The following is a 56273-nucleotide window of genomic DNA, read 5'->3' on the forward strand; positions in this document are numbered from 1 at the left end:
GCTGTTCGATGACGCGCATCTGGCTGTCGTTCTGCAGCAGCTGGTAGCTGTCGTTGTCCCGCTGGAGCAGTACCTGTTCCTGGGCCACGCGGTTCAGCAGCAGCTCGCGCCGTGCCTGCAGCTTGTCCAGAGGCCATTGGCTGTAGTCTTCTCCAGCGATGCCCAGGCGCTTGTTCGAGTCCTGGTAGCGCTGCATCAGCGTCTCGTCATCCAGCGTGTCCACCGGGCTTTCGCCGGAGCGGTAGGCATCGCGGTAAGCGGTGTACATCAGCCGCAATTGCGCCATCATGGAATGCTCGGGCTCGTCGAGGGCGGCAGACACCAGCGCATCCCTGTCGATGCGTTCGAAACGCAGCTTCAGGACGTTCTCGCCGTTTTCCACGCCGGTCTCGAACACGACGCGGTTGGCGCCGCCGGGCAATTGGCCGGTGGAATCGTGGATCCACATCTGGCCGGCCCGGTCCGTTGCTTCCAGCCACTTGTCGCCCGCACCGACCGGCGTCGTGAACAGGGACGTCCTGGCCTGGGGCGCGGCGAACAGGAAGTGGTAGAGACTCCGGTCCGGGTCGCGCAGCACCAGGCCGCCGGAATCGTCGACCTTGACGCCGAGTGCGTTGTCCTTGCCCACATCGCGGGCCAGCACGTCAAAGTACTGGCACATCGCCCGCACGCTGGGCAGACCGCTGTTGACGACGTAGCGGCTGTCGTCCTTGCCGGTCACGATCAACGTGCCGAAGTCGCTTCCCGAGTGTTTCTGGACGTGGCGCACGATGTTCTCGCCCAGGCGCAGCACGGGCTTCATCGCCTCGCTCTGGCGATCGATCTGCTTGATCCGTTGCTGCAATGCCTTGGGATCGGTCGGCCGTTCCGGGGGCAGCCCCAGCGTGCGCTGGGCCGTCTTGTCCAGGAGCTGCGTGCTCACGACACTGTCCTGCGCGGGGGATTGCAGCAGGGCCAGCCCCCGTGCGTAGGTCTTTTCATAAGCGCGGTCTTCGGCGCGGTCGGCTTTCTGGAGCACGCTCAGGCTCGTCAGACCCAGGGCGTCACCCAGGAATCGGCCGGCGCGGGACAGGCCCTGCACGATCGGCGAGAAGAAAGACGAGAACGCCTGCTTGGCACGCGCCAGGCCTGACAGCGTTTCGCTGCGGGCCGTGCCGTCGCTCACGGTCACGGGCAGCCGGGGCTGCTGCACTTCGGGTTCCAGGCCGGGCTCCTTGCGCTTTGCGACCTGCAGGTCGATCACCTCCAGTTCCAGTTCGAGCCGTTCGATCTTTTCCATGCGGCCTTGGGATACTGTCAGCATCTTCCCGGAAAGTTCGTGCCGCTGTATTTCCTGCAGGGACAGGTTCTTTGCCTCGCTCAGCAGCCTGTTGATCTCGACGAGGCTTTCTTCGATGATCTTGAGCGCTGCCTTGTCCGTCACGTTGCCGGGCAGGTCGCGCAAAGCGCTGAGTGCCAGGTAGCTGCCCCCCAGGACGGAAACCAGTTGGCCCGAGATGCCGCCGCCCGTCAGCGACGACATCCACGCCGATGTGCGAGGCCAGCGCCATCAGGGCGTCTTCGTAGGGTTTCGTGGCTGAAGTCATCTTGGCGGCTTCCTTTTCAATCGAGGGTCGGCAGGGTATCGTCGGCCAGGTGGACCAGCCATGTGCGCCATTGGCGGGCATCGTCGATCAGGTGGCGCAGAATCTTTTCCAGTGCCGGGGGTGTTGCCTCGGCGGCCCGCAGAGACCGGCTCAACACCACGGTGTCGTCGTTGTCGCCGTACAGGCCCAGCGTATTGCCCCGTGTTCCTGCCCACAGATTGTTGGCCTGCAGGAGCAGGCGATGGATGGCGGCAGTGTGCGTGGCCGGCACCGTGCCGGCATCGACGCAGGCAATGATCCAGTCTTCTCCTTCAGCCGTGCGCAGCCGCGTCAGTCCGGTGGCGCAGCCTTCGAGGACGAATTCCTGCAGGCTGGGCACTTCGGCGGTCTCGGCCGCCAGGAAATGTGCCAGCGCTCCGGTAGGGTGTTCGTTCCGATCCATCATTCCTCCAATCCCGATGGGACGTCTCAGCCGGGCCACCTCGGCCCGGCACTTCCTGAGTGACCGAAACGGGCGCCGGGTTCCCAACGGCGGAACGCGGGACGGTGCCACGCCGCCATCCGGGGGCGCGGAGGATGCGAGGGCTGTACCGGGATGGAGGGATCAGTGACCGGTATCGGCCTCGCGGGCCCAGGGCTCGCGGGCGAAGGATGCAGCCAGGTATTCGATGAGGGCCCGGACGCGGGCCGGCCGGTTGCGCCCCGGCGGCGTCACCACATGCAGCGCCAGGGGTTCGGTTTCCCAGGGCTCCATCGCCGTTTCCAGCGTGCCGGACTGCAGCTCGGACCAGACCAGGAATTCCGGCTGCAGCGCCAGCCCGCGCCCCGCCCGCAGCGCCGGCATCAGGGAATCGGCGTTGTTGGTCCGCAGCAGGGCCGGCATGACCTGGGAAAATTCGCCGTGCTCGGGATGGCGGAAGTGCCAGGTCGAACCGCCGCGCGCATAGGCGTATTGCAACGCTGTATGGCCGACCAGGTCGCGCGGGTGGCTCGGCTTGCCATGGCGCTCGAAATAGGCCGGCGCGCCGACCAGCAGGATCCGGACGCGGCACAGGCGGCGGGCCAGCAGGCTCGAGTCGGACAGGCGGGCGATGCGCAATGCCAGGTCGAAGCGCTCGGCCACCAGGTCGACCTGGGCGTCGTCGAAGCGCACGTCCAGCTCGACTTCCGGGTGGGCGGCCATGAAATCGGGCAGCAGGGGCGCCAGGCGCGCGATGCCGAAAGACATGGGGGCGGACACCCGGACCAGGCCGCGCAGGCTCTTGGATTGCTCGGCCACTTCGGCTTCGACGGCTTCGCCTTCTTCCAGGATGCGGGCCGCGCGTTCCAGCGCCGCGCGGCCGCTTTCCGTGAGCGACAGGCGGCGCGAGGTGCGATGGAACAGCACGGTCTTCATGCGGGTTTCCAGGCGCGTGATGGCCTTGGATACGGTGGCTTGCGACAGTTCGCAGGCAGCCGCCGCGCGCGCGAACGAGCCGGTCTCGGCCACCTTGGCGAACAGGGCCCAGGCTTCCAGGTCGGGGAGTTTCTTCATGCGCTGATCATATCAAAAATGGAAACGATGTAATTCTATTGTTGATCTTCTCAGCATGATGGCAAGAATCTACACTGCCTCATCGCTATCCGGAACTCACAGGAGACCGCCATGATCGAACATCGCCCCTTCGCCAGCCTCGGTGCAGCCCACCACGGCTGGCTCGATGCGCGCCATCATTTTTCCTTTGCCGAATACCATGACCCCGCCCGGGTCCACTGGGGTTCCCTGCGCGTCTGGAACGACGACACGATCCTGCCGGGCACGGGCTTTCCGCCGCACCCGCATGCGGATATGGAGATCATCACCTATGTGCGCGAAGGCGCCATCACCCACCAGGACAGCCAGGGCAACAAAGGCCGCACCCAGGCCGGCGACGTGCAGGTGATGAGCGCGGGCAGCGGCATCGTCCATTCGGAATACAACCTGGAACCCGGCATCACGCGGATCTTCCAGATCTGGATCTTCCCCGACAGCAAGGGCGGCGCACCCGGCTGGGGCGCCAGGCCGTTTCCCAAGGGTGACCGTTCCGGGCGCTTCGTGGCGCTGGCCAGCGGCCTGGAAGGCGACGATGAAGCACTGCCGATACGCACCCGGGCGCGTGTGCTGGGCGCCACGGTCAGGGCGGGCGAAACGCTGGAATACCGCTTTTCCGACGCCGGCCGCCTGGGCTACCTGGTCCCTGCCGTGGGCAGGGTGGAAGTCAACGGCACTGTCCTGGATGCCCGTGACGGCGCGGCGATCCGCGACGAGACGGTGCTGCGCATCACCGCCCTGGAGGACGTCGAACTGGTGCTGGTCGACGCGTCGGCCTGACCCCCGGGCGTTGACACCAGTCCGGCTGCAGGGTCCGGTCCGAATCCGGACCCTGTTTCCCCGCCATCTTTCCAATCCCTGTTTTTCAACCGCCTTACAACAACCTTATCGACCTTCGTTCAACATCATGGAAAATCGCAACCTCGCCATCTTCTCTCTCATTGGCCGCATCCTGATCGCCATCCTGTTCCTGGTCGGCGTTTCGGGCAAGATCTCCGCGCCGGCAGGCACCATCGGCTATATCGCATCCAGCGGCATGCCGCTGCCCACCCTGGCGTATGCCATCGCGGTGTTCGTCGAACTGGTGCTGCCGATCCTGCTGGTGCTGGGCTGGCGCACGCGGGAAAGCGCCGCCATCCTGGCGCTGTTCAGCATCGTGGCGGCCCTGTTCTTCCACAACCAGCTCGGCGACATGAACCAGTCGATCCATTTCTTCAAGAACCTGGCGATCGCTGGCGGCCTGCTGCAGCTGGCGGCCTTCGGCGGCGGGGCGCTGAGCCTGGACGCACGCCGGACGCGCTGAACCTACACCACCGAGCGGTGCCGCTGGATGCAGGTATCCAGCACTTCTTCTCCGGGGCGGCTCCACCAGTCCTCGGAGAAGATCTCGACTTCGCACAGGCCGGCATAGCCGGCCGATTCCATTTCGCGGCGGATGGTCTTGAGTTCGATGACCCCGTCGCCCATCATGCCGCGGTCGTTCAGGAGATCGCGCGTCGGCGCCAGCCAGTCGCAGACATGGTAGGCCAGCAGCCGCTTGGCGCCCGCGCGCCTGATCTGGGCGTGCAGTTTGGGATCCCACCACACGTGGTATACGTCCACGGCCACGCCCAGCATGCCTGAGCGTTCCGGGTCGAGCTCGTCGCACAGGTCCAGCGCCTGCTCCAGCGTATTGATGCAGGCGCGCTCCGCGGCCTGCATAGGGTGCAGGGGCTCGATCGCCAGCGGCATCCCGACGGTGCGGGCGTATTCCAGGGTGGCCGCGATGCCGTCGCGCACCTCGCCGCGCGCCCGGGTGATGTCGGTATAGGCCGGCACGCCCTGCAAGGCGCCCGGCAGGGACCCCACCACCAGGACCAGGCACGGCGCGTCCAGGGCGCGCGCTTCGTCCACCGCGCGCCGGTTGTCCTCGAGCGCCGCCGTCAGGCCGGCCGTGTTGGCGGCCGGATAGAAGCCCCCCCGGCAGTAGCCCGATAGGCCTACGCCGGTGGTCCGCAGGAGGCGGGCCACGGTTTCCAGGCCGACGTCTGCCACCTGGTCGCGCCAGGGCGAGATCGCGTGGATGCCGCGCCGGGCGCATTCGTCGATGATCCTGTCCAGCCGCCACTGCTTGCGCACCGTGGCGGTGTTCAGGGACAGCAGCGCGTGGTCGTTGGACAAGTCCCGCATGCCGAGTTCCTCAGGGTTGATGGATGCCGTGCACGGTCAGCCACTGCGCCATGCGTTCGATCGCCAGTTCGGGCCGCTCGAGCACGCCGGCCCGGTCGGCCAGCCGGAACAGTTCGGCCATGTGCAGCACCGAGCGTGCGCTTTCCTGCCCGCCCACCATCGAGAAATGCCCCTGGTGGCCGTTGAGCCAGGCCATGAAGACCACGCCTGTCTTGTAGAAGCGCGTGGGCGCCGCGAAGATGTGGCGCGACAGGGGAACGGTGGGCGCCAGGATCTCGTGGAAGCGCGCCGCATCCCCCGCCGCCAGGGCGGCCAGCGCGGCGCTGGCCGCCGGCGCGATGGCGTCGAAGATGCCCAGCAGCGCGTCGCTGTGTCCGTGCGTGGGCAGGTCGCCCGCGCCGTCGCCCGCGATCAGTTCGGCATAGTTGAAGTCGTCGCCCGTGTACATGCGCACGCCCGCCGGCAGGCGGCGCCGCATCTCGATTTCCCGGTCCTTGTCCAGCAGCGAGATCTTGATCCCGTCGACCTTGTCCGCATGGGCCGCGATGATGTCCAGGGCGGTGTCCATGGCGCGCGGGATATCCTCGTCCCCCCAGTAGCCCCGCAGCTGGGGGTCGAACATGTCGCCCAGCCAGTGCAGGATCACCGGCTCGCGCACCTGTTCCAGGATGCGGCCGTAGACCCGGGCGTAATCCTCCGGGCCTCGTGCCACGCGCACCAGGGCGCGGCTGGCCATCAGGATCAGCCGGCCGCCCAGGGCCTCAATTGCCGCGACCTGTGCCTCGTAGGCCGCGATCACGTCGTCCAGCGTGCGAGCCGCTTCGGGCGCCAGGTGATCCGTCCCGCAGCCCGAGGCGACCCGGGCGCCGGGAAAGTCCCGAGCGGCGTCGAGCGAGCGCCGGATCAGTTCGAGCGAAGTCGTCCAGTCCAGGCCCATGCCGCGCTGTGCGGTGTCCATGGCTTCTGCCACGCCGAGCCCCAGGGACCACAGGTGGCGGCGGTAGCCGATGGTGGCGTCCCAGTCGATGGCGCAATCGAGCCAGGGGTCCGCGGCGGCGAGCGGGTCGGCCACCACATGCGCCGCCGAATAGGCGATGCGGTTGAAGGCCGCGCCGCCGGCTGGCCGGGGCGCCGGTCCGCCGCGCAATGCGTAGGTTTCGAGCCCGCCCGACGGCGTGGGCAACAGGATGCGTCCGTTCATGGTGCCTCCTCAGGTGGCGGGAAACAGGGTCGGCACGTCGATCCAGCGGCGTTCCCGCCAGCTCTGCAGTGCCGTCTCGACCAGTTGCACGCCCTTGGCGCCTTCCTCGAGGGTCCAGCGGAAAGGCTCGTCGGCCACGACGTGGCGGATGAAGTGCTCCCACTGGATCTTGAATCCGTTGTCGTAGACCTCGGTATCGGGCACCGTCTGCCACTGCTCCATGAAGGGCATCTTCTGTTTCTCGTCGGGATTCCAGACCGGCCGCGGCGTGGAAACCCGGGGCTGGACGACGCACTCCGTCAATCCCGCGACGGCCGAGCCGTGTGTGCCGTCCACGTGGAAGGTCACCAGGTCGTCGCGGCGCACGCGCGTGACCCACGAGCTGTTGACCTGTGCGATGACGGGCTCGCCGCCATGACCCTTGAGCTGGAAGGTGGCGTAGGCCGCATCGTCTGCGGTGGCCTCGTACGGCCGGCCCTGTTCGTCCCGGCGCTCGGGGATGTGGGTGGCGCCCAGGCAGGACACGGACTGGACTTCGCCGAAGAGATTGTCCAGCACGTAGCGCCAGTGGCAGACCATGTCGAGGATCATCCCGCCGCCGTCTTCCTTGCGATAGTTCCAGGACGGGCGCTGGATGGGCTGCAGGTCGCCTTCGAACACCCAGTAGCCGAATTCGATGCGCACCGAGAGCATGCGTCCGAAGAAGCCCGAGCGGCGCAGCATGTCGAGCTTGCGCAGGCCCGGCAGGAACAACTTGTCCTGGACCACGCCGTGCTTGATCCCGGCCTCGCGCGCCAGGCGGCAGACCCGGAGCGCCTCGTCCAGGCCGGTGGCGATGGGTTTTTCGCAGTAGATGTGCTTGCCGGCGCCGATCGCCCGGGCCAGGAGATCGGGGCGCATCTGCGTGGTGCCGGCGTCGAAGAACACCGTGTCGTCCGGGTTGAACAGCGCCGCGTCCAGGTCGTCGGTGCAGCGGTCGATCCCGTGCGCCGAGGCAAGGGCGCGGACCTTGTCCAGGTTCCGGCCCACCAGAATCGGATCGGGCATCACCCGGTCGCCATTGGCCAATGCCACGCCGCCCTGGCGGCGGATCGCCACGATCGAGCGGATCAGGTGCTGGTTCATGCCCATGCGTCCCGTGACGCCATGCATGATGATTCCAAGACGTTGCGTCGTGCTCATGGAAGTCCTTTGATTCAATAAACGGAACGCATTGCGTCCCAGGAAACATGGCCGCCAGCCGTGCCGGTCGCGAAACCGGCGCGGTCCAGGCCACCCAGATCGATCAGTCCGCCGTCGATGCGCAGGCGTACGGCGCCGTCGGAATGCTCGTAAAGCGTCGGGAACCCTGCCAGGAACCCCTGTTGTTCGGCTTGCGGCGCGGCGGCCAGGCCGTTCACGTAATGGTGTCCGTTGCGTTCCACGTGGGTCAGGCCCAGCCAGCCCGCCAGCGCCAGGTCCTGCTGGACTCCCAGGCCTGCCTGCATCGTGAGATCCTCGCCCGACAGGAAATAGGCCCGGCGGGTGTCGCGCGACCAGGCCGTGCAACGTGCGGCGTTCAGCACGGATTTGTAGAATCCCTTGCAGCTCTTGCTGGACACTCCGGTGTAGCCGACTGCCCGTGCGCGGGGGAATGCATCCAGTGTCGCGTCCGATTCGTCGATCAGCAGGGGCACGCGCGTGCCCAGGGCCGAAACGTCCGTATCCAGCGCCTGTGCCCGCGCCAGGGGTTGCTCGATGAACGCCAGGCGTTCTGCCAGGGGCGCCAGCGCGGGCTCGCATTCCAGGCGGTCGAGGAATGCGGCCAGGTGCGCCGCATCGCGGTACTGCTCGTTGCCGTCGAGCGTCACCAGGTCCATGGCGTCCTGGATCACCGGGACGATGTCCGCCAGGCGGCGCGCATCTTCCTGCGCATCGCCCGCGAGCTTCAGCTTGAAGTGGCGGTGGCCGTACCGGGCGGCGGCCTGGGTCAGGCTGCACGGAAGGCCGTCTTCCGGCGCGCCGGGCGGTGGCTCCACGAGCGCATCGGCCAGCCCCACCGTGTGCCGCGCCGCGATCCGCCTGCCTGACAGGGATGCGGGATGCGCGGCCAGGAAGGCATCCAGGTCGAAACCCGCCAGGTCGCCGGCCAGGCCGGTTCCCGCCAGGCGCATGCCCGCGGCGTTGGCCGACAGAGCCGCGCAGAAGCTCGTGCCCAGGGCATGGCAGACCGCATCGAACACCGCCCGGTCCACCAGGGCGGGGCCGTAGGACGCCACCAGGGGCGGCAGGCCGCGCCGTGCCGCGGTGCCGTGGATGGCACGGTAGTGGCGGGCGGAATGCCCCCAGGCGGTGTCGGGGCCGGAGTCCGAGCGGTAGGCCTCGCGGGTCAGGGATAGGGCTTCGCGCAATTGCTCGAAATTCCGCTCCTGGGTCAGCGCGGGATCCTTGTCGAACCATTTGGGGATCATCATTTCGGCCGCGCAACCGGTCACCGTCCGGCCGTCTTCCAGTCGGATGCGCACCCTGGCGTAGGCCTGCGGGCAGGCGTTCACGGTGGCATTGCCGAATCTGAAGGGCAGCCGAAGGATGACATCGCGCTCGGCAAAGCCGATGTCCTCGATCACAAAACGGATGGCGTCCATGTCTCGCGTCCCCCGCTTCCGGGGGCCTAGTGGTCCAGTATGCCTTCGGAGTAGAAGTGGGCGCGGATCAGCTTGGCGTACCTGGCGAACTCGGGAGAGCCCATGACGTCCAGCGAACGCATGCGCGGCAGGTCGATGTCGTAGATGGCCGCGATGGATCCGGGCCGCTCGCTCATGACGATGACCCGGTCCGACAGGAAGATCGCCTCGGGGATGCTGTGCGTGATCAGGAGCACTGTCTTGCGGGATTCGGCCCAGATCCGCTGCAGTTCGAGGTTCATTTTCTCGCGCGTCATGGCGTCGAGCGCGCCGAAGGGCTCGTCCATCAGGAGCAGGGCCGGATCGTGCAGCAGGGCCCGGCAGATCGAGGCGCGCTGCTGCATGCCCCCCGACAGTTGCCAGGGATACTTGCGTTCGAAGCCCGTCAGTCCGGTCATCTCGATGAGCTGCAGCGCGCGTTCGCGCGCCGGTCCCATCGGCATGCGGCGCATTTCGGCCTGCAGCAGGATGTTGTCCAGCACGCTGCGCCATGCCAGCAGGACTGCGCTCTGGAAGACGATTCCCACGTCCTTGCGCGGTCCGGCGACGGGTTGACCCGCCAGGCTCAGCCGCCCATCGGTGATGGGCAGCAGGCCGGCCACCATCTTCAGCAGGGTGCTCTTGCCGCAACCCGAGGGGCCGACGACGGAGACGAACTCGCCCTTGCGGATGCTGAAATCCAGCGGCTTGAGCGATTCGACGGCGCCGTCGCGCGTCTGGTAGACCTTGGTGACGCCTGCGGCTTCGATCAGGATGTCGTCAGGCATGGGCGAGTCCGGCACGGCTTGGTTCCTTGGTTCAGTTCTGGGGGAGATAGTCCAGCGTCACGTAGTCGCCGGGCTTGCCGCGCTGTTCGGGCGTGACGCCGCCGTATTCCACGAGCATGTCCAGCGACTTGTTCACGTTGTCCATGGCGACGCGGAACGGTCGCTGGCCTTTCGTTTCAGGCGTGTGATAAAGCTCGATGCTGCGCTTCAGGCCGACCAGCAGGGTTTCGGAAACGCCGGCCTTGGGCTTGGCTTCGAGCATGGCGTCGACGGCGGCCTGGGGGTCTTTTTCGGCCGCTTCGACGGCCCGGGTGGATGCGCGCATGAACCTGCGTGTCAGGTCGGCGTGCTCGGCGAGCCAGTCCTTGTTGACGATGATGCCCGAACTGATCTGGTTGATGCCGGAATCGGCGAAGCGGATCGGGTAGACCGGCTTGCCGGTGGCGTCCTGCAGCTTGATGGCCTGATCCATGACGTAGCCCAGCAGCATGTCGGCGCGGCCCGTCATGACCGCGTTGAGCTTGGTCTGCCCGTCGCCGGAGACAATCTTGACCTGTCGGGGGTCCATGTCGTTGGCCTTGAGGAAGATCGGCCACATCTGCGACATCGAGTCGCCCGGGGTGATCGCCACCGTCTTGCCGATGATCTGCTGCGGGGTGCGGATGCCTTTTTCCTCGAAGCCCATGACCGACATCGGACTGAGCTGGAACAGGACGCCGGTGGAGACCAGCGGCGCGCCCTTGGCCGCGGCCTTGATCATGGTGGTGACGTCGATGTAGCCGAAGTTCACGGACTTGGCGGCGACGGCCTGCGCGGTCACTGCCGAGCCGCGGCCTTCCTGGATATCGAGGTTGATGCCTTCCTCGGCGTAGTACCCGAGCTTCTTGCCCAGGAAGAACGGCGCGTGTTCGCTGTACAGGTACCAGTTCAGCATCAGCGTCACGTCGTCTTTGGGCTTGTCCTGGGCCCGGACCGGCGAGGTGCCGAGCATCGCGGCGGCCAGGGCCAGGCCCAACCCCGCTTTGAGCAAGTTGCGAATCATGCATGTCTCCTTCGGGCACTGCCGGCCCCTTGTCGTCCACACCGCCTTGGCGGCCTGAAAAAAGATTCCCCTAGCGCTGCGAGGCATGCCAGGGAATCATCATGCGCTCGATCAGGTCCACGACCGCGAACAGCAGCACGCCGATGACCGAAAGCAATACCAGGCCCGCAAACATCAACGGCAGGTCGAAATTGCCGTTGGCCACTTGCAGGACATAGCCGATGCCCGAGTTCGAGCCGACGAACTCGCCCACCACCGCGCCGACGACAGCCAGCGTGACCGAGACCTTCAGGCCGCTGAACATCGCCGGCAGCGCCGCCGGCAGGCTGATCTTGAAGAAGGTCTGCAGGCGGCTCGCGCCCATGGACCGCGCCAGATCGAGCATGTCGGACTCGACCGACTTGAAGCCCATGACGGTCGACACCACCACCGGGAAGAAGCCCAGCAGGAATGCGGTGATCACCTTGGGCAGGATGCCGAATCCGAACCACACGACGAATAGCGGCGCGATCGCCACTTTGGGCACGCTCTGCGAGAACACCAGCAGGGGATAGACGTAGGATTCCACGACCCGGGAGTAGGCGATCACCATGGCAATGGGCACGCCGACCGCGATGGACAGCAGGAACCCCCAGATGGTGGCTTCGGTCGTGAACCAGCTTTCGGACAGCAGCATCGGCCACTGCTCGACGAGCTGGCCGATGACCTTGGCGGGGGGCGGGATGAGATATGCGGGGATGCCGAAGATCCGGATGGCGAGATCCCACAGCCCCAGCAGGAACAGCACCAGCAGGAATGGCCTGATGGCCGGGGACAGTATCAGCTTGCGCAGCAACATCCTGGTCTCCCGCGGTGCTGCATGGCGGGATTCCCCCGTGCCGCACCCGTTTGTTTTCTCAATTCACCGATTGGTGAATTATGGGTGCGGCCTGATTTAGGTGTCAATAACGAGTCGGCCTAGGGATATCCCTGGTCCGGGTGGCGCCTACAGGGTGTCCGGCCGGCTGGATGCATATCCGACGACCAGGTCCGTCATGTGGGCCAGCCGCTCTTCGAGCGCATCGGCTGCGCGCAGGTCGCGGCCGAAGATCACCGACAGGGTGTAGTTGTTGGCCAGGTAGAAAAAACCGAGGGATGCGATGGAGATGTAGAGCTGGACGGGGTCGATCCCCGAGCGGAACAGGCCCTGGGCCTGCCCGCGCTCGAGCAGCCGGTCGAGCAGCTGCACCAGCGGCGAATGCATTTCGCGGATCTTGCCCGATTGCTTCAGGTGGCTGGCGCGCGAAAGGTTCTCGCTGGCCAGCAGGGACAGGAATTCCGGATGATCCAGGAAGTAATGCCAGGTGAAGGACACCAGCGTGCGCAGGGCTTCGACCGGCTCGAGCGCATCCAGGTGCAGGCTCTGCTCGGCCTGACGGATGTCGGCATAAGTGTGTTCAAGAACCGAAAGGAACAGCTCGTCCTTGTTGCCGAAGTAGTAGTAGATCAGGCGCTTGTTCACGCCGGCGCGCACCGCGATGCGGTCCACCCGTCCTCCGGCGAATCCGTGCTCGGTGAATTCGTCGCGGGCAGCCCTCAGGATGGCCGCCTGGGACCGATCCGTGTCGCGCGAGATGGGCGCCTGCCGCGTGTTCGGTTTCTGTGTCATGGCCCGATTTTACGGGCGTTCGCCCATCCGCGGTTTGCGCTTGCGCCGCGCGGCGATCCGGTCGTAGAGCGCGTCGGGCACCAGCCGCAGCAGCCGCGCGACCCAGGCCATGGGCCAGGGGATGACTCGATAGGACACGCCGGCGCCGATGGCCCGCACGGCCTGTTCGGCGAAACGGTCCACCGGCATCAGGAAGGGCATGCGGTACGGGTTGTGCGCGGTCATGGGGGTTTCGATGAACCCGGGCGCAAGGGTCACGACGCGCACGCCGGTGCCGTGCAGTTCGACCCGCAGGCTTTCGCAATACGCGCGCACGGCGGCCTTCGAGGCGCTGTAGGCGCCCGCGCCCGGCAGGCCGCGCACCCCCGCCACGCTGCCGATGCCCACCAGCGTGCCCCGGCCCCGTTCGCGCATCGGCGTGATGAAGGGAGCGAAGGTGGCCATCATGGCCAGCACATTGGTGTCGAGGATGGCCTCGAAGACGACATGGTCCTCCGGGGCGTCGGACAGGGTGCCGGCGCTGATTCCCGCGCTGGCGATGACCAGGTCGACCGGGCCGCCGGCCAGGAAGTCACGGGCTGCCTCGTGCAGCGCCGTCCGGTCGCGCACGTCCAGCGCGTAGGTATGGTGCCCCTGGCCCGGCAGGCTGTTGCACAGGGCTCGCAGGGCTTCGCTGCGGCGGCCGACCAGTCCCAGCACGCCGCCCTGGGCCGCGTACCGGCGCGCCAGCGCGGCGCCGATGCCGCTGCTGGCGCCCGTGATGAAGATGCGCAGGCCGACCGGGGAATGCAAGACCGTTTCCCGTGTGTGTGGGGCCGTCCTACTGGACCTGGACCGTGTCGACGTCCCGGCTGGCCAGGTGCCGGACCCCGGCGATGTCGATCATGGCGCGCGGGTCGCCGTCCATGATCCGCAGGTCCAGCCGCATCTCCTGGGATTTGTAGAACGGATGGTCGCCGTCCGAGAGGATCATGTTCAGCTTGCCCTGGCGTTGTTCCAGGTCGACCTGGCGGCCGGGCTCGACCATGTCGATATCCTTGATGCAGACCGCCCGGACGTGCACTTCGCCTTCGACCATCCGCACGTCGTAGCGTACGTTCTGTCCGCCCGGCACGATGGCCGGAGGATCCGAGGCCTCCATGAAGGTTCCCAGGACCGCCTGGTTGCAGACTTCCATGATGGCTTCCCGCTGGCTGGGTGTTGCGCCGATCGCGGTCAGCGCGTCGTCGAAATGCTTCATGCGCTCATCGGGCGTGCCGTCCGGCAGCGGGGTTCCCGACACGGTGTAGCTGGCGCGGCAGATATCGGCCTTGACCTGGTCCCGGGCTGGGCCGACTCCGTTGTGGCTCCAGTAATCGCTGCGGTTCAGTTCCTGTCTCAGTGTTTCCTGGTTCACCGGAAGCTTCCTGAAGCTCAGGGAAAAGCCCGGGCACTGCTCGTCGGACAGGTCCAGGTTGTAGCGCACTCCCTCGTCGTTTTCTTCGATCTGGAAACGATTCTGGTAGTTGGCGCCCGCCATGTCCTTCAGGGACAGGAAGCTGTCCACCTTCTGCTGGTGCGTCGTCGTCTGCGAATACAGATCGAACATGCATTTCTTGGCTTCCGTCCGGTTGGTGCTGCAGAACCAGTCCGCGACCTTGTCCCACACTCGCGAAAAGATGCTGCCGATGTGATCCCGGTCAGTCGCCTGCCGAATACCCTGTACGTCCTGGGCGGTCAGGCCGACAGAGCCGAAGCGTCCTGCGGATACGTCAATGGTCATTGGATTCTCCCCGTCTGCGCGTTATCCGGGCCGGGCGGCGCTGTGCATCGTCCCGGCATGCCTTCGTGAGTGACCGATGCGCGCCTGGGGTTCCATGCGGGCATGGGTTCCGGGCGGTGGCGGGGGGATCAGGCTCGCAGCGGAGGATGGAACCGTTCCAGGTAGGCTGCCGCGATGCCGGGCAGCACCTTGCCTGCGGCATAACTGGCGACGGTCTCGCAAGCCAGACTCGCGGCCGTGGAGAGCGGTGGCGGCAGGGCGGCGGCCGCGCTGTCGCAGGGCGCCTTGGCCAATTCCTGGCCCACCCAGCCACTGCCTATTTCCGCCAGCACGTCCGAAAGCCCTTCTTGGGACGTTTCGGACGCCGGCGGTTCGTTTGCCGCGGCCGTGTCTTTCGTGGCTCCATCCGCCGCCGCCAGAGCCTGGCCGCGCTGGCTGATGCTGACCAGCGTGCTGCCCACGGTGCGCGCGAGCGCGGGCTGGGCCAGATCGCCCGCGACATGGCCGGCGACGGCAAGGCCCCCGCATACGGCACCTTTCATCGGCACCTGATCGGGCAGGATCCGATGGCATGCCGTCAGCGTCACTGTCTGGAAAACGTCGCCCAGGTCCATCTGTCGGCCTTTTCCGTGATGCGCCGTCAGGCCGCGTCCGCGGCGGCGTGCATGGACTGCAGCGAGTAGACCTTCAGCCCGCCGCCATGGCGCAGGTACTGCAGGCCCTCGACGGCCGCGCGCGCACCCGCGATGGTGGTGAAGAAGGTGACCCGGTTGGCCAGCGACTGCGTGCGGATCGTGCGCGAGTCGGCGATGGCGTTGCGGCGTTCCTCGACCGTGTTGATGACCATGGCGATCTCGCCGTTCTTGATCATGTCGACGATGTTCGGACGGCCCTCGGTGACCTTGTTGACCACCTGGACCGCCAGGCCGGCGGCTTCGATCACGGCGGCCGTGCCGCGCGTGGCGATCAGCTGGAAGCCCAGGGCGGCCAGGCCGCGGGCGACTTCCACGGCGCGCGTCTTGTCCTGGTCGCGCACGCTGATGAACACGCGGCCGGATTCGGGCAGCCAGGCACCGGCGGCGATCTGCGATTTGACGAAGGCTTCCCCGAAGGTCTCGCCCACGCCCATGACTTCGCCGGTGGACTTCATTTCAGGCCCCAGGATGGTATCCACGCCCGGGAACTTGACGAAGGGGAACACGGCTTCCTTGACGCAATAGCGCGCCGGCGCCGGGATCGAGGCGATGCCCTGGGCGGCCAGGGTGCGGCCGGCCATGACGCGCGCGGCGATCTTGGCCAGCTGCCGGCCGGTGGCCTTGGACACGTAGGGCACGGTGCGGGATGCGCGGGGATTGACTTCGAGCACGTAGACATCGCCATCCTGGATGGCGAACTGCACGTTCATCAGGCCCTTGACGTTCAGGGCGCGGGCCATCAGGGCAGTCTGGCGCTCGATTTCGGCCACGATTTCGGGCGAGAGCGAATAGGGCGGCAGGCTGCAGGCGGAATCGCCCGAGTGCACGCCGGCCTGCTCGATGTGTTCCATCACGCCCCCGATGATGACCTGCTCGCCGTCGGCCAGGCAGTCGACGTCGACTTCGGTGGCGTTGTTCAGGAAGTGGTCCAGCAGCACCGGGGAGTCGTTGCTGACCTTGACGGCCTCGCGCATGTAGCGTTCGAGATCCTGGGGCTCGTGCACGATTTCCATGGCGCGCCCGCCCAGCACGTAGCTGGGGCGGACCACCAGGGGATAGCCGATCTCGCCGGCCAGGGCCAGGGCCTCGCTTTCGGTGCGGGCAGTGCGGTTGGCCGGCTGGCGCAGGCCCAGCTTGGTCAGCAGCTTCTGGAAGCGTTCGCGGTCTTCGGCCACGTCGATGGAGTCGGGGCTGGTGCCGATGATGGGCACGCCGTTGGCTTCCAGGGCGCGGGCGAGCTTCAGCGGGGTCTGGCCGCCGTACTGGACGATGACGCCGGCCGGGTTTTCCTTGTGGACGATTTCCAGCACGTCTTCGAGGGTCAGCGGCTCGAAGTACAGGCGGTCGGAAGTATCGTAGTCGGTGGACACGGTCTCCGGATTGCAGTTGACCATGATGGTCTCGAAGCCGTCCTCGCGCAGGGCCAGGGCCGCATGCACGCAGCAGTAGTCGAATTCGATGCCCTGGCCGATGCGGTTGGGCCCGCCGCCCAGGACGATGATCTTCTTGCGATCGGTCGGCGCGGCCTCGTCCTCGTCCTCGTAGGTGGAATACATGTAGGCCGTGGTGGTGGCGAATTCGGCCGCGCAGGTATCGACGCGCTTGTACACCGGGCGCACGTTCATCTGGTGGCGCAGTTTCCGGACTTCGGCTTCGGTGGTGTCCAGCAGGAACGCCAGGCGCCGGTCGGAGAACCCGCGCCGCTTCAGTTCGCGCATGGTGTCGTCATCCAGCTCGGACAGGGTGCGCTGCTCGAGCGCGAGTTCGATGTCGACGATTTCCTTGATCTGCGCCAGGAACCAGGGATCGATCTTCGTGAGGTTGTGGACTTCTTCCAGGGAGAAGCCCTGGGCAAAGGCGTCGCCCACGTACCAGATGCGTTCCGGGCCGGGCTCGCCCAGCTCGACCTGCAGGCGTTCGCGGTCGGTGGTCTTCTGGTTCAGTCCATCGACGCCGACTTCCAGCCCGCGCAGGGCCTTCTGGAAGGATTCCTGGAAGGTTCGACCGATGGCCATGACCTCGCCCACGGCCTTCATCTGCGTCGTCAGGCGCGAATCGGCCTGGGGGAATTTCTCGAAGGCGAAACGCGGCACCTTGGTGACCACGTAGTCCAGGGTGGGCTCGAACGAGGCCGGGGTGGCGCCGCCGGTGATCTCGTTGCGCAGTTCGTCCAGGGTGTAGCCCACGGCCAGGCGGGCCGCGACCTTGGCGATCGGAAAGCCCGTGGCCTTGGACGCCAGGGCCGAGGAACGCGACACGCGCGGATTCATCTCGATGACGATCATGCGGCCGTTGGCCGGGTTGACGGCGAACTGGACGTTCGAGCCGCCCGTGTCCACGCCGATCTCGCGCAGCACCGCGATCGACGCGTCGCGCATGATCTGGTATTCCTTGTCGGTCAGCGTCTGCGCGGGCGCGACGGTGATCGAGTCGCCGGTGTGCACCCCCATGGGGTCCAGGTTCTCGATGGAGCAGACGATGATGCAGTTGTCGGCGCTGTCGCGCACGACTTCCATCTCGAATTCCTTCCAGCCCAGCAGCGATTCCTCGATCAGCAGTTCATTGGTGGGCGAGGCCTCCAGGCCGCGGCGGCAGATGGTTTCGAATTCCTCGGCGTTGTAGGCGATGCCGCCGCCGGTGCCGCCCAGCGTGAAGCTGGGGCGGATGACCGCCGGGAAGCCGGACGTGCCCAGTTCGGACGCGATGCGCTTTTGCACCGCCCAGGCTTCGTCCATGCTGTGGGCGATGCCGGACTTGGCCGATTCCAGGCCGATCGAGGTCATCGCGTCCTTGAACTTGAGACGGTCCTCGGCTTTTTCGATGGCCGCGGCGTTGGCGCCGATCAGTTCCACGCCGTGCTTGGCCAGCACGCCGTGACGGTCCAGGTCGAGCGCGCAGTTCAGCGCCGTCTGGCCGCCCATGGTGGGCAGGACGGCATCGGGCTTCTCGATCTCGATGATCTTTTCCAGGGCCTGCCAGGTGATGGGTTCGATGTAGGTGACGTCGGCCGTTTCCGGGTCCGTCATGATGGTGGCCGGGTTGCTGTTGACCAGGATGGTGCGGAACCCGTCGGCCTTCAGGGCCTTGCAGGCCTGGGCGCCGGAATAGTCGAATTCGCAGGCCTGGCCGATGATGATCGGGCCGGCCCCGATGATGAGGATGCTGTGGATGTCTGAACGCTTGGGCATGGGAGGGCGGGAATCTTTTTATTTGGACGACCGGGCTTTGTGCTGCGCCATCAGGTCGATGAATTTGTCGAACAGCACCAGGATGTCGTGCGGCCCGGGGCTGGCCTCGGGGTGGCCCTGGAAGCAGAAGGCCGGGCGGTCGGTCAGCTCGAAGCCCTGCAGGGTGCCGTCGAACAGCGACACGTGCGTGATGCGGGCGTTGGCCGGCAGGCTGTCGCCGTCCACGGTGAAGCCATGGTTCTGGCTGGTGATGAACACCCGGCCGGTGTCCAGGTCCTGCACCGGGTGGTTGGCGCCGTGGTGGCCGGTCTTCATCTTGACCGTGCGCCCGCCCAGCGTCAGACCCAGGACCTGCTGGCCCAGGCAGATGCCGAACAGGGGGATGCCGCGGTCCAGCACGGCGCGGCAGGTTTCGGCGGCGTAGTCGCAGGCCGCCGGATCGCCGGGGCCGTTGGACAGGAAGATGCCGTCGGGCGCCTGCGCCAGGACATCGGCCACGGGGGTGAGGGCCGGCACCAGGGTGATGCGGCAGCCGCGGTCGGCCAGCAGGCGCAGGATGTTGGACTTGATGCCGTAGTCGTAGGCGACGACATGGTATTGCCCCTGGTCCTGGCGGCTGTAGCCGCGTCCCAGCTGCCAGGTGCCCTGCACCCAGGCGCCGGACTGCTTGGTGGAGACCTGGGCGGCCAGATCCTGGCCTTCCATGCCGCCGAAACCGCGCGCCAGTTCGACGGCGCGGTCGGCGTCCTCGCCCACCAGGATGCAGGCGCCCTGGGCGCCGCGCTCGCGCAGGATGCGGGTGAGCTTGCGGGTGTCCACGCCCGAGATCGCCACGATGCCCTGGGATTTCAGGTAGTCGGGCAGCGACTGGGTGGCGCGGAAGTTGGACAGCAGGGCGGGGCAGTCGCGCACCACCAGGCCGGCGGCATGCACGCGGCCGGACTCGACGTCTTCGGGGTTGACGCCGGTATTGCCGATGTGGGGATAGGTCAGGGTGACGATCTGGCCGCTGTAGCTGGGATCGGTGAGGATCTCCTGGTAGCCGGTCATGGAAGTATTGAAGACGATTTCGGCCACGCTGGTCCCGTCGGCGCCGATCGAAACGCCCCTGAATACGGTACCGTCAGCCAAGGCGAGAATTGCTGGTGCGAGTCCTGCGGACCCCTCGGGAAAGATTGACGGCAGCAAAATGGAACCCCGGTTATAAAGTCGATATTCAAACCTTCCTATTATACAGCGAGGCAGTGGCCGATCCCCATGCCCCGCATTCCGCCTGCTGCCAGCGCCCGGGACGGCGGATGCCCGCCGGCGTGCGCGGCCTCGGCGCGAAATGGTCTACAGTAGGGCCTTTGCAACCTGTTTCCATCGGAATCACCCTCTATGAGCAATCAACTGGACGCCCTGCGTGCGCTGACGACCGTCGTGGCCGACACGGGGGACTTCGAAACCATGCGGGCCTACCGGCCCACCGACGCGACCACCAACCCCTCGCTGATCCTGAAGGCAGTGGGCCAGGATGCCTACCGTCCCCTGCTGGATCGGGTGCTGCGCGACCATCCGGCCGCCCCGCTGGCCGAGCAGATCGATCGCCTGCTGGTGGCCTTCGGCCGTGAAATCCTGTCCATCGTGCCCGGCCGCGTCTCGACCGAGGTCGACGCTCGGCTGTCCTTCGACACGCAGGCCAGCATCGAACGCGCCCGGCAGATCGTCGCCCTGTACGAGGCCGGCGGCATTCCGCGCGAACGCGTGCTGATCAAGCTGGCTTCCACCTGGGAAGGCATCCAGGCCGCCCGCGCGCTGGAAGCGGAAGGCATCCATTGCAACCTGACGCTGCTGTTCTCGCTGACCCAGGCGATCGCCTGCGCGCAGGCGAAGGTCACGCTGATCTCGCCCTTCGTGGGCCGCATCTACGATTGGTACAAGAAGACGGCCGGTTCCGATTGGGACGAGGTCGCGAATGCCGGGGCAAACGACCCGGGCGTGCAGTCCGTGACGCGCATCTACCGCTATTTCAAGGCCTACGACATCCCCACGCAGGTGATGGGGGCCAGTTTCCGCAACATCGGTCAGATCCGCGCGCTGGCGGGCTGCGATCTGCTGACGATCAGTCCTGCCCTGCTGGGCGAGCTGGCGGCATCCGACGAACCCCTGGAACCCAGCCTGACCGTGGCCGCCGCCAAGGCGGATGCGCCGGAATGGGTCGCCAGCAACGAGGTCGCTTTCCGCACGAACCTGAACGAAGACGCCATGGCCACGGAAAAGCTGGCCGAAGGCATCCGGATCTTCACCGCGGACGCGATCAGGCTGGATGCGCTGGTGGGGCGGGCCGGCGCCTGATCACCGGGCCTGGCGCATGCCGGGCCGGCGGTTTCCCGCCGGGGCCCGGGGGGCGATCAGGTCTTGGCCGTCTCTCCGGGGCTGGGCTGCCAGACCAGCAGGCGGCGTTCCACCAGCGATACGATCCCGTCCAGCAGCAGGGCGAACACCGTCAGCACGACGATGCCGGCGAACACGGTGTTCACGTCCAGCGTGCCTTCGGCCTGCAGGATCAGGTAGCCGACCCCGGCCGCCGAGCCCAGGTATTCGCCCACCACCGCACCGACGAAGGCCAGGCCCACGGAGGTATGCAGGCTGGAAAACACCCAGCTGGTGGCCGAGGGGATATACACGTGGCGCAGCAGCTGGCGGTGGTTGGCGCCCAGCATGCGGGCGTTGTCCAGCAGGGTGGGGCTGACTTCGCGCACGCCGCGGTAGACGTTGAAGAAGACGATGAAAAACACCAGCGTCACGGCCAGCGCCACCTTGGACCAGATGCCCAGGCCGAACCACATGCCGAAGATCGGCGCCAGGATCACGCGGGGCATGGAATTGGCCGCCGTGATGTAGGGCTCGAGCAGGGCGCTGGCGCCGCGCGACAGGCCCAGCCACAGGCCGAAGCCCAGGCCGCCGATGGTGCCGATGACGAAGGCCAGCACGGTCTCGGACAGCGTGATCCACAGATGGCGGTAGATGCCGGCGTCGGTGACGAACCAGGCCCAGATGACCTGGGCCACGTCCAGCGGCCGCCCGAAGAAGAAGGCGACGTTGCGGTTCAGCGAGGCCCAGTGCCAGATCAGCAGGATGGCGGCCAGCAACCCCAGTTGCAGCACGCGCAGGACAGGCTTGGACAAATCGGATTTCATCGTGGCAAGCGCTCCGGTGGATGGCTCGGGTCGGGAAACGGGAACTGGGGGCCGGCCATGGGGTTCAGGCGCGGCGCTGCCGCTCGTAGCCCTTCAGGACTTCGTCGCGCAGCACCGCCCAGATGGCCTGGTGCAGTTCGACGAAGCGCGGCTGCATGCGGACTTCGGCCACGTCGCGCGGGCGCGGGATGTCGATGATGAATTCCCCGATCGGATGGGTATCCGGGCCGGCCGACAGCACCACCACGCGGTCGCTCATGGCGATGGCCTCGTCCAGGTCGTGGGTGATGAACAGCACCGCCTTGCGGCGGGCCATCCACAGGTCCAGGACTTCGTTTTCCATCAGCTGGCGGGTCTGGACGTCGAGCGCCGAGAACGGCTCGTCCATCAGGATGATGTCCGGATCGCGGATCAGGGTCTGGGCCAGCATGACGCGCTTGCGCATGCCGCCCGACATCTGGTGCGGATAGCGGTTCTCGAAGCCGCCCAGCCCGACCCGGCGCAGCCATTCTCGGCTGCGTTCGGCGGTTTCGGCGGCGGATACCCCGGCGAATTCCAGCCCCGTGGCGACGTTGGCCTGGGCGCTGCGCCAGGGCATCAGGGCTTCGCCCTGGAACATGTAGCCCGCCCTGGAATTGACCCCCTGCAACGGCTGGCCGAATACCTGCACCCGGCCCGAAGTGGGGCGCAGCAGCCCGGCCGCCATGTTCAGCAGGGTGGATTTGCCGCAGCCCGTGGGGCCCACGACTGAGACGAACTCGCCCGGCGCCACCGCGAGGGTGGCGTCGCGCATGGCCGTGTACGATGCGCCGCCGGGCGAGATGAAGGTGCAGGTGACTTGCTCCAGCAGCAGGGCGGGCTGGTCCGCCCCGCCGCCGGCCTGGTTCGCGCGCGGATCAGGCATGGGGGTATTTCTGGTTGGCCTTGGTGGCGAACTGGTTGGTCCAGATGCGGGAGATGTCGATGGCCGTGCGGTCGAAGTTCGGCACGAATTCGGCCAGGGCGTTGAGCGCCGTCTGAGGGCCATCTTCCGGCACCAGGCCATCGGGAGACAAGGCCTCGCGGTTGCCCTTGAGCGCCAGCTTGTACAGGTCGGGGTCGCCCAGCAGGTAGGATTCGGGCACCAGCTTGGCGATGTCGTCGGGCGAAGATGCCTGGATCCATTTGTCGGCCCGCACCATGGCGTTGGCCAGCGCCTGGGTGGTGTTCGGATGGGCATCGATGAATGCCTGGGACGTGTACAGGCAGCCCGACGGCATGTTGCCGCCGAAGATCTTCTGTGCGTCTTCCAGGGTGCGCGTGTCGGCAATGATGCGGATGGCGTCTTCCTTGGCCAGGGTGCTGATCACCGGGTCCAGGTTGGCGATGGCGTCGACCTGGCCGGAACGCAGGGCCGTGACCGCCCCGGCGCCCGCGCCCACGCCGATGAAGGAAACGTCGGTGGGCTTGAGGCCGTGCTGCGCCAGGAAGAAACTGGCCATCATGTTGGTCGACGAGCCCGGCGCCGTGACGCCGATCTTCTTGCCCTTCAGGTCGGCGGGCGACTGGTAGTCGGGCATGGTCTTTTTCGAGACGCCCAGCACGATCATGGGCGCCCGGCCCTGCAGCACGAAGCAGCGGTAGAACTGGCCCTTGGCCTGCAGGTTGATGGTGTGTTCGAAAGCGCCCGAGACGACGTCGGCGCTGCCACCCACCACGGCCTGCAGGGCCTTGGAGCCGCCCGCGAAATCGGCGATGGTGACGTCCAGTCCTTCGTCCTTGAAGTAGCCCTTCAGGTGCGCCACCGACAGTGGCAGGTAGTAGATCAGCGACTGCCCGCCGACCGCGATGGTCAATGACTTCTTCTCGGGGGTGGCCGCCGCGTCCTGCGCGAAGGACAATCCGGGCACCGCGCCCAGCAGCCCGGCAGCGCCGGCGGTTTTGAGCAGTTCACGACGTGAAATCGACATGATGGCTTGTCTCCCTGGTGGTCATGCTGCGTTTGGAGTTTCGATGATAGCGCACAGGCGCATCCTGGCCTACGAAACCACGTGCGAAGATCGGGATCGGCCCGCGGGCGGACCAGGGATCAGCCGGGCCGGCGTTCCATCAGCGCCCAGGCGATCGTGCCGGCGTCCACGTATTCCAGTTCGCTGCCGCTGGGCACGCCGCGCGCCAGCCGGGTCACCTGGACGCCGCATTCGCGCAACATCTCGGCCAGATAGTAGGCGGTGGTCTCGCCTTCGGCAGTGAAGTTGGTGGCCAGGATGACTTCCCGGACCTGGCCGTCGCGGACCCGGTCGCGCAGGTGGGCGAACCGGACCTGATCGGGGCCCACGCCTTCCAGGGGCGCCAGCCGGCCCATCAGCACGTAGTACAGGCCCCGATAGCCGTGGCTGGCCTCGATCATGTTCTGGTCGGCCGGCGTCTCGACGACGCACAGCACGGCGGCGTCCCGCTCCGGATCTTCGCAGGTGGGGCACACCGGCGTCTGGGAAAAGGAATTGCAGCGTTCGCAGTGGCGCAGCCCGCCGACCGCGTCGCGCAGCGCATCGCTCAGGCGCGTGGCGCCGTCTGGGTCGTGCTGCAGCAGGTGGTAGGCCATGCGGCGGGCGGTGCGCACGCCCACGCCGGGCAGCCCCCGCAAGGCGTCGATCAGGGCGCGCAGGGGTTCCGGTTCGGGCAGGCCGGCGGCCATTCTCGGTAATTCCTCGATGAGCGCGGGGTACGCCTTAGAACGGCAGCTTCATGCCGGGCGGCAGGGACAGGCCGGCCGTCACGGCGGACATCTTTTCCTGCGCGGTGGCCTCGGCCTTGCGCTGTGCGTCGTTGAAGGCTGCAGCAACCAGGTCTTCGATCATGTCGCGGTCGTCGTCGTACAGGGACGGGTCGATGGTCACGCGCTTGACGTCGTACTTGCAGCTCATGGTGACCTTGACCAGCCCGCCGCCCGCGGCGCCTTCGACCGTCAGCTCGGCCAGGGCTTCCTGGGCCTTCTTCATGTTTTCCTGCATCTGCTGGGCCTGGCGCATCAGCCCGGCGATCTGACCTTTCATCATGGCGGTGTCCTGGTTCGATGATTTCAAACGAAGAGTGGGACTATACCCTAGTGGTAAGCGGACGGAGCGCCGCCGGGCGGGCGCACCGAGTCCGGCACCACGCGGGCGGAGAAGCGCTGGGCCAGCACGCGGACCAGTTCGTCCTGTTCGACCGCCTGTTCGGCGGCCTGCTGGCGGCGGCTGCGTTCGGCCTGGTCGATGGCGTGGGCGGTATCGTCGCCCGTTGCGCCGTATTCGACTTCCAGCCGCAGGACGCGGCCGAAATATTCCGACAGGACCGTGCGCAGCCGGTCGTGGCCGCCGCCGTTGGCGTAGGTGTGGATGGCCACCCGCAGGCGGATCCGGTGATCGTCGCCCGACAGCCATTCGCTGTTCAGCGCCAGCGCCCGGGCCGCGCCGCTGACCGACAGGCCGGCGGCCACCGCCGGCCAGTCGTGGGCCGTGATCCTGCCGGGATCGGGCGTTTCCGGCCGTGCTGCGGACGGCTCGGCGGTCAGCCCGGCGATGACGGCGGACGCGTCCGGATCCATCCCCAGGTCGCCCAGGGAAGCGGCAGCATCGAAGGCCGCCGTGAGGTCGTCGGGCACGGCATCCGTCCAGTCGTCGGTGGCGGATGCGGCTTCGTCGGGGGGCGCGGGCGGTGCCGGATCGGGGTCCGGGGGCGGATCACGGTCGGGCGCCGGGTCGGGCTCGGGTGACGGTTTCGGCGGGCGCGGCGATCCGGCCGCCTGGACGGGGGCCGCGGGCGCACTGGGCACCCCTGCCGTATCGGGCTCGGCCGGGCTGGCCAGGGCGGGCTCTTGTTGCGGCGCTTCCCAGGCGGGGAGGTCTGCGGCGGCCGGGCCTGCCGCAGCCACGGCGTGCTGCACGGGCGCCGGCGTCGGGGGCGGTGCGGCCGGCGTCGATGCCGTCGGCGCCGATGCCGTGTTTTCGACGGCGGGCGCTGCGGCTGTGGTCACGGCGGCGGGCCGCGCATCCGCTTCGGCTGTCGGCGGCGGCCCCATCACCGCCGGGGGCACGCGGCCTTCCGGCAGCAGGGCCAGCATGCGCAGGCAGGCCATGACGAAGCCGGCATGCTCGTCGGGCGCCAGGGTGAGTTCCTGGCGGCTGTGCACCGCCACGGCGTAGAACAGCTGGACGTCGTCCGGCGTCAGGGCGCCCGCGAGTGCGGTGACGTCTTCCGCCAGGGGATCGTCGGGCTGGGCGTGGCCCAGTCGTTGCGCGATGGCCACCCGCGACAGCAGCACGGCCAGGTCGCCCAGCGCGGCCTGGAACGACAGGCCGCGCACGGCCAGATCGTCGGCCACGGCCAGGATGCCGGGCGCGTCGGCGGCCGCCAGGGCGCGCAGCAGGTTCACCAGGTGGTGCTGGTCCAGGGTGCCCAGCATCTCGCCCACGGCCGCCGCGGTCAGGTTGCCCGCCGAAAAGGAAATGGCCTGGTCCGTCAGCGAGAGGGCATCGCGCATCGAGCCGGCCGCCGCCTGGGCGATCAGGCGCAGCCCCCGGGGCTCGGCCGGCACGGATTCCTGGGCCAGGATGTCCTGCAGGTGATCGACGATGGCGGGCACCGTCATCTGCTTCAGGTTGAACTGCAGGCAGCGCGACAGCACGGTGACCGGGATCTTTTGCGGATCGGTGGTCGCCAGGATGAACTTGACGTGTTCGGGCGGCTCTTCGAGCGTCTTGAGCATGGCGTTGAAGGCATGCCCGGTCAGCATGTGGACTTCATCGATCATGTAGACCTTGAAGCGGCCCGACGATGGCGCGTAGACCGCCTGTTCCAGCAGCTGGGTCATTTCGTCGACGCCGCGGTTCGAGGCGGCGTCGAGTTCGATGTAGTCCACGTAGCGGCCCGCGTCGATTTCCGTGCAGGCCTGGCAGTGGCCGCAAGGCGTGGCGGTGACGCCCTGGACGCAATTCAGGGATTTGGCGAGGATGCGCGACAGGGTGGTCTTGCCGACGCCGCGCGTGCCGGTGAACAGCCAGGCGTGGTGCAGCCGGCCGGACGACAGCGCATGGGTCAGTGCCCGCACCACGTGATCCTGGCCAATCAGCGTATCGAATGAACGGGGGCGCCACTTGCGCGCCAAGACGAGATAGCTCATAGGCCGCCCTGCAGGGGGAAAAGGAAAGGCGAGCCTGACTTCGGCACTGGTTCCGCGCGGCTGTGGCTGCTTCGTTCCCGACCTGACCAGGTTCACCGCCGAACCATGCGAAGGGGCCCGCCTCTGGAATTCTAACAGGGTTTCGGCGCCCGGATTGCCGCGCGCCGCACCGGCGTGCGGGCGCGCGGGTGGAGACGCCCTACAGGCCCGGACGCGGCAGCACGACCCAGCGCTGGACCGAGGGACGGTGCCATTGGCGGTCTGCGTAGTCCGCCAGCCGGCGTGGCACGGCATCGCCGCACAGGACCAGCCGGTTGAGCATGAACGCCAGTTCGAAATCGGCAATGCTCCATGCTCCGAACAGGGTGTCCGCGCCCTGGGGCAACAGGCGGTCGGCCGCCGCGAACAGCTTGCCGGCCGCCTGCTGCGCGGCTTCGGACAAGGGCGCGGGCGGGGGCGGCCGGCGGAACAGGTTTTCCGACGAGCGTTCCTGCCGGATCGGCATCAGGTCGGTGCGCAGCCAGGCCTGGATCTGGCGCGCCCGGGCGCGCTGCGGCGCATCGGACGGGTAGAGCGCGGTGCCCGGGAAGACTTCATCCACGTATTCCGTGATCGCGGACGACTCGGCCAGTGCGAACGATCCGTGCGTCAGTGCGGGCACCTTGCCCGTCAGGGACAGGGAGACGTAGCCGGCTTCGCGTTGCGCCCCGCGGCCGAGGTCGACCGGCGACAGCTCGAAGGGCACGCCCTTTTCTTGCAGGGAAACGAAGACCGACATGGCGTACGGGCTGATGAAATTCGCATCGGTATACAGAGTGAGTGGATTGGACATTGCGGGCCTCCTTTTGCCGCGGACGCGGTCCGGTGATGGCGTGGCGGACCGCTGGAGGCATGTTAGTCCCGGCGGGCCGGGCTTGTCCGCCGCCGTTCCTGCGCGCGCTCCGGCCGGCGCGGCGGCGCAGGGTCGACCCGTCTTGCGGGGGCGCGAGATGCAGCCTTACACTTGCGACGAAATTTCACCCATCCACCATTCTCTTCAGGGCGGCCCCGGGCCGTGTTCCCCTCATGACGACTTCCTATTTCCCGCAGTGGCGCCGCGTGTCCGGCACCGCCGACGGTGCCGTGGTCCAGCCCGACGAAACCATGGCCTGGCCCCAGACCGTGGCCATGGGCGCGCAGCACGTCGTGGCCATGTTCGGTTCCACCATCCTGGCGCCGCTCATCATGGGCTTCGATCCCAACACGGCCATCCTGATGTCCGGGGTGGGCACCCTGATCTTCTTCCTGTTCGTCGGGGGCCGCGTGCCCAGCTATCTGGGTTCCAGCTTCGCCTTCATCGGCGGCGTGATCGCCGTCAGCGGCTATTCGGGCAGCGGGCCGAACCTGAACATGGGCGTGGCCCTGGGCGCCATCATTGTCTGCGGCCTGATCTACACCGGGATCGGCCTGCTCACGGCATTGCTCAATGCCCGCCAGGGCGGGGCGGCCGACTGGATCGACCGCTGGATGCCCCCTGTGGTCACCGGGGCGGTCGTCGCCGTGATCGGCCTGAACCTTGCGCCCATCGCGGCCAAGGGTGCGATGGGCGGTTCGCTGTTCGATGCCTGCATGGCCCTCATGACCGTGCTGTGCGTCGGTGCCGTGGGGGTCTACACGCGCGGCCTAGTGCAGCGCCTGCTGATCCTGGTGGGCCTGCTCGCCGCATGCGCGATCTACGTGATCCTGGCCAACGGGCTGGGGCTGGGCAAGCCGATCGACTTCGCCGCCATCGCCGCGGCGCCCTGGCTGGGCCTGCCCACGCTGACGGCGCCGGTATTCGAAGCCCACGCCATCAGCGTGATCGCGCCGGTCGCCATCATCCTGGTCGCCGAGAACCTGGGCCACATCAAGGCGGTCAGCGCCATGACGGGCCAGAACCTGGACCGCTACCTGGGCCGCGCCTTCATGGGCGATGGGGTGGCGACGATGGTGTCCGGCGCCCTGGGCGGCACCGGCGTGACGACCTACGCCGAAAACATCGGCGTGATGACCGCGACCAAGATCTATTCCACGCTGGTCTTCGTGGTGGCCGCGCTGGTGGCCGTGGTGCTGGGTTTTTCGCCCAAGTTCGGGGCACTCATCCAGGCCATTCCCGCCCCCGTGCTGGGCGGCATGTCGGTTGTGGTGTTCGGCCTGATCGCCATCGCCGGCGCACGCATCTGGGTGGTCAACCAGGTCGATTTCAGCGACAACCGCAACCTGATCGTCGCCGCCGTCACCCTGATCCTGGGCGCAGGCAATTTCTCCCTGGCCATCGGCAGCTTCAAGCTCGACGGCATCGGCACCGCGACTTTCGGCGCCATCCTGCTGCATGCGCTGCTGCGCGGCAGGCACCGGCCGCAGGCTTGATGCGGCCTTTCTCCGCATACCGGATCCGGAGCGTTGCTCCCCGTGCCCGGAAATGGCGCCGGATTCCGTGTGCGGGGGATGGAACCTCTTGTTTTTCAATGGTTACTCATCGGTTGAAAAGCCTGCGGGCGTTACCGGAATCCATCCGGCCCCGGCTTGTATGTAACTTTTGAGAAAACAGAGATGACTGTCATCAGTGCCGTGAATTCCTATCTTTCCTGGGGCGACCAGCCGTCCAAGAGCACGCCGGCCGCCGGCAGCGCCCGGCAACCCCGCGGGGACCTCGAGGTCCGGGAAAGCTACAACGTGAAAATCAGCGAGGCCTATCAGGAATTCAAGACGAAGTTCCAGGAATTCCATGATCGCGAGCAGTGCTTCGGCGAGGATCTGGCGCGCGAGGCCTACGCGGTGCGCAGCAAGATCAAGGAAGCACACCAGGAGCAGACTTCGTACCTGGGGCGTGCGCTGATCTGGATGCGCAACATGGTGACGTATGGCGGCGGCAATGTGTCCTACGAAACCCTGAGCAGGAGCAAGAACCCGGAAGAAATCGCGTATTCGGCCTTCAAGACCGGCGGCGGGGACCTGGGCCTGCAGAACAACGGTTTCGGCGAAAAGCTCGATGTCTGGAAAGCCATCAAGGATGTATCGACGCTGTATCCCGAGGACATCACGGATGCCATGGTCGCCGCCTACAAGGTGCAGGAGCCGGGCAAGGTGGATGCCGGTGCGATCCTGGCAGCGCGGGGCGGCGTCAGCCCGGCCAGCCGCAATCCGTTCGAGGAATTCCTGGTGCCCCGGGAAAACACCGTAAAGACCTACGCCTGAGGCGCCTCGCGCTCTTCCGGCTTGGGCCCGGGGCCGCCTCGCAGGGCGGCCCCGGGCCTTTTTCATGCGTCAGCCGGGGCTTGCTTTTTCCTTTCGGATTGACCACAATACCCTTCAAGCACCCCGGTTTCGGCCGGGGTTTTTCACGGGCGAGCCGGCAGGCCACCTGGCCGGGATGCCGATGGTCCCAAACCATGGCCGTATCCCACAGACCCATCCGGGCAAGCATGGCCAGGCAGCCCCCAGCGGGCCGGAACCACCACATTTCGCCCATATTCTTTCGTTGTCAGGCGCCCCGCGCATGGGGCGTCTTTTACTTTTGAGTCAGGAACTATGGCTGCGATCCCTTTGACAGCTCGCGGAGCAGAGCGCTTACAAGCTGAATTGCATCGTCTGAAGACAGTCGAGCGCCCCGAAGTCATCAACGCCATCGCCGAAGCGCGGGCCCAGGGCGATTTGTCCGAAAACGCCGAATACGACGCCGCGCGCGAACGCCAGGGCTTCATCGAGGGCCGTATCCAGGAACTGGAAAGCACCCTGTCCAACGCCCAGATCATCAACCCGGCCGAGCTCGATGCCGCCGGCCAGGCCGTGTTCGGCGCAACGGTCGAGATCGAGGACCTGGAATCGGGCGAGCGCCTCACATACCAGATCGTCGGCGATCTGGAAGCCGACATCCGCGCCAACATGATCTCCGTGTCCAGCCCCGTGGCGCGGGCGCTGATCGGCAAGAGCGAAGGCGACGTGGTCGAAGTGCGCGCGCCGGCCGGCGTGCGCGAATACGAAGTCTGTTCCGTCAGCTACGAATGACGGATACGCCCGCAGCCGGGCTTCAGCCCCGGCTGGTGCGGTTGCGGCGGGCGCCGGCGCGCAGCGACAGCGCGCTGCCGCTGCGGCGCGGAATGCCATGGCCTGTGCCTGCGCCGGTGCGGCCGCCCGCGGCCGGTTTGCCCGAACCCCGGCGGTCGGCCGCCAGCGGCTTTTGTCCGGCATTGGGTGCCGATCGCTTCCCGGCATCGTTCTGGCCTGCGCCTTCGGCACGCCGGGCGGTGGGGCGGGCGGCACGAGGTTGCGCCGCCTGTTTTTTGGGCACGTAGGGTTCGGATTTCCGACGCACGGCCCGGGTGGCGTTTTCGGCCGCCTGTGCGGCTTGTTGCGCAAGCGCATCGGGCCGGTAGATAATCAGCGTCTTGCCGAGATGATGCACTGCGGCGCAGGACAGCGTTTCGCAGATTTCCTCCAGCATCGCATCGCGTTCATCGCGCTCGGCGCCGGCGACGCGGATCTTGATCAGTTCATGGGCCGCCAGGGTGCGGTCGATTTCTTCCAGCACGGCGGCAGTCAGGCCGCGGTCGCCGATCAGGACGACGGGATGCAGGGGATGAGCGGCGGCGCGCAGGGCGCTGCGCTGCTGAGAGGTCAGTTCGAGTTTCGGCATAGTGGAATTGTACGAGAATGGCCAAGAAAAAATTCTCCAAAGCCTGGGTCCAGCGGCATATTCACGACCCTTACGTCAAAATGGCGCAACAAAAGGGCTACCGTGCCCGTGCCGCCTTCAAGCTGATCGAGATCCTGGACACCGAAAAGCTGCTGCGGCGCGGCGATGTGGTCGTGGACCTGGGTTCGGCCCCCGGCAGCTGGTCGCAGGTCGTGCGTGAGCGCCTGCTGGCGGCGGGCGGCGCGATCGACGGCCGCGTGCTGGCGCTCGACCTGCTCCCCATGGAGCCTGTTGCCGGGGTCGAATTCATCCAGGGCGACTTCCGCGAGGACGATGTCCTGGCGCAACTGCACGAGCGGCTGGAAGGACGCGCCGTCGATCTTGTAATTTCCGACATGGCCCCCAACTTATCCGGTGTGGCCTCGGCGGATTCCGCCCGCATCGCCCACGTCTGCGAACTGGCGCTGGAATTCGCCTGCGGCCACCTCAAGCCGGATGGCGCCCTGATCGTCAAGGCCTTTCACGGCAGCGGGTTTTCCCAGATCGTGCAGATGTTCAAGCAGCATTTCGTGCGGGTGGTCGAACGCAAGCCCAAGGCGTCCCGGGACGAATCCTCCGAGACGTTTCTCGTGGGACGCGGCCTGAAAACGCCCCCCGGGCAGCAGGCCTGAAAGGCCGGCCATTTCGGGGCCCCGCCTTGCAGCGACCCGTCGAAGGCCCTGCTGCGGGACGGGTTTTCGCGGGCATCGGCGGCTTCCACGGCCGCTGCGTCCGCGTGGCGGATTCAGGTAGAATGAAGCATTGACGTATTTGTCAGCTTGTTGTAATTGTGCGCCGCCGGATGCGGCGCGTGGTCGGCGGGCCGGCAGCGGTATATACCCAGGAGGTTGGCTTTGAACAACTCGTTTTCCAAGGTTGCGGTCTGGCTGGTGATCGCGCTCGTGCTCTTCACGGTGTTCAAGCAGTTCGACGGGCACCCGGTCGCGAGCGGGGATTCGGTCAGCTACACGCAATTCATGAACGACGCGCGGGCCGGCCGCATCAACAAGGTCGACATCCAGGGCGACACGATCTACGTGACTCCGGAATCCGGCCGTTCCTACAGCCTGACCTCGCCGGGCGACCTGTGGATGGTGCCCGAACTGGTCAAGAACGGCGTCCAGGTGTCCGGCAAGGCCCGCGAAGAACCTTCCTTCCTGACCAGCCTGTTCATCTCCTGGTTCCCGATGCTGCTGCTGATCGGGGTGTGGATCTTCTTCATGCGCCAGATGCAGGGCGGCGGCAAGGGCGGGGCCTTCAGCTTCGGCAAGTCGCGCGCGCGCATGCTCGACGAAAACAACAACAACATCACCTTTGCCGACGTCGCCGGCTGCGACGAAGCCAAGGAAGACGTCCAGGAACTGGTCGATTTCCTGCGCGATCCCACCAAGTTCCAGCGCCTGGGCGGCCGCATTCCGCGCGGCGTGCTGATGGTCGGCCCTCCGGGCACGGGCAAGACCCTGCTCGCCAAGGCCATCGCCGGCGAAGCCAAGGTCCCGTTCTTCAGCATTTCCGGCTCGGATTTCGTCGAAATGTTCGTCGGCGTGGGTGCGGCCCGCGTGCGTGACATGTTCGAGAACGCCAAAAAGCAGTCCCCCTGCATCATCTTCATCGATGAAATCGACGCCGTGGGCCGCCAGCGCGGCGCCGGCCTGGGCGGGGGCAACGACGAACGCGAACAGACCCTGAACCAGCTGCTGGTCGAAATGGACGGTTTCGAGACCGGCCAGGGCGTCCTGGTGATCGCGGCCACCAACCGGCCCGACGTGCTGGATCCGGCGCTGTTGCGCCCGGGCCGCTTCGACCGCCAGGTGGTCGTGTCGCTGCCCGACATCCGTGGCCGCGAGCAGATCCTGAAGGTCCACATGCGCAAGGTGCCCATCGCCCAGAACGTCGATCCGAACGTGCTGGCGCGCGGCACGCCGGGCTTTTCCGGCGCCGACCTGGCCAACCTGATCAACGAGGCCGCGCTGTTCGCGGCGCGCCGTAACGGCCGCACCGTCGACATGTCCGACCTGGAAAAGGCCAAGGACAAGATCATCATGGGCGCGGAACGCCGCTCGCTGATCATGCCCGAAGAAGAGCGCCGCAACACGGCCTACCACGAGTCCGGCCACGCGCTGGTGGCGCGCCTGCTGCCCAAGACCGACCCCGTGCACAAGGTCACCATCATCCCGCGCGGCCGCGCCCTGGGGGTGACGATGCAGCTGCCCGAAGGCGACCGCTACAGCATGGACAAGGAACGCCTGCTGAACACCATCGCGGTGCTGTTCGGCGGCCGCATCGCGGAAGAAGTCTTCATGGGCCAGATGACCACCGGCGCCTCCAACGACTTCGAACGCGCCACCGCCATCGCCCGCGACATCGTCACGCGTTATGGCATGACGGATTCGCTGGGCCCCGTGGTGTATGCTGAAAACGAAGGCGAGGTCTTCCTGGGCCGCAGCGTGACCAAGACCACGCACGTGTCCGAGGCCACCATGCAGAAGGTCGATTCCGAGATCCGCAGCATCATCGACGAGCAGTACCGCGTGGCGCGCGACCTGATCGAGGCCAACCAAGACAAGATGCATGCCATGGCCAAGGCCCTGCTCGAATGGGAAACCATCGATGCCGAGCAGATCGACGACATCATGGCCGGCCGCCCGCCGCGTGCGCCGCAGCCGCCGTCGTCCGGCGGCGACACGCCCCCGCAGGCGCCGTCTGCCGGCCAGCCGGCCGCCAGCAACGACAAAGGTCCCGCCGCGACGCCGGTCTGATCCGACCGGCGGCCTTTCCTATGCCTGACCATCTTCAGTGCGGGCGGTTCCGCTTGTCCCTGGAGCGCCCCCTGGTCATGGGGATCGTGAACGTCACGCCGGATTCGTTTTCCGACGGCAACGCCCACTTCCAGGCTGACCAGGCGATCGCGCACGCGCGCCTCCTCGTCGAGGAAGGCGCAGACCTGCTCGACATCGGCGGGGAATCCACGCGTCCCGGCGCCCAGGCGGTGCCGGCCGACGAGGAACTGCGCCGGATCCTGCCCGTGATCGAATCCCTGCGCGACTGCGGCGTGCCGCTGTCGGTGGATACCTGCAAGCCTTCCGTGATGCAGGCCGCCCTGGCGGCGGGCGCCGACATGATCAATGACATCGGCGGGTTCTCGGCGCCGGGTGCGATCGAGGCGGTGGCCGATGCCGATTGCGCCCTGTGCCTGATGCACATGCGCGGCGAGCCGCGCACCATGCAGGACGCACCGTCCTACGACGACGTGGTCGCCGAAATCCACGACTATCTCCACCAGGGCGCCCGGCGGCTGCGGCAGGCGGGCATCGCGGCCGACCGCATCGTGCTCGATCCGGGATTTGGATTCGGCAAGACCGTGGAGCACAATTACACCCTGCTCAGGCTGTTGCCCCAGGCCGTCGGGCAGGAATACCCCAGCTTGCTGGGCGTGTCGCGCAAGTCCATGATCGGTGCCGTCACCGGGCGTCCCCCGTCGCGGCGCCTGGGCGGCAGCGTGGCCGCGGCCCTGGCCGGTGCTGTGCGGGGCGCGCATATCCTGCGCGTCCATGATGTGGCCGATACCGTGGATGCGCTGCGGGTCTGGTCGGCCGTCGAACAAGGAGTCCGTGCATGAGCGCACGCAAGTATTTCGGAACCGACGGGGTGCGCGGCATCGTGGGCGGCGATCGGATCAACGCAGAATTCGCCTTGCGCCTGGGCTACGCCGCCGGCCGCGTGCTGGCCCGCGGTGCCGTATCCGCCGGGCGGCCCACCGTGGTCATCGGCAAGGACACCCGCATTTCCGGCTACATGCTGGAATCCGCGCTGGAAGCCGGCCTGTCGGCGGCCGGGGTGGACGTCATGCTGGCCGGCCCGATTCCCACGCCGGCGGTCGCCTATCTGACGCGAGCCTGGCGCCTGGCCGCAGGCATCGTCATCAGTGCATCCCACAACCCGCACTACGACAACGGCATCAAATTCTTTTCCGGGGCGGGCACCAAGCTGCCCGACGAAACCGAAGAAGCCATCGAGGCTCTGCTGGACGAGCCTCTGGGCTGCGCCGATTCGGCCGGCCTGGGCCGCGCGCGGCGCATCAACGACGCCGCGGGCCGCTACATCGAATTCTGCAAGAGCACCTTCCCCAGCGAACTCGACCTGCAGGGGCTGAAGGTCGTGGTCGATGCGGCCAACGGTGCCGCCTATCATATCGCGCCGCATGTGTTCCGCGAATTGGGCGCCGATGTTTCCGTGATCGGCTGCGAGCCCGACGGCTTCAACATCAATGAAAACGTCGGTGCGACCCACCCCGAGACCCTGGTGGCCGCCGTGGCGGCCCAGGGGGCGGACCTGGGCATCGCACTGGATGGCGACGCCGACCGGCTGCAGATGGTGGATGCTTCCGGCCGCCTGTTCAATGGCGACGAGCTGCTCTACGCCATCGTGCGCGATCGCGCACGCACGCAGCCCATCCAGGGCGTGGTCGGCACGCTGATGACGAATTTCGGCTTCGAGCGTCGCATGCGCGAACTGGGCATTCCGTTCGAGCGGGCCAAGGTCGGCGACCGCTACGTGCTGGAAGTCCTGCGCCAGCGCGGCTGGCTGTACGGCGGCGAAAGCTCCGGCCACCTGCTGTGCCTGGACCGCCACACCACGGGCGATGGCATCGTGGCCGCCCTGCAGGTGCTGGCAGCCATGCGGCATGCGGATGCATCCCTTGCGGAACTGGTGTCCGATTTGTCCATGTACGCCCAGAAAATGGTCAACGTGCCGCTCGCGCCCGGCCTGGATTGGCAGACGCACGCCGGCCTGAAAGAAGCGTCGGACGCGGTGCGCGCATCGCTGGGCGATCGGGGCAGGGTGCTGATCCGGGCCTCGGGTACCGAGCCCAAGCTGCGCCTCATGGTGGAAGCCGACGACGAGGCGCTGGCCGAAGAAGGCGTGCGCCGGCTCGTGGCGGTCAGGCTGGCCTGAATGAGCACCGCTGTCACATGATTCTCACAGAGCATCGGCAGAATATCTCCATCGTGACTTTCCGGAGTCTGCCATGCTTGCCCACGTTCCTTTCCTGCACGCAGGACCGATGAAGCGGATAGACTGGCCCGGGGCCGAAGCCGGTGGGCTGACCCTGACCGTCGCATGCAGCCAGGCCGATCTGGAGGCCTTGCAGCGCCTGCGATTCCGGGTCTTCACCGAAGACATGGGCGCGGTGTTTCCGCAGGCCGTGGGCGACCGCGACGTGGACCATTTCGATTCCTGGTGCGTGCATTTCATGGTGCGCGATACGGGCACGGGACGGGTGGTGGGCACCTACCGGCTGCTCACGCCCGAGGCCGCGCTCCAGGCGGGCGGCTACTATTCCGAGTCCGAGTTCGACCTGGGGCCGTTGGCGGCCTTGCGTCCGCTGCTGGTCGAAGTCGGCCGCTCCTGCATCGATGCCGAATTCCGGCACGGCACGGCCATCATGCTGCTGTGGTCGGGGCTGGCCCAGGTCATGCGGCAGGGCGGCTACCGCTACATGCTGGGCTGTGCCAGCGTCAGCCTGCGCGATGGCGGGGCGACGGCCTCGGAAGTCTGGCGCAGGGCGTGCGCCCTGATGGAACGCAATCCCGACGTGCCACGCATCCGGCCCCTGCACCCCTATCCGGTTGATCGCCTGGACAGCGTCTTGCCGGCGCGAGTGCCGCCCCTGATCAAGGGCTACCTGGCCCTGGGTGCGACGATCTGCGGCGCGCCCGCCTGGGATCCGGATTTCCATACCGCCGATTTTCCGATCCTGCTGGACCTGGATCGGCTGGACGCACGCTACCGGCGGCATTTCGGGATCGACTGAAGAACGCGCGGCCTTCGTGCGGGCGAGCCCGCCCCACAGGCGGCGTGATTTTCAGGATTCGATGACGTTCAGGTCGAAACCGGCCTTGCGCCAGATCGTGGCTTCTTTCTTCAGCTGGAGACCGCTCAGGGGGCGGGCCGACAGCCAGTCCGACGGTACGTTCAGGGCGATGTGCCTGTCCTGGGCGCGCAGGCGCAGGGGCAGCGCGCCCAGCGGTTCCCGGCGGCGCAGCAGCAGCACCGACAGGCGCAGGCAGCACAGGGCCAGCCAGCGCGCGCGGTCGGGTTCGTAGCAGCGGACCTTGGCCAGGCGCCCCTGGTGCCCCAGGGCCAGGAAGGCCAGCAGACGCTGGTCGTCGTGCGAAAACCCGGGCATGTCGGCGTGCTCCAGGATATAGGCGCTGTGCTTGTGGTAGTCGTTGCGGGCGATGGCCAGGCCGATCTCGTGCAGTTCGGCCGTCCAGGCCAGCGCCCGCCGCAGCTCGGCTGTGTCCGGATCGTCGTCCAGCCCGAGCTGGTCGAAGAATTGCAGCGCCAGGCCGCGCACGAACCCGGCCTGCGCCGCGTCGACCTGGTAGCGGCCGCGCATCTGGCGCACGGTCTCGTCGCGCCGATCCTGGTGGGAATCGCGGCCCAGCAGATCATGCAGCACGCCGATGCGCAGCGCGCCGTCGCCCGCCCGCATCCGGTCGATGCCCAGTTCGTGGAAGGCGGCCATCATGATGGCCAGCCCGCCGGGCAGGACCGGCACGCGTTCCGGCTTCAGGCCGGCCCAGTCCTGCAGGCGGACTTCGCCGGCGCGCGCCAGGGCGGCGCTCAGTCGCTCCATGCCGTCCAGGGTGATGCCGCGCGTGCTCAGGCCGTTCTCGACCAGGACGGCCAGCAGGCCCTTGGCGGTGCCCGATGAGCCGTAGGCTTCGTGCCATCCCCGGCTGCGGTAGCGGTTGGCGATGGTCTCGATGGCGCCGCGCGCGGCCAGGACGGCCTGGCGCATGCGGGATTCGGTGATGCGGCCCTGGGGGAAGAACTGCCGTGTCCAGGTGGTGCAGCCCAGTTCGAGCGAAGCGAGTTCCAGGGGCTGGTCGTGCTGGCCGATGATGAATTCGGTGGAGCCGCCGCCGATGTCGATCACCAGCCTGCTGTGGTCCGAGGTCGGCAGGTCCTGGATCACCCCCAGGTAGATCAGGCGGGCTTCTTCCTGGCCGGAAATGATCTCGATGGGAAACCCCAGGGCGCGTTCCGCGGCAGGCAGGATTTCGGCCGCGTTGCGCGCCACGCGGAACGTGTTGGTGGCCACGGCGCGGACGTTGGCGGGGTGGAATCCGCGCAGCCGTTCGCCGAAGCGCCGCAGGGCCGCCAGGGCCTGGTTCACGGTGGCCGCGTCGATGCGCTTGTGCTCGTCCAGGCCGTTGGCCAGGGCGACCAGCTCGCGCAGCTTGTCTTCGGCATAGATCTGGGCCGTGCCACCATGGCGCACGATGCGTCCGATCGAGAGCCGGAAGGTGTTGGAGCCCAGGTCGATCGAGGCGAGCCGGTTGTCCATGGCTGAGGGCCCGTCCTTACCAGAAAATGTCACACTGTGCGATTATAGTGGCCGATTCATGACAGGATTGTGAGGCGCGCATGCGGGCCGACGAAGAAATGCCGGTTCTCCTGAACCGTGAATTGTCAGTGCTGAAATTCAACGAGCGGGTGCTGTCCATGGCCGAGCGCACGGACGTGCCGGTGCTGGAACGCCTGCGCTATCTATGCATCGTCGGCTCGAACCTGGACGAGTTCTTCGAGATCCGCATGGCCAGCCTCAAAGAACAGCAGCGCCAGACACCGGAACTGCGGGGCGTGGACGGCATGACGCCGGACGAGGCCTTCGACCGGGTGCAGCGCGCCGCCCATGCCCTGGTGGATCGCCAGAACCGCCTGCTGACCGGCGAAGTCATGCCCAAGCTGATGGAACACGGCGTGGGCCTGATCTATTCGACGGGCTGGACCGACCTGCAGCGGGAATGGGCCCATGGGATCTTCCGGCGCGACGTGATGCCGCTGCTGACCCCCATCGGCCTGGATCCCGCGCATCCCTTTCCGCGCGTCTACAACAAGAGCCTGAATTTCATCGTCTCGCTCAGCGGCGAGGACGCCTTCGGCCGCGAAGGCCACATCGCCATCGTCCAGGCGCCGCGGGCGCTGCCGCGCATGATCAAGGTGCCCGCCGAGATCGCCGGCATCCCGGACGGCTTCATGCTGCTCACCACCCTGATCAATGCCTTCGTGGGCGAACTGTTCCCGGGGATGAACGTCCAGGGCTGCTACCAGTGGCGGGTGACGCGCAACAGCGACCTGTTCGTCGACGAGGAAGAAATCACCAACCTGCGCCAGGCCCTGCAGGGTGAACTCTCCCAGCGCAATTTCGGGGCATCGGTGCGCCTGGAGATCGCGCACGCCATGCCGCCCGACCTCGAGCTGTTCCTGCAGCGCGAATTCGGCCTGGGGGCGGCCGACACCTATCGCGTCAACGGCCCGGTCAACCTGGCCCGCCTGATGCAGCTGTGCAACCGGGTCAACCGGCCCGACCTGGAATACCCGGCCTTCCGGCCGCGCATGCCGGCGCCGTTCGACGGCGGCCTGGAACGGCCCGAGGAACTGTTCGCGGCGATCGCCGCCCGCGACCATCTTCTGCACCACCCCTACCAGTCCTTCCAGCCCGTGCTGATGTTCCTGCGCAGCGCGGCGCTCGATCCCCAGGTCGTGGCCATCAAGCAGACCATCTACCGCACCGGCGAGGACTCCGAACTGATGGGCCTGCTGCTGTCGGCCGCCCGTGCGGGCAAGGAAGTCACGGTGGTGGTCGAACTGATGGCCCGCTTCGACGAGCAGACCAACATCAACTGGGCCGCGCGCCTGGAAGAAGTCGGCGCCCATGTCAGCTACGGCGTGGTGGGGCACAAGACCCATGCCAAGATGGCCCTGGTGCTGCGCCGCGAGGACGGCCGCATCCGCCGCTACGGGCATCTGGGCACGGGCAATTACCACCCGCGCACGGCAAGGCTGTACACCGATTTCGGCCTGCTGACGGCCAACCAGCAGATGTGCGAAGACATGGATCAGGTGTTTTCGCTGCTGACCGGCCTGGGGGCTCGCCGCGAACTGAAGCTGCTGCTCCAATCGCCCTTCACCCTGCACGAGACCGTGCTGGGCCTGATCCGCTCGGAGACCGAATTCGCCCGCGCGGGCAAGCGGGCGCGGATACGCGCCAAGATGAATTCACTACTCGAGCCCACGGTGATCCATGCGCTCTACGAGGCCAGCCAGGCGGGCGTGCGCATCGATCTGATCGTGCGCGGCGCCTGCGCGCTGCAGGCCGGCGTGCCGGGCCTGTCCGACCGCATCCGGGTGCGGTCCATCATCGGCCGCTTCCTCGAGCATTCGCGGGTGTATTACTTCTACCAGGACGGCGCCGAGCCCCTGTACCTGTCCTCGGCCGACTGGATGGACCGCAATTTCCTGCGGCGCGTGGAACTTGCCTTCCCGGTGCTGGACAAGACGCTGCGGCGCCGCATCATCGACGAGGCCTTCACCTTCGCCTGGCGGGACAACCAGCTGGCCTGGGCCGCCCAGCCCGATGGCCGCTACCTGCGCGTGCGCAACCGCCGCGCCCCCTTCAACCTGCACCAACACCTGCTGGCAAGACTGGGATGAGATCGGACACGGCAGGGTCCCTGCGGACCCTGCCGTGCCGATCGAATCGGAGCGGCATGCAGGCCGCGACGTGGGGAGACTGGTCCCGGAGCGGCATGCAGGCCGCGACGTGGGGAGACTGGTCCCGGAGCGGCATGCAGGCCGCGACGTGGGGAGACTGGTCCCGGAGCGGCATGCAGGCCGCGACGTGGCGGCCGCCCCTGTCATCAAACTGTCACTTCCGCCTTCTACCATGTCTTCCTGGCGGCCCGGGGCATCCCCGGACTCGCCGGACACTGCAAACCACAAGGGGTTCAAGACATGTTCAAACGGATTCTGACGCGATGCGCCGCCGGCCTGGCGATGATGGCTGCCGCGAGCGTCGCGGCGCATGCCACAGACCTGACGGGGGCGGGCGCTTCCTTCCCCTACCCGATCTATGCCAAGTGGGCGGCCAAATACCAGGAAGTCACCGGCAACCGCGTCAACTACCAGTCCATCGGCTCGGGTGGCGGGCAGCAGCAGATCATCGCCGGGACGGTCGATTTCGGCGCTTCGGATGATCCGATGAAACCCGAGGACCTGGACAAGCACGGCCTGGTCCAGTTTCCCGCCGTCATCGGCGGCACCGTGCCGGTCGTCAACATCGCGGGCATCCAGGAAGGCCAGCTCAAGCTGACCGGCCCGGTCCTGGCGGACATTTTCCTGGGCAAGATCAGGAAATGGAACGATCCGGCGATCGCCGGCCTGAACCCGGACCTGACCCTGCCCGCCAAGGGCATCGTGGTGGTGCACCGATCGGACGGTTCGGGCACGACCTTCGGCTGGACCAACTACCTGTCCCGCGTGTCGCCTGCCTGGAAAGAGCAGGTCGGCCAGGGCAAGGCGGTGAAATGGCCCGTGGGCCAGGGCGGCAAGGGCAACGAGGGCGTGGCCGCCTACGTGCGCCAGCTGGCCAATTCCATCGGCTACGTGGAATATGCCTATGCCCACCAGAACGGCCTGGCCTGGGTCCAGCTGCAGAACCGCGAAGGCCGGTTCGTGCAGCCCTCGCAGCAGACGTTCGCGGCAGCGGCCGCGCATGCCGACTGGGATTCGGCGCCCGGCATGGGCCTGGTCCTGAATGACGAACCAGGGGCGGATTCGTGGCCCATCACGGCGGCCACCTTCATCCTGGTGCATGGCAGGCAGGCCGATCCCAAGCGAGCCCGCGAAGTCCTGGCTTTCTTCGACTGGGCCTGGCGCGAAGGCGGTGCGATGGCCAGCGAACTGGACTACGTGCCGCTGCCCGGCGAAGTGACCGCCAAGATCCGCGGCATCTGGACCGAACGGGTGCGTGGCGAGGACGGCACGGCGGTCTGGCAGTGAGACCCGCACGCCGCCGCGCCTGCGGCGCGGTGCGGCCGGGCGCCGCACCGTTTGTGGGAAAATGACCCTTTTCGAATTCCGATGCGGGACCACGGCGCGCCGGGTCCCTGTCGCCACGGATGATCTCCTCATGGCCAATACGCAGCGCAGTCTTCTGGTCGATGCCGGATTCCGGCACCTGACCCGCCTGTTTGCGTTCTTCGTCTTCATTCTGCTGGCCGGGATTCTGGCATCCCTCGTCTATGGCAGCCGGGATTCCCTGGCCGAGTACGGCCTGCCGTTCCTGTGGACCAACGACTGGGACCCCGTGCGGCACAGCTATGGCGCGCTGGTGCCGGTGCTGGGCACGGTGATCAGCGCCTTTCTGGCGCTGTTGATCGCGGTGCCGGTGTCTTTCGGCATCGCCATGTTCCTGACCGAGCTGGCCCCTGTCTGGCTGCGCCGCCCGCTGGGCGTGGCGGTCGAGATGCTGGCCGCGATCCCGTCCATCATCTACGGCATGTGGGGCCTGTTCGTGTTCGTGCCGCTGTTCCAGGAATACGTCCAGCCGTACATGGTGGATTTTTTCGAAGGCATTCCGGTGCTGGAGCATCTGTTCGGCGGCCCCCCCATGGGCATCGGCCTGTTCACGGCGGGGCTGATCCTGTCCATCATGATCATCCCCTTCATCGCGGCGGTGATGCGCGACGTCTTCGAGCAGGTGCCGCCCATGCTGAAGGAATCCGCCTACGGGCTGGGCAGCACCACCTGGGAAGTCGTCTGGAAGATCATGCTGCCCTACACCAAGCACGGCGTCATCGGCGGCATCATGCTGGGCCTGGGCCGCGCGCTGGGCGAAACCATGGCGGTCACCTTCGTGATCGGCAATGCCTTCAACCTGCCTTCCTCGATCTTCTCGCCGTCCAACTCCATCGCCTCGGCCCTGGCCAATGAATTCAACGAAGCGGGCGGCCTGCAGAAATCGGCCCTGCTGGAACTCGGCCTGATCCTGTTCCTGATCACCACCGTGGTGCTGGCCCTGTCCAAGTTCATGCTGCTGCGGCTGGCGCGCAAAGAAGGCACGAAACACTGATGGCCATTTCCGACTCCCGCATCGTCGTCGGCAACCCGGTCTACCGGCGCCGGCGCCTGTTCAACCGCGTGATGCTGGCCCTGTCGGGCCTGACGCTGGGCTCGGGCCTGTTCTGGCTGGCCTGGATCATCCTCACGCTGCTGCTCAAGGGCGGTTCCGCCCTGTCGCTGTCGCTGTTCTGGGAAAGCACCCCGCCGCCCGGAGAAGATGGCGGCCTGCTGAACGCCATCGTGGGCAGCGTGCTGATGTCGGCCGTGGGCACGCTGATCGGCACGCCCATCGGGGTGCTGGCCGGCACCTACCTGGCCGAATACGGCCGCCGGGGCTGGCTGGCGCCGGCCACGCGCTTCCTGAACGACGTGCTGCTTTCGGCCCCGTCCATCATCATCGGCCTGTTCATCTACGCCATCTACGTGGCGCAGGTGGGCCATTATTCCGGCTGGGCGGGCGCGTTCGCGTTGGCCATCCTGGTCATCCCGGTGGTGGTCCGGGCCACGGACAACATGCTGTCCCTGGTGCCCAACAGCCTGCGCGAAGCCGCGGCGGCCCTGGGCTGCCCGCAGTGGCGCATCGTGGTCTTCATCTGCTACCGGGCCGCGCGCTCCGGCATCGTCACGGGCATCCTGCTGGCGGTGGCCCGCATCGCCGGCGAAACCGCGCCGTTGCTCTTCACGGCCCTGAACAACCAGTTCATGTCGCTGAACATGAACGCCCCCATCGCCAACCTGCCCGTGGTGATCTTCCAGTATGCCGCCAGTCCCTTCGAGGACTGGAACCGGCTGGCCTGGGCGGGCGCCGCGCTGATCACCCTGCTGGTGCTGGGGATCAATATCGCCGCGCGCAGCCTGTTCCGCAAATAATCGATTCCAAGCCATGACCCTGCATTCGCCCTCTGCCCAAGAACGCACGAAGCTGGCCGTGCGCAATCTGAACTTCTACTACGGCGGCTTCCACGCCCTGCGCGACATCAACATGGACATCGCGGAAAAGAAGGTCACGGCTTTCATCGGTCCGTCAGGCTGCGGGAAATCCACGCTGCTGCGCACCTTCAACCGCATGTTCGAGCTCTATCCGGGCCAGCGCGCCGAAGGTTCCATCGAACTGGATGGCGAGGACCTGCTCAATTCCCGGCTGGACATCTCCCTGATCCGCGCCAAGGTCGGCATGGTGTTCCAGAAGCCCACGCCGTTTCCCATGAGCATCTACGACAACATCGCCTTCGGCGTGCGGCTGTTCGAGCGCCTGAGCAAGGGTGAGATGGACGAGCGGGTGGAATGGGCGCTGACCAAGGCGGCCCTGTGGAACGAGGTCAAGGACAAGCTCGGGCAGAGCGGCAACGGCCTGTCCGGCGGCCAGCAGCAGCGCCTGTGCATTGCGCGCGGCGTGGCGATCAAGCCCGAAGTCCTGTTGCTGGACGAGCCGTGCTCCGCCCTGGACCCGATCTCCACGGCCAAGATCGAGGAACTGATCGCCGAACTGAAGTCCGACTACACCGTGGTCATCGTCACCCACAACATGCAGCAGGCGGCGCGCTGTTCCGACTACACCGCCTACATGTACCTGGGCGAGCTGATGGAATTCGGCCCCACCGACCAGGTCTTCATCAAGCCCGCCCGCAAGGAAACCGAAGACTACATCACCGGCAGGTTCGGGTGAGATCGGGCCGAGGCTGGTCCCTGCGGATCCTCCTCGGCCTGTCGAATCCGAGCGGCTTGCAAGCCGCTACGGCTTGATATCCTTGTGTTGCGCCCGCAGCTGCCCGCGCTGCACCTTGCCCGTGGTCGTCATGGGCAGGCTGTCCATGAACTCGATCAGCCGGGGATATTCGTGCGCGGCGACCTTGCGGCGCACGTGATCCTGGATTTCCGCGATCAGCGCGGCATCGCCCGTGTAGCCCTCGTTCAGCACGATGCAGGCCTTGACGATTTCCGTGCGTTCCGGGTCGGGCACCCCGATCACCGCCGCCATGCGCACCGCCGGGTGACCAAGCAGGCAGTCTTCGATCGGCCCCGGGCCGATGCGGTAGCCTGCGCTGGTGATCACGTCGTCGCCCCGGCCCTTGAACCACAGGTAGCCGTCTTCGTCGCACACGCCCCGGTCGCCGGTCACCAGCCAGTCGCCGATGAAGGCGCGCGCCGTGGCCTCGGGGTTCTGCCAGTACTGCAGGAACATCACCGGATCGGGCCGACGCACGGCGATGTGGCCTTCGGCGCCGGGCGGCTGCACCTGGCCGGCCTCGTCGATGATGCGCACTTCGTGGCCCGGCACCGGCCTGCCCATGGCGCCGATGCGGGGTTCGAACAGGGCGGAGCAGGACGAGACGATCATGTTGCATTCGGTCTGGCCGTAGAACTCGTTGATCGTCACCCCCAGCGTCTGGCGCCCCCATTCGATCAGCTGCGGTCCCAGGGATTCGCCGCCGCTGGCCACCGAGACCAGGCCCAGGCGGCCGTGATGGGCCGGATCCTGCAGCGTGCGCAGCATCTTCAGCGCCGTGGGCGGCAGGAAGGTATGGCTGACCTGGTGCCTGGACATCAATTGCCAGGCGACGGCTGCGTCGAACTTCGTGAAGCGGCAGGCCAGCACGGCCACACCGTGGTGCCAGGACGGCATCAGGACATCCAGCAGCCCGCCGATCCAGGCCCAGTCCGCCGGGGTCCACATCAGGGTGGCGCGCACGGGGAAGAAGTTGTGGGACATTTCCACGCCCGGCAGGTGGCCCAGCAGGACCCGGTGGGCGTGCAGCGCGCCCTTGGGCTTGCCGGTGGTGCCCGAGGTGTAGATGATGATCGCCGGATCGTCGGCGGCGGTGTCCGCGGGGGTGAACCCCAGGCCGTCCTGCGACTCGATGGCCGCCCAGAACGAGGTTTCTCCCTCGTCCGTGTCCACATCCAGCACGCAGCCCAGCGCAGGAAGATCCTGGCGGATCGAGGCGATCTTGCCCAGGCCCTCGGTGTGGGTGACCAGTGCCCGCGCGCCCGAGTTCCCCAGGCGGTATTGCAGGGCATCGGTGCCGAACAGCGTGAACAGGGGCACCGCGATGGCGCCGAGCTTGTATGCGGCCAGGTGGGCCAGCGCCGTTTCCAGCGATTGGGGCAGCAGGATGCCGATCCGGTCTCCCCGCGAGATGCCCCGGGCGCGCAGGGCCTGGGCCAGGCGGTCGGACCAGTGCTTGAGCTGGTCGAAGGTGTAGTGCCGCGCCGGAGCGTCGCCGCGGTCCACGACCAGGGCCAGGCGCCCGCTGCCGTCGGCCCAGCGGTCGCAGACGTCCACTCCGATGTTGTAGCGCTCCGGGACGTTCCAGGTGAATGCATCCCGGGTCCGCTGGTAGTCGCCTTGCGCGTGCAGCATGATGTCTCCTCGTCTTCTCGTTGCAGTCCCGTCCAGGGCGGGGAATGGAAGATCATGGTACAGCGACGCCATGCCGCCTGCCAGCGCGGCTGCGATGCATCCCATTCATTCCCGGTTCATGCGCTTCCTGATATCGTAGGGTCCATCGATCTATGAGGAGTCTGCCATGCGTTGCCGAGGCATGCTGGCGGGCGCGCTGGCCCTGGTGCTTTGGGCCGGGGGCGCCGGGGCGCACAACCACGACCGGGACATGGCCGAACGGCTGCAGGCCCTGGGCGAAGTCCTGCCGCTGCAGGATGTCCTGGAGCGGGTGGCGCGCGACTATCCCGGCCAGGTCCTGAAAGTCGAGTTCGAGCGGGAAGACGACGATGACGATTGCGATGCGTGCCGCGGCCGCTGGATCTACGAACTGAAGCTGATGCAGGACCAGGGGCGCCTGACCAAGCTGAAGGTCGATGCCCGCACGGGCGAGGCGCTGTGGGTGGCCACGAAGCCGCTGCGCCGCGGGGGAGATCACCCATGAGACTGCTGGTCGTCGAGGACGAACCCTTGCTGGCTGCGCAGCTGAAGGCTGCGCTGGAAAAATCCGGCTACGTGGTCGACGTGGCCGCCGACGGGCTGGACGCCGAGCACCAGGGGCTGTGCGAGCCCTACGATCTGGTGGTGCTGGACCTGGGCCTGCCGGGGCGCGACGGCCTGTCGGTGCTGCGCGCCTGGCGCGAGGCGGGGCGGACGATGCCGGTGCTGATCCTGACGGCGCGCGACAATTGGCACGACAAGGTGGCCGGCATCGACGCCGGCGCCGACGACTACCTGACCAAGCCATTCCACCAGGAAGAACTCGAGGCACGCGTGCGTGCGCTGTTGCGCCGCGCCGGCGGGCATGCCACCGCGGACATCCGCTGCGGCCCGCTGCTGCTGGATACGCGCCAGTCCCGCATCCTGCTGAACGATGCGCCGCTGGACCTGACCAGCCACGAATACCGGGTGCTGGCCTACCTGCTGATGCACCAGGGCGAGGTCGTGTCCCGCAGCCAGCTGGTGGAACACATCTACGCCCAGGATTTCGACCGCGATTCGAACACCATCGAGGTGTTCGTCGCCCGCCTGCGGCGCAAGATCCCCCCGAGCCTGATCCAGACGGTGCGCGGCCTGGGCTACCGCCTGTCGGCCGAACCGCAATGACGGCGTCGCATCCGTCGCTGCGCCTGCGCCTGCTGGCCGTCACCCTGGCCTGGACGCTGCTGAGCGTGGCGCTCGCCGGGTGGGGCATCCAGCGCCTTTTCCGCCAGCACATCCAGGCCCAGCTGCAGTCCGAACTGAACATCCACCTGGACCAGCTGACCGCCTCGCTGCAGGTCGACGGCCAGGGCCAGGTGTCCCTGACGGCCCTGCCGACGGATCCGCGCTTCAGTCATCCGTTTTCCGGGCTGTACTGGCAGATCTCGGTGCCCTCGTCCGGCACGCGGTTCGCCCAGCTGCTGCGTTCGCGGTCCCTGTGGGATGCCCACCTGCCGGACATGGCCGGAAACCTGGCTCCGGGCCGTGACGCGGCGATGCAGGCGCCCGGCCCGGGTGGCAAGCCGTTGCGGATGCGGCTGCGCGAAGTCCATCCCGCGGAAGGCCCGATCGATACGCTGATCCTGTCCGTGGCCGCGGACGAGGCTCTGTGGGCGGAACCCATCAGCCGCTTCGACCGCATGCTGGCCGTGGCGCTGGGCATCCTGGCGCTCGGCATGGTGGCTGCCGCCTGGATGCAGGTCGGTTTCGGGCTGCGGCCGCTTGCGGGGCTGCGCGAACGCCTGGCGGCCGTGCGCGAAGGCCGGGCGGACCGCATCGAGGGCGAATTCCCCATGGAAGTCCAGCCCCTGGTCGAGGATTTCAACCAGGTCCTGAGCCGCAATGCGGAAGGTCTGGAACGCGCGCGCATGCAGGCCGGCAACCTGGCGCATGCCCTGAAGACGCCGCTGGCGGTGATGGCCAGCGCCGCCCAGGCGGAGGATCCGGCCCTGCCCCGCCTGGTGGCCGAGCAGGTCGAGGCTGCGCGTCGGCAGGTGGATTACCACCTGGCCCGCGCCCGGGCCGCGGCGGCGGTACGCGTGACCGGCCTGCGCAGTCCGATCCTGCCTTTGTTGCAGGGGCTCGTCCGGGTGATGGAGCGCGTTCACGCCGAGCGCGGGCTGGCCTATGACCTGAGCGGCGTGCCCGGCGAACTGGCGTTCCGCGGTGAGGCCCAGGATTTCCAGGAAATGCTGGGCAACGTGCTGGACAACGCCGGGAAATGGGCGCGTCATCAGGTCCGTGTCGCCGCCCGGCGCGAGGACGGCGTGCTGTCGATCCTGGTCGAGGACGATGGCCCGGGCCTGAGCCCCGAGCGGGCCGAGATGGTCTTCGAGCGGGGGCGGCGGGCCGACGAACGCACGCCCGGTTCCGGCCTGGGCCTGGGAATCGTGCGCGACCTGGCCGACCTGTATGGTGGCTGGGCGCGGATCGAGGCTGGAAGCCTGGGCGGCGCCCGGGTGGTGATCACCCTGCCGGCCGCCTGAAGCGCGGCCGGGTCCGGCCCGGATCGTGGCAGGTGTGGATGGTGGGCCGGGTCAGTTCCAGCGGCCGTTGCGGCCGCCCAGGCTGTAGGCGCCCGCGCCCAGCAGGGTGACGGCGATGCCGGCGATCAGGAACAGGCCTTGCAGTTCCAGTGCCCAGCCGCCGCTCTTGCCCAGCTGAAAGATCTGGTGCATGTGGACCAGACCGAAGGCAAACAGCATGTTGATCACGGCGATCAGGCCGCCAAGGCGGGTGAACACGCCCAGGATGATCAGGATCGGGGCGATGACTTCGCCGATGTAGACGCCGTAGGCCACGAAGCCGGGCACGCCTTGCTGCGCGAGCATGTCTGCTATCCAGCCCACGCCGCTGTCCAGCTTGGACAAGCCGTGCAGCAACAGCAGGATGCCCAGTCCCAGGCGCAGGATCAGCTTGCCCAGGTCGTCGTACGCGGAAGAAGACATGGTGGTTTCCTCGGTCGTGGTTGGTCGGGGCGACATGATTCGAACATGCGACCCTCTGCTCCCAAAGCAGATGCGCTACCAGGCTGCGCTACGCCCCGACTGGACCGCAAATTCTACCATGGGGCCCGCGACCGGCCCGATCCGGCGGCGCCGGGCGGACGTCAGCCCGGAAGCCGCAACTCGGGCAGCGTGTGGGCGCGGTGACGATAGGCCCAGGTCGGCCAGAGGGCATGGGCCAGGGCGATGCGGCCGAGCGCCGGGTCGGGATCCAGCGGCGTGTAGCTGTCTGGAGCGGCATAGCGGTAGAAGTGAGCGGGCTGATGAGGCTCCAGCACCGCCAGGGTGTCGCCGCGCAGGTAGCCGTAGTGTTCCTCGTACTGCATCATGGCGCGGCCTCCGGCGTCGGCGCGGGTCAGGTCGTGGCCGATCATGGGATGGGCATCGTCGATGCCGATCAGCGACAGCAGGGTCGGCGGCAGGTCGATCTGGCTGATGATGCGATCGTCGCGGCGCGGCTCGATACCTGCGCCAAGGATCAGGGCGGGGATGTGGAAATGCCGCAGCGGGATGCGCTGGGCGCCGCCGACGCGGGCGTCATGGTCGGCGACGATCAGGAACACCGTGTCGTTCCAGTAGGCGCTGGCGCGGGCCTGCTCGAAGAATCGCCCGATGGCCCAGTCGGCGTAGCGCACGGTGTTCTGCACCGTGGCGGGGTCGCCGTCGACCGGGATGCGCCCGGACGGGTATTCCCAGGGGGTGTGGTTGCTGACGGAAAAGGCCAGGTGCAGGGTGGGCTGGTCGCCGCCTTGCGACAGCAGCGTGTGCAGCTTGTCGAACATGTCCTCGTCGCTGGCGCCCCAGGTGCCGACGAAGGCGGGCGAGTCGAAGGTCGGCAGGTCGTGCAGCTCGTCGAAGCCGTTGCCCAGGAAGAAGCTCTTCATGTTGTCGAAGTGGGCCTCGCCGCCATAGATGAAGCGCGAGCGGTAGCCGTGCCGCTTCAGCAGCTGGGCCAGGGTGAAGAACCGGCTCTGTGCGTCGCCCAGGCGCAGGGCGGCATCCGACAGGGTGGGGGGGAAGCCGGCCGTCACGGCCTCCAGGCCGCGCACCGAGCGGGTGCCGGTGGCATAGGCGCGGGTGAAGTTCCAGCCGTCGGCCGCGAGCGCGTCCAGGCATGGCGTCAGGCCGGCGCCCCCCAGGTTGCCCACGTACTGGGCGCCCAGGCTTTCCTCGACGATCAGCACCAGATTGCGCGGCCGCGCGGGACGCTGGCTGGCAGGCTGGTGGTGCAGGGTGGGAATCTCGGCCGGACCGGGCGGGATGTCGGCCTGCTCCAGGACGATCGCATGCAGCTCGGTGTCGGGCAGGTCGCCGTAGACGTCGGCCGCGGAGCGTTCGTTCTTGATGGCGTACAGGGCGAACAGCACGCTGTACAGGGAATTCAGGGGCAGGGTATTGAGCAGGCTGTCGCCGCACCAGGCGACCGAAGCCGGGTTGATCGGGCGGTGGCCCAGCGTGCCCCGGATGGCCAGCGCGATGACCGCGGCGAAGACCAGCGTGGCCGGTATCCGCCAGGGCCAGGCCGGCAGGGGATCGGGTCGAGCCTGGGCGAACAGCGCGTGGCCCAGCCAGGCCGCCAATCCCAGGACCAGGACGGCGGCCAGCAGGACGGGCTTGTAGCCCTTCCACAGCATGCCGAAGACTTCCTTCGGATATTTCAGGTATTCGACATAGAGGCGGTTGGGGCGGCTGTCGTATTCCTGGATGAACTGGGGCGTGGAAACCTCGAGCAGCACGAACAGCAGCCAGACGGCCTGCAGCCACAACCCGGTCAGGAAGATCGCGGCCGGGCGGTCGCCCAGCCAGGGCGCCAGCAGCAGCGGAATCCCGGCCCACATGGCGATCTGGTTCAGGTCGATGCGCAGGCCCCAGCGCAGGATCGGCCAGGGGCCGCCGGCCGACCGCACGCGCGGCCACAGCCAGGCGATCAGCAGCAGGCGGCTGAGAGTGAACAGTGCCAGGGACGCAAGGGCGAAGATCCCGATCTGGGGGAGCATGAAGTGGATTCCTCAGGGCACCAGCGCGATGCCGATGCGCAGTTGCGGGTCGGATTTCCGATCGTAGCCCAGCAGCGTTTCGCCATAGCCCCGGAAGTACTGCACGTACAGGTGCCCGTTCATGTGCAGGAAGGTTCGCTTCAGGGGCCAGGCAGCTTCCAGCTGGGTGGCATTGTGCCCGCTTGCCCCCTGGCGGTACAGGCCCGACAGGATCAGGCCGTCGTCCTGCGCCCAGCGCAGTTTCCAGTCCACATAGCCAAGGGATTCCCGGTAGCCCATGTCGTGATCGGTCCAGACGTAGTATTTGACGCGCGGCCGGAAGCTGAGCGTGCTGCCGCCGTCGAAGCGGTAGTTGACTTCGGGCTGGACGTAGAGATCGTTGATCGATCGGGAGTCATCGTCATCCTTGCCGTTGGATTTGTGCTCGAAGCCTGTGTTCAGCCCCAGGGACCAGCGCTTGTCGCCGGTGGCCCAGATCGAATCGCGCGCCCAGAACAGGCTGGGGTTGTAGGTGGTGTCCACGAAGGGGATGGAATCCGAGTGCAGATCCCACAGGGCGGTCTGGGTGTAGCCGAAATACCAGTTGTCCATGAAGTCCGGGTGGGCGGGATCCCTGGGGCTGAACAGGCGGTACTTGAAGCTGACCTGGAAGCGGGCGTCGGCGCCGTCGCGGTTGCCCACCACGAAATAGACCGGCTCGTAGGAGGAAATCGCATTGCGGAACGTGTCGAACGGCGACAGGCCGTTGGCGGGCTCGGTGGCGGGCGCCGGAGCGGCCGCCAGCGCCATGGCGGATGGCGGGATCGGCGGCGCATCCGCCAGCGTGCCGGCGACCTGCGTGCCGGCCGGGCCGGCGGCGTCTACCTGCAGCGCCAGCAGGGTGTCGGGCGCGCCGTCCAGGCGCAGGGCCAGCAGGCCGTGCGCGTCGGCCGGCACCTGGCCGCTCCAGGCGATGCGGGTGAACGTGTTGGCGGGCAGATCGATGGCGTCGGGCGAGGTCCGCAGCTGGAAGTGGGCGGGTGTGATGCGTCCCTGGGCATCCACCCACTGTCCCGTCAGTTCGCGTGCGACCGGGCTGGAAAGCGCCGTGCCGGTGTCATTGGTCAGCAGGCCTTCCAGGGCGATCGGACCGCCCGGGCTGGCTTCGGTGGTGGTCAGGCGGTATGTCAGGCCCGCGTGGGCGTCGCCGGTTGCCAGGCAGAAGCAGGCGATGGCAAGAAAAAAGGCGTGGCGCAGGCCTGTGCGACTGGGACAAGGCATGATGTTGAAATCAAAGGCAGGGTCGTGCCCGGAACTTTAGCATCTGCCGCCCGGGCGCACGTTTCCTGGTGTGTCAGCGCCTGGACGGCCCCGCCGGCCCGGCTTACCGGGTGGCGACCAGGAACAGCCTGGGCAGGGACAGCAGCACCGAGCCGTCTGCCTGCGTCGGGTAGGCTTGCGCCAGCCCGTCGCGGTATTGCGCCAGGAAGAGGGCCTGTTCCCCGTCGTCCAGCAGCGCCAGGAAAGGGCGCAGGGCGCTGCCCTTGAACCACTCCACGATGCCGTCCACGCCATTGGGCAGTACGTGCCAGTACCGGGTGCGCCAGATGTCCACGCGCGTGCAGTGCGGCTTGAGCAGGTCGTAATACCAGGGAACGGGATGGCTGGGAAAGCGGGTGCTGCGCTCGTTGCCGATGCGGTCCGCCCAGCGGGGATCGGCAGCCGTCCGGCGCATCACGATCTTGGCGGGATCGTCCTGGTTGTCGGGCATCTGGACGGCCAGGCTGCCGCCGGGCGTCAGGAAGCCGGCCAGTCTCGGGAACAGGGCGGCGTGGTCCGGAATCCATTGCAGCGATGCATTGGCCAGAATCAGGTCGAAAGGCTCGTCCGGCGCCCAGGTGGCAATGTCGGCCTGCAGGAAATCGACGTCGGGCAGCCGTTTCCGGGCTGCCTCCAGCATGTCGGCGGAGCTGTCCAGGGCCGTCAGGCGGGCGTCCGGATGGCGCGCGTGCAGGACTTCGGTCGAATTGCCCGGGCCGCAGCCCAGGTCGGCCAGCCGGGCCGGATTGCGGGTGGGGACCGCGGCGAGCAGGTCCCGGACCGGCCGGGTGCGTTCCGACTCGAACTTGGTGTATTGGGTTGCCGACCAGGCCATGCGCCGTCCTCCTGTGGGATCGAAGACCGTTGCCGAAATTCGCCTGCGTTCCGCGGACCGGTCATGGCCCGCCCTACTGGATTCGAACCAGTGACCTACGGCTTAGAAGGCCGTTGCTCTATCCAGCTGAGCTAAGGGCGGTCGGGTCTCGCATCCGGAAGCCCGGGCGGGCCCGCGGGTGGCGCGGGCCTGGCGAACGTCTGCGAATCCAGGATTCTAACGTGCATTCCGGGCCTTGGTATTTTCCCTGAGGGCTCGAAGGTTGGGTGCGCCTGTAAGGCCCTCGTAAGGTCGGGTTTTTATCTTGCACCGCATCATTCAGACCCATTCCACGCAGGAGACAAGCATGGGAGACAAGCGGACACAAGCAATCGTGTCGAATCCGAAATACCAGCAGCTGAGGCGCACGCGGCTGCGCTACGGCTGGACGCTGGCCGTGATCATGCTGCTGGTGTACTACAGCTTCATCGGCGTGATTGCGTTCGACAAGGAACTGTTCGCGCTGAAGCTGGGCGCGGGCGTCATGACCTGGGGCATCCCGGTCGGTTTCGGCGTCATCGTGTTCAGCGTGCTGATCACCGGTCTGTACGTGCGCCGCGCCAATAGCGAATTCGATCGCCTGACCCGCGAGATCGTGCAGGAGGCCGAACAATGAACCGCATGACCTTGCGCATGCTGGCCGTGCCGGCGCTGGCCGCACTGGCCCCGGCCGTCCAGGCCGCGGGCGGCGATCTGGGCGAATTGCAGCAGCAGCCCACCAACTGGACCGCCATCGCGATGTTCGCCCTGTTCGTGCTCCTGACCCTGTGGATCACGAAATGGGCCGCGGCCCGGACCCGTTCCGCCGCCGACTTCTACACTGCCGGTGGGGGCATCACCGGCTTCCAGAATGGCCTGGCAATCGCCGGCGACTACATGTCCGCCGCCTCGTTCCTGGGCATTTCCGCCGCCGTGATGATCAATGGCTACGACGGCCTGATCTATTCCATCGGTTTCCTGGTGGGCTGGCCCATCCTGACTTTCCTGATGGCCGAGCGCCTGCGCAACCTGGGCAAGTTCACCTTTGCCGATGTGGCAGCCTACCGCTTCAAGCAGGGACCGATCCGCGCCTTCGCGGCTTCGGGCACCCTGGTGGTGGTGGCGTTCTACCTGATTGCCCAGATGGTCGGCGCCGGCCAGCTCATCAAGCTGCTGTTCGGGCTGGAATACTGGATCGCCGTGGTCGTGGTCGGCGTGCTGATGATGGTCTACGTGCTGTTCGGCGGCATGACGGCCACCACCTGGGTGCAGATCATCAAGGCGGCCCTGCTGCTGGGCGGCGCGACCTTCATGGCGCTGATGGTGCTGGCGCACTACGGCTTCTCGCCGGAACGCCTGTTCGCCGCCGCGGTCGAGGTCAAGACCCTGGCCGCGCTGAACGCCGGCAAGGATGCCTCCCAGGCCGGCGTGCTGGGGCAGTCCATCATGGGGCCGGGCAACTTCATCAAGGATCCGATCAGCGCGATTTCCTTCGGCATGGCGCTGATGTTCGGCACCGCCGGGCTGCCGCACATCCTGATGCGCTTCTTCACCGTGCCCGATGCGCGCGAGGCCCGCAAGTCCGTGTTCTGGGCCACGTCGTGGATCGGCTATTTCTACATCCTGACCTTCATCATCGGCTTCGGCGCGATCGTGCTGGTGTCCACCAACCCGCAGTTCCTCGATGCGGCCGGCGCCCTGATCGGCGGCGGCAACATGGCGGCGGTGCACCTGGCCGACGCGGTCGGCGGCAACGTGTTCCTGGGCTTCATGTCGGCCGTGGCGTTCGCCACGATCCTGGCCGTGGTGGCCGGGCTGACGCTGTCGGGCACTTCCGCCGTGTCGCATGACATCTATGCGACCCTGGTCAAGGACGGCAATGCCACCCGCGAACAGGAAATGAAGGTTGCCAAGATCACCACCGTCATTCTCGGCATCGTGGCCGTGGCGCTGGGCATCGCCTTCGAAAAGCAGAACATCGCCTTCATGGTCTCGCTGGCCTTCGCCGTGGCGGCGTCGGCGAACTTCCCGGTGCTGTTCATGTCGGTGCTGTGGAAGGGCTGCACCACGCGCGGTGCCATGATCGGCGGCTTTGCCGGCCTGATCAGCGCCGTCGCCCTGACGGTGGTGTCGCCGTCCGTCTGGGAAGCCACGCTGGGCAATCCGGTCGGTTCGGCCTGGTTCCCCTATGCGTCTCCGGCGCTGTTCTCCATGACGATCGGCTTCGTGGCGATCTGGCTGTTCTCGGTGACGGACCGCAGCGAACGCGCCCGCATCGACCGGGCCGGCTTCGTGGCCCAGACCGTGCGCAGCGAAACGGGGATCGGCGCCGCCGCAGCCAGCGCGCACTGATCCCGCCCCCCACCCTGGGCAGGCCCGCCGCGGCCTGCTGAGTCCAGGGGCTCTCGCACCCCGACGGCCGAGACGACCGCCGGGGTGTTTTTATTTCGGGCGCCTGTGCAATCAGGACCGG

At 67.2% G+C, this 56273-nt stretch carries 51 protein-coding genes, 2 tRNA genes and 1 other RNA gene; 21 read left to right on the top strand and 33 right to left on the bottom strand.

The features are described from left to right. The 3 genes from ABD022_RS12245 to ABD022_RS12255 form a co-directional block, all read right to left on the bottom strand. Positions 1–1522 (bottom strand): hypothetical protein (locus tag ABD022_RS12245; RefSeq protein WP_343821512.1); only part of this gene is annotated, 1522 nt, incomplete at its 3' end. 80 nt (positions 1523–1602) lie between these two features. Continuing rightward, positions 1603–2031, bottom strand: coding sequence for a type III secretion system chaperone (locus ABD022_RS12250; RefSeq protein WP_343821514.1), 429 nt, complete (start codon positions 2029–2031; stop codon positions 1603–1605). Positions 2032–2190: 159 nt separating this feature from the next. Beyond that, positions 2191–3120 carry a LysR family transcriptional regulator gene (locus tag ABD022_RS12255; RefSeq protein ID WP_325126397.1) on the bottom strand — a complete coding sequence of 310 codons (930 nt, stop codon included), beginning with the start codon at positions 3118–3120 and terminating at the stop codon, positions 2191–2193. 111 nt (positions 3121–3231) lie between these two features. On the opposite strand from ABD022_RS12255, the gene ABD022_RS12260 reads away from it, so the two are divergent. Together ABD022_RS12260 and ABD022_RS12265 are read left to right on the top strand one after the other, a co-directional pair. Continuing rightward, positions 3232–3936, top strand: coding sequence for a pirin family protein (locus ABD022_RS12260; RefSeq protein WP_343821516.1), 705 nt, complete (start codon positions 3232–3234; stop codon positions 3934–3936). A 127-nt stretch (positions 3937–4063) separates the two neighbouring features. Beyond that, positions 4064–4459, top strand: coding sequence for a DoxX family protein (locus ABD022_RS12265; RefSeq protein ID WP_325126393.1), 396 nt, complete (start codon positions 4064–4066; stop codon positions 4457–4459). Between the two features lie 2 nt (positions 4460–4461). Here the strand turns inward: ABD022_RS12265 and ABD022_RS12270 are convergent, their stop codons facing one another. The 13 genes from ABD022_RS12270 to carA form a co-directional block, all read right to left on the bottom strand. Further along, positions 4462–5325, bottom strand: coding sequence for a sugar phosphate isomerase/epimerase family protein (locus ABD022_RS12270; RefSeq protein ID WP_343821518.1), 864 nt, complete (start codon positions 5323–5325; stop codon positions 4462–4464). Positions 5326–5335: 10 nt separating this feature from the next. After that, entirely contained in the window at positions 5336–6526 is a 1191-nt protein-coding gene (locus ABD022_RS12275; protein WP_343821519.1) for a dihydrodipicolinate synthase family protein, read from the bottom strand. A 9-nt stretch (positions 6527–6535) separates the two neighbouring features. Then, complete coding sequence (locus tag ABD022_RS12280; protein WP_343821521.1) at positions 6536–7708, bottom strand: Gfo/Idh/MocA family protein; 1173 nt, start codon at positions 7706–7708, stop codon at positions 6536–6538. Positions 7709–7722: 14 nt separating this feature from the next. Next, complete coding sequence (locus tag ABD022_RS12285) at positions 7723–9150, bottom strand: enolase C-terminal domain-like protein (protein ID WP_325126385.1); 1428 nt, start codon at positions 9148–9150, stop codon at positions 7723–7725. Between the two features lie 26 nt (positions 9151–9176). After that, positions 9177–9956, bottom strand: a complete 780-nt coding sequence (locus ABD022_RS12290) for an ABC transporter ATP-binding protein (protein WP_325126383.1) — start codon at positions 9954–9956, stop codon at positions 9177–9179. A gap of 31 nt (positions 9957–9987) precedes the next feature. Then, the gene (locus tag ABD022_RS12295) at positions 9988–10998 is read right to left on the bottom strand and encodes an ABC transporter substrate-binding protein (RefSeq protein ID WP_343821524.1); all 1011 of its coding nucleotides are present in this window, start codon (positions 10996–10998) and stop codon (positions 9988–9990) included. 70 nt (positions 10999–11068) lie between these two features. After that, positions 11069–11833: an ABC transporter permease gene (locus ABD022_RS12300; RefSeq protein WP_325126421.1), complete on the bottom strand. Its 765-nt coding sequence runs from the start codon at positions 11831–11833 to the stop codon at positions 11069–11071. 150 nt (positions 11834–11983) lie between these two features. Further along, positions 11984–12646 carry a TetR/AcrR family transcriptional regulator gene (locus ABD022_RS12305; protein ID WP_325126380.1) on the bottom strand — a complete coding sequence of 221 codons (663 nt, stop codon included), beginning with the start codon at positions 12644–12646 and terminating at the stop codon, positions 11984–11986. Between the two features lie 9 nt (positions 12647–12655). Further along, entirely contained in the window at positions 12656–13438 is a 783-nt protein-coding gene (locus ABD022_RS12310) for an SDR family oxidoreductase (RefSeq protein WP_325126378.1), read from the bottom strand. A gap of 28 nt (positions 13439–13466) precedes the next feature. After that, positions 13467–14408 carry a hypothetical protein gene (locus ABD022_RS12315; RefSeq protein WP_325126376.1) on the bottom strand — a complete coding sequence of 314 codons (942 nt, stop codon included), beginning with the start codon at positions 14406–14408 and terminating at the stop codon, positions 13467–13469. A 128-nt stretch (positions 14409–14536) separates the two neighbouring features. Next, positions 14537–15022, bottom strand: coding sequence for a hypothetical protein (locus ABD022_RS12320; RefSeq protein ID WP_343821525.1), 486 nt, complete (start codon positions 15020–15022; stop codon positions 14537–14539). A gap of 26 nt (positions 15023–15048) precedes the next feature. Beyond that, complete coding sequence (carB, locus tag ABD022_RS12325) at positions 15049–18291, bottom strand: carbamoyl-phosphate synthase large subunit (RefSeq protein WP_325126372.1); 3243 nt, start codon at positions 18289–18291, stop codon at positions 15049–15051. 18 nt (positions 18292–18309) lie between these two features. Beyond that, positions 18310–19479: a glutamine-hydrolyzing carbamoyl-phosphate synthase small subunit gene (carA, locus tag ABD022_RS12330; RefSeq protein ID WP_425545225.1), complete on the bottom strand. Its 1170-nt coding sequence runs from the start codon at positions 19477–19479 to the stop codon at positions 18310–18312. A 192-nt stretch (positions 19480–19671) separates the two neighbouring features. On the opposite strand from carA, the gene tal reads away from it, so the two are divergent. Further along, positions 19672–20628, top strand: a complete 957-nt coding sequence (gene tal, locus ABD022_RS12335) for a transaldolase (RefSeq protein ID WP_343821528.1) — start codon at positions 19672–19674, stop codon at positions 20626–20628. A 56-nt stretch (positions 20629–20684) separates the two neighbouring features. On the opposite strand, the gene ABD022_RS12340 is transcribed toward tal, so the two are convergent. The 8 genes from ABD022_RS12340 to yfcF all read right to left on the bottom strand — a co-directional run bounded on the left by ABD022_RS12340 (position 20685) and on the right by yfcF (position 27448). After that, positions 20685–21473: an ABC transporter permease gene (locus ABD022_RS12340; protein WP_325126366.1), complete on the bottom strand. Its 789-nt coding sequence runs from the start codon at positions 21471–21473 to the stop codon at positions 20685–20687. Between the two features lie 64 nt (positions 21474–21537). Continuing rightward, positions 21538–22377: an ABC transporter ATP-binding protein gene (locus ABD022_RS12345; protein ID WP_325126364.1), complete on the bottom strand. Its 840-nt coding sequence runs from the start codon at positions 22375–22377 to the stop codon at positions 21538–21540. Beyond that, complete coding sequence (locus ABD022_RS12350) at positions 22370–23422, bottom strand: ABC transporter substrate-binding protein (protein ID WP_325126362.1); 1053 nt, start codon at positions 23420–23422, stop codon at positions 22370–22372. Before ABD022_RS12350 ends, ABD022_RS12345 begins: the two co-directional genes overlap by 8 nt. A 119-nt stretch (positions 23423–23541) precedes the next feature. Next, a complete protein-coding gene (gene recR, locus ABD022_RS12355; protein WP_325126360.1) occupies positions 23542–24150 on the bottom strand; it encodes a recombination mediator RecR in 609 nt (202 codons plus the stop codon). Between the two features lie 34 nt (positions 24151–24184). Continuing rightward, the gene (locus ABD022_RS12360; RefSeq protein WP_325126358.1) at positions 24185–24511 is read right to left on the bottom strand and encodes a YbaB/EbfC family nucleoid-associated protein; all 327 of its coding nucleotides are present in this window, start codon (positions 24509–24511) and stop codon (positions 24185–24187) included. Between the two features lie 47 nt (positions 24512–24558). After that, entirely contained in the window at positions 24559–26616 is a 2058-nt protein-coding gene (gene dnaX, locus ABD022_RS12365) for a DNA polymerase III subunit gamma/tau (protein ID WP_343821532.1), read from the bottom strand. Between the two features lie 24 nt (positions 26617–26640). After that, positions 26641–26738: signal recognition particle sRNA small type (gene ffs, locus ABD022_RS12370), an RNA gene on the bottom strand. A gap of 77 nt (positions 26739–26815) precedes the next feature. Beyond that, positions 26816–27448, bottom strand: a complete 633-nt coding sequence (yfcF, locus tag ABD022_RS12375) for a glutathione transferase (protein ID WP_325126354.1) — start codon at positions 27446–27448, stop codon at positions 26816–26818. A 233-nt stretch (positions 27449–27681) separates the two neighbouring features. Between yfcF and ABD022_RS12380 the strand changes: the two genes are divergently transcribed. The 3 genes from ABD022_RS12380 to greA all read left to right on the top strand — a co-directional run bounded on the left by ABD022_RS12380 (position 27682) and on the right by greA (position 30642). Further along, a complete protein-coding gene (locus tag ABD022_RS12380) occupies positions 27682–29004 on the top strand; it encodes a solute carrier family 23 protein (RefSeq protein ID WP_325126352.1) in 1323 nt (440 codons plus the stop codon). Positions 29005–29187: 183 nt separating this feature from the next. Next, positions 29188–29832, top strand: coding sequence for a hypothetical protein (locus ABD022_RS12385; protein ID WP_343821534.1), 645 nt, complete (start codon positions 29188–29190; stop codon positions 29830–29832). Between the two features lie 333 nt (positions 29833–30165). After that, positions 30166–30642: a transcription elongation factor GreA gene (greA, locus tag ABD022_RS12390; protein WP_325126348.1), complete on the top strand. Its 477-nt coding sequence runs from the start codon at positions 30166–30168 to the stop codon at positions 30640–30642. Between the two features lie 22 nt (positions 30643–30664). Here greA and ABD022_RS12395 read toward each other — a convergent pair whose 3' ends face one another. Beyond that, positions 30665–31270 carry a YhbY family RNA-binding protein gene (locus ABD022_RS12395; protein WP_325126347.1) on the bottom strand — a complete coding sequence of 202 codons (606 nt, stop codon included), beginning with the start codon at positions 31268–31270 and terminating at the stop codon, positions 30665–30667. A gap of 17 nt (positions 31271–31287) precedes the next feature. Between ABD022_RS12395 and ABD022_RS12400 the strand changes: the two genes are divergently transcribed. The 5 genes from ABD022_RS12400 to ABD022_RS12420 all read left to right on the top strand — a co-directional run bounded on the left by ABD022_RS12400 (position 31288) and on the right by ABD022_RS12420 (position 37124). Then, positions 31288–31941 (top strand): RlmE family RNA methyltransferase, encoded by a 654-nt coding sequence (locus ABD022_RS12400; protein ID WP_325126345.1) that lies wholly within the window; start codon positions 31288–31290, stop codon positions 31939–31941. A gap of 222 nt (positions 31942–32163) precedes the next feature. Beyond that, positions 32164–34068 (top strand): ATP-dependent zinc metalloprotease FtsH, encoded by a 1905-nt coding sequence (gene ftsH, locus ABD022_RS12405; protein WP_325126344.1) that lies wholly within the window; start codon positions 32164–32166, stop codon positions 34066–34068. A gap of 20 nt (positions 34069–34088) precedes the next feature. Then, on the top strand, positions 34089–34928 hold the full coding sequence (folP, locus tag ABD022_RS12410) for a dihydropteroate synthase (RefSeq protein WP_325126342.1): 840 nt from the start codon (positions 34089–34091) through the stop codon (positions 34926–34928). Continuing rightward, positions 34925–36265 carry a phosphoglucosamine mutase gene (glmM, locus tag ABD022_RS12415; RefSeq protein ID WP_325126340.1) on the top strand — a complete coding sequence of 447 codons (1341 nt, stop codon included), beginning with the start codon at positions 34925–34927 and terminating at the stop codon, positions 36263–36265. Before folP ends, glmM begins: the two co-directional genes overlap by 4 nt. Before the next feature lie 73 nt (positions 36266–36338). Then, positions 36339–37124, top strand: a complete 786-nt coding sequence (locus ABD022_RS12420) for a GNAT family N-acetyltransferase (RefSeq protein ID WP_414647469.1) — start codon at positions 36339–36341, stop codon at positions 37122–37124. Positions 37125–37175: 51 nt separating this feature from the next. On the opposite strand, the gene ABD022_RS12425 is transcribed toward ABD022_RS12420, so the two are convergent. Next, on the bottom strand, positions 37176–38666 hold the full coding sequence (locus ABD022_RS12425) for a Ppx/GppA phosphatase family protein (RefSeq protein WP_343821538.1): 1491 nt from the start codon (positions 38664–38666) through the stop codon (positions 37176–37178). An 80-nt stretch (positions 38667–38746) separates the two neighbouring features. Here ABD022_RS12425 and ppk1 point away from each other — a divergent pair, with 80 nt between their 5' ends. The 5 genes from ppk1 to pstB all read left to right on the top strand — a co-directional run bounded on the left by ppk1 (position 38747) and on the right by pstB (position 44891). After that, complete coding sequence (gene ppk1, locus ABD022_RS12430; protein WP_325126336.1) at positions 38747–40816, top strand: polyphosphate kinase 1; 2070 nt, start codon at positions 38747–38749, stop codon at positions 40814–40816. Between the two features lie 300 nt (positions 40817–41116). Further along, positions 41117–42163, top strand: coding sequence for a phosphate ABC transporter substrate-binding protein PstS (gene pstS / locus ABD022_RS12435; RefSeq protein WP_343821540.1), 1047 nt, complete (start codon positions 41117–41119; stop codon positions 42161–42163). A gap of 130 nt (positions 42164–42293) precedes the next feature. After that, complete coding sequence (gene pstC, locus ABD022_RS12440; RefSeq protein WP_325126332.1) at positions 42294–43235, top strand: phosphate ABC transporter permease subunit PstC; 942 nt, start codon at positions 42294–42296, stop codon at positions 43233–43235. Next, positions 43235–44095, top strand: a complete 861-nt coding sequence (gene pstA, locus ABD022_RS12445) for a phosphate ABC transporter permease PstA (RefSeq protein ID WP_325126330.1) — start codon at positions 43235–43237, stop codon at positions 44093–44095. The genes pstC and pstA overlap by 1 nt, the downstream gene beginning before the upstream one ends. A gap of 13 nt (positions 44096–44108) precedes the next feature. After that, positions 44109–44891 (top strand): phosphate ABC transporter ATP-binding protein PstB, encoded by a 783-nt coding sequence (pstB, locus tag ABD022_RS12450; protein ID WP_325126328.1) that lies wholly within the window; start codon positions 44109–44111, stop codon positions 44889–44891. Positions 44892–44957: 66 nt separating this feature from the next. On the opposite strand, the gene ABD022_RS12455 is transcribed toward pstB, so the two are convergent. Then, positions 44958–46586 carry an acyl-CoA synthetase gene (locus ABD022_RS12455; RefSeq protein ID WP_343821543.1) on the bottom strand — a complete coding sequence of 543 codons (1629 nt, stop codon included), beginning with the start codon at positions 46584–46586 and terminating at the stop codon, positions 44958–44960. Positions 46587–46752: 166 nt separating this feature from the next. On the opposite strand from ABD022_RS12455, the gene ABD022_RS12460 reads away from it, so the two are divergent. The 3 genes from ABD022_RS12460 to ABD022_RS12470 are packed head-to-tail and all read left to right on the top strand — an operon-like array spanning position 46753 to position 49132. Further along, the gene (locus tag ABD022_RS12460; RefSeq protein ID WP_325126321.1) at positions 46753–47109 is read left to right on the top strand and encodes a PepSY domain-containing protein; all 357 of its coding nucleotides are present in this window, start codon (positions 46753–46755) and stop codon (positions 47107–47109) included. Beyond that, a complete protein-coding gene (locus ABD022_RS12465) occupies positions 47106–47771 on the top strand; it encodes a response regulator transcription factor (protein WP_325126319.1) in 666 nt (221 codons plus the stop codon). Before ABD022_RS12460 ends, ABD022_RS12465 begins: the two co-directional genes overlap by 4 nt. After that, positions 47768–49132 (top strand): ATP-binding protein, encoded by a 1365-nt coding sequence (locus ABD022_RS12470; RefSeq protein WP_343821546.1) that lies wholly within the window; start codon positions 47768–47770, stop codon positions 49130–49132. The genes ABD022_RS12465 and ABD022_RS12470 overlap by 4 nt, the downstream gene beginning before the upstream one ends. Positions 49133–49183: 51 nt before the next feature. Here ABD022_RS12470 and ABD022_RS12475 read toward each other — a convergent pair whose 3' ends face one another. From ABD022_RS12475 to ABD022_RS12500, 6 genes are all read right to left on the bottom strand, one after another. Next, complete coding sequence (locus ABD022_RS12475) at positions 49184–49594, bottom strand: DoxX family protein (protein WP_325126316.1); 411 nt, start codon at positions 49592–49594, stop codon at positions 49184–49186. Between the two features lie 21 nt (positions 49595–49615). Then, positions 49616–49692 (bottom strand) — tRNA-Pro (locus tag ABD022_RS12480). A gap of 63 nt (positions 49693–49755) precedes the next feature. Further along, the gene (locus ABD022_RS12485) at positions 49756–51648 is read right to left on the bottom strand and encodes an LTA synthase family protein (RefSeq protein WP_343821548.1); all 1893 of its coding nucleotides are present in this window, start codon (positions 51646–51648) and stop codon (positions 49756–49758) included. Positions 51649–51660: 12 nt separating this feature from the next. Continuing rightward, complete coding sequence (locus ABD022_RS12490) at positions 51661–52908, bottom strand: phospholipase A (protein WP_325126312.1); 1248 nt, start codon at positions 52906–52908, stop codon at positions 51661–51663. A gap of 103 nt (positions 52909–53011) precedes the next feature. After that, entirely contained in the window at positions 53012–53782 is a 771-nt protein-coding gene (gene tam / locus ABD022_RS12495) for a trans-aconitate 2-methyltransferase (RefSeq protein ID WP_325126310.1), read from the bottom strand. 64 nt (positions 53783–53846) lie between these two features. Further along, positions 53847–53923: transfer RNA gene (locus ABD022_RS12500), tRNA-Arg, on the bottom strand. Between the two features lie 205 nt (positions 53924–54128). Here ABD022_RS12500 and ABD022_RS12505 point away from each other — a divergent pair. Together ABD022_RS12505 and ABD022_RS12510 are read left to right on the top strand one after the other, a co-directional pair. Then, complete coding sequence (locus ABD022_RS12505; protein WP_325126307.1) at positions 54129–54437, top strand: DUF485 domain-containing protein; 309 nt, start codon at positions 54129–54131, stop codon at positions 54435–54437. Then, complete coding sequence (locus ABD022_RS12510; protein WP_325126305.1) at positions 54434–56152, top strand: cation acetate symporter; 1719 nt, start codon at positions 54434–54436, stop codon at positions 56150–56152. The genes ABD022_RS12505 and ABD022_RS12510 overlap by 4 nt, the downstream gene beginning before the upstream one ends. The last annotated feature ends 121 nt before the right edge of the window (positions 56153–56273 follow it).

The sequence above is a fragment of the Castellaniella daejeonensis genome, assembly GCF_039523555.1.
GTDB lineage: Bacteria > Pseudomonadota > Gammaproteobacteria > Burkholderiales > Burkholderiaceae_B > Castellaniella > Castellaniella daejeonensis.

What these genes read in the sequence shown, in the direction of transcription:
- ABD022_RS12360 (WP_325126358.1), bottom strand. Translation starts at nt 24,511, where the DNA reads ATGATGAAAGGTCAGATCGCCGGGCTGATGCGCCAGGCCCAGCAGATG.
- ABD022_RS12295 (WP_343821524.1), bottom strand. Translation starts at nt 10,998, where the DNA reads ATGATTCGCAACTTGCTCAAAGCGGGGTTGGGCCTGGCCCTGGCCGCC.
- ABD022_RS12345 (WP_325126364.1), bottom strand. Translation starts at nt 22,377, where the DNA reads ATGCCTGATCCGCGCGCGAACCAGGCCGGCGGCGGGGCGGACCAGCCC.
- ABD022_RS12270 (WP_343821518.1), bottom strand. Translation starts at nt 5,325, where the DNA reads ATGCGGGACTTGTCCAACGACCACGCGCTGCTGTCCCTGAACACCGCC.
- ABD022_RS12380 (WP_325126352.1), top strand. Translation starts at nt 27,682, where the DNA reads ATGACGACTTCCTATTTCCCGCAGTGGCGCCGCGTGTCCGGCACCGCC.
- ABD022_RS12350 (WP_325126362.1), bottom strand. Translation starts at nt 23,422, where the DNA reads ATGTCGATTTCACGTCGTGAACTGCTCAAAACCGCCGGCGCTGCCGGG.
- ABD022_RS12490 (WP_325126312.1), bottom strand. Translation starts at nt 52,908, where the DNA reads ATGCCTTGTCCCAGTCGCACAGGCCTGCGCCACGCCTTTTTTCTTGCC.
- ABD022_RS12455 (WP_343821543.1), bottom strand. Translation starts at nt 46,586, where the DNA reads ATGCTGCACGCGCAAGGCGACTACCAGCGGACCCGGGATGCATTCACC.
- ABD022_RS12320 (WP_343821525.1), bottom strand. Translation starts at nt 15,022, where the DNA reads ATGGACCTGGGCGACGTTTTCCAGACAGTGACGCTGACGGCATGCCAT.
- ABD022_RS12505 (WP_325126307.1), top strand. Translation starts at nt 54,129, where the DNA reads ATGGGAGACAAGCGGACACAAGCAATCGTGTCGAATCCGAAATACCAG.
- dnaX (WP_343821532.1), bottom strand. Translation starts at nt 26,616, where the DNA reads ATGAGCTATCTCGTCTTGGCGCGCAAGTGGCGCCCCCGTTCATTCGAT.
- ABD022_RS12395 (WP_325126347.1), bottom strand. Translation starts at nt 31,270, where the DNA reads ATGCCGAAACTCGAACTGACCTCTCAGCAGCGCAGCGCCCTGCGCGCC.
- carB (WP_325126372.1), bottom strand. Translation starts at nt 18,291, where the DNA reads ATGCCCAAGCGTTCAGACATCCACAGCATCCTCATCATCGGGGCCGGC.
- ABD022_RS12470 (WP_343821546.1), top strand. Translation starts at nt 47,768, where the DNA reads ATGACGGCGTCGCATCCGTCGCTGCGCCTGCGCCTGCTGGCCGTCACC.
- tam (WP_325126310.1), bottom strand. Translation starts at nt 53,782, where the DNA reads ATGGCCTGGTCGGCAACCCAATACACCAAGTTCGAGTCGGAACGCACC.
- ABD022_RS12400 (WP_325126345.1), top strand. Translation starts at nt 31,288, where the DNA reads ATGGCCAAGAAAAAATTCTCCAAAGCCTGGGTCCAGCGGCATATTCAC.
- ABD022_RS12385 (WP_343821534.1), top strand. Translation starts at nt 29,188, where the DNA reads ATGACTGTCATCAGTGCCGTGAATTCCTATCTTTCCTGGGGCGACCAG.
- pstS (WP_343821540.1), top strand. Translation starts at nt 41,117, where the DNA reads ATGTTCAAACGGATTCTGACGCGATGCGCCGCCGGCCTGGCGATGATG.
- ABD022_RS12475 (WP_325126316.1), bottom strand. Translation starts at nt 49,594, where the DNA reads ATGTCTTCTTCCGCGTACGACGACCTGGGCAAGCTGATCCTGCGCCTG.
- pstC (WP_325126332.1), top strand. Translation starts at nt 42,294, where the DNA reads ATGGCCAATACGCAGCGCAGTCTTCTGGTCGATGCCGGATTCCGGCAC.
- ABD022_RS12485 (WP_343821548.1), bottom strand. Translation starts at nt 51,648, where the DNA reads ATGCTCCCCCAGATCGGGATCTTCGCCCTTGCGTCCCTGGCACTGTTC.
- pstB (WP_325126328.1), top strand. Translation starts at nt 44,109, where the DNA reads ATGACCCTGCATTCGCCCTCTGCCCAAGAACGCACGAAGCTGGCCGTG.
- ABD022_RS12290 (WP_325126383.1), bottom strand. Translation starts at nt 9,956, where the DNA reads ATGCCTGACGACATCCTGATCGAAGCCGCAGGCGTCACCAAGGTCTAC.
- ABD022_RS12265 (WP_325126393.1), top strand. Translation starts at nt 4,064, where the DNA reads ATGGAAAATCGCAACCTCGCCATCTTCTCTCTCATTGGCCGCATCCTG.
- ABD022_RS12340 (WP_325126366.1), bottom strand. Translation starts at nt 21,473, where the DNA reads ATGAAATCCGATTTGTCCAAGCCTGTCCTGCGCGTGCTGCAACTGGGG.
- tal (WP_343821528.1), top strand. Translation starts at nt 19,672, where the DNA reads ATGAGCAATCAACTGGACGCCCTGCGTGCGCTGACGACCGTCGTGGCC.
- ABD022_RS12465 (WP_325126319.1), top strand. Translation starts at nt 47,106, where the DNA reads ATGAGACTGCTGGTCGTCGAGGACGAACCCTTGCTGGCTGCGCAGCTG.
- ABD022_RS12250 (WP_343821514.1), bottom strand. Translation starts at nt 2,031, where the DNA reads ATGATGGATCGGAACGAACACCCTACCGGAGCGCTGGCACATTTCCTG.
- glmM (WP_325126340.1), top strand. Translation starts at nt 34,925, where the DNA reads ATGAGCGCACGCAAGTATTTCGGAACCGACGGGGTGCGCGGCATCGTG.
- ABD022_RS12260 (WP_343821516.1), top strand. Translation starts at nt 3,232, where the DNA reads ATGATCGAACATCGCCCCTTCGCCAGCCTCGGTGCAGCCCACCACGGC.
- folP (WP_325126342.1), top strand. Translation starts at nt 34,089, where the DNA reads ATGCCTGACCATCTTCAGTGCGGGCGGTTCCGCTTGTCCCTGGAGCGC.
- ABD022_RS12420 (WP_414647469.1), top strand. Translation starts at nt 36,339, where the DNA reads ATGCTTGCCCACGTTCCTTTCCTGCACGCAGGACCGATGAAGCGGATA.
- greA (WP_325126348.1), top strand. Translation starts at nt 30,166, where the DNA reads ATGGCTGCGATCCCTTTGACAGCTCGCGGAGCAGAGCGCTTACAAGCT.
- ABD022_RS12460 (WP_325126321.1), top strand. Translation starts at nt 46,753, where the DNA reads ATGCGTTGCCGAGGCATGCTGGCGGGCGCGCTGGCCCTGGTGCTTTGG.
- ABD022_RS12280 (WP_343821521.1), bottom strand. Translation starts at nt 7,708, where the DNA reads ATGAGCACGACGCAACGTCTTGGAATCATCATGCATGGCGTCACGGGA.
- ABD022_RS12305 (WP_325126380.1), bottom strand. Translation starts at nt 12,646, where the DNA reads ATGACACAGAAACCGAACACGCGGCAGGCGCCCATCTCGCGCGACACG.
- ABD022_RS12275 (WP_343821519.1), bottom strand. Translation starts at nt 6,526, where the DNA reads ATGAACGGACGCATCCTGTTGCCCACGCCGTCGGGCGGGCTCGAAACC.
- ABD022_RS12255 (WP_325126397.1), bottom strand. Translation starts at nt 3,120, where the DNA reads ATGAAGAAACTCCCCGACCTGGAAGCCTGGGCCCTGTTCGCCAAGGTG.
- ABD022_RS12285 (WP_325126385.1), bottom strand. Translation starts at nt 9,150, where the DNA reads ATGGACGCCATCCGTTTTGTGATCGAGGACATCGGCTTTGCCGAGCGC.
- yfcF (WP_325126354.1), bottom strand. Translation starts at nt 27,448, where the DNA reads ATGTCCAATCCACTCACTCTGTATACCGATGCGAATTTCATCAGCCCG.
- ABD022_RS12425 (WP_343821538.1), bottom strand. Translation starts at nt 38,666, where the DNA reads ATGGACAACCGGCTCGCCTCGATCGACCTGGGCTCCAACACCTTCCGG.
- ppk1 (WP_325126336.1), top strand. Translation starts at nt 38,747, where the DNA reads ATGCGGGCCGACGAAGAAATGCCGGTTCTCCTGAACCGTGAATTGTCA.
- ABD022_RS12315 (WP_325126376.1), bottom strand. Translation starts at nt 14,408, where the DNA reads ATGACCATTGACGTATCCGCAGGACGCTTCGGCTCTGTCGGCCTGACC.
- ABD022_RS12510 (WP_325126305.1), top strand. Translation starts at nt 54,434, where the DNA reads ATGAACCGCATGACCTTGCGCATGCTGGCCGTGCCGGCGCTGGCCGCA.
- pstA (WP_325126330.1), top strand. Translation starts at nt 43,235, where the DNA reads ATGGCCATTTCCGACTCCCGCATCGTCGTCGGCAACCCGGTCTACCGG.
- recR (WP_325126360.1), bottom strand. Translation starts at nt 24,150, where the DNA reads ATGGCCGCCGGCCTGCCCGAACCGGAACCCCTGCGCGCCCTGATCGAC.